Raw genomic sequence first — 57,671 nt, forward strand, 5'->3', positions numbered from 1 at the left:
CCGATGGCGGCGACGAACGAGGTGGTTGCCACGCCGATCATCGAGGCCACGCTGACGATCAGCATGACTTTCAGCGCAATGTTCGCCAGGCTGGTGACGAAGTGCTGCAGCGCCAGGTCGGCGTTGCGCACGGCCAGCAAACGGCCTACACGATGGGTAAAGACATTGATCAGCCACCAGCCAATGGCCAGGGTGATCACTGCCAGTAATACCCGGCTGCCATATTCCATGATCATGGGGATCCAAGACTGGGAGGTCTTGATCAGGTGATCCATTTCAGCGTTCAAATCCATCTACTTTCTCCTGTGGTGCGGCGATAGGGCTCTATTGACTGCCTGAAAACGCAATTGAGCCCCGAAGGGCTCAATTGTAGGCACTGATTCTGGGGCGTGGGACGTCAAAAACACCCACAGGTTCCCCAAAGTGCCATCAGTCGCGGAAGTTATTGAACTGCAGCGGCATATCGAAAGTCTTGGCACGCAGGGCCGCAATAGCCTCTTGCAGATCATCGCGCTTCTTGCCGGTGACGCGAACCTGCTCGCCCTGAATGGCGGCCTGGACCTTGAGCTTGGCGTCCTTGATGTGGGCGACGATCTTCTTCGCCAGTTCCTTGTCGATGCCTTCCTTGAGCACGGCTTCCTGCTTCATCAGCTTGCCGGAAGCATAGGCGTCCTTGACTTCAAGGCACTGCACGTCGATCTTGCGCTTGACCAGGGCCAGCTTGAGGATCTCGATCATCGCTTCCAGCTGGAAATCGGCTTCAGCGGTCAGGTTGACGGTCAGTTCCTTTTCCTTGAATTCGAAGCTGCCCTTGCCTTTCAGGTCATAGCGACGGTCCAGTTCCTTGACGGCGTTCTCGACGGCGTTGGTGACTTCGTGTTTGTCCAGTTCAGATACCACGTCGAACGAAGGCATGTGATTTCTCCAATATGAGGGGCGGGCTCAGTAGAGATGGAGCGCGCCCGAGCTAAAATTCCGGGGCATTATAGCGGTTCTTTCGCGCCGTTCACCGCTGGCGACCTTATGGAGCACACACTGATGTCGACCCCCTGGCATATTCTTGGCGCCGGCAGCCTGGGCACCCTCTGGGCCACGCGACTGGCGCGCGCCGGCGTGCCCGTCAGGCTGATTCTTCGTAACCAGGCGCGCCTGGCCAGCTATCGCGCCAGCCAAGGGCTGACCTTGGTGGAACGCGGTGTGGAACACACTTATCCGGTCATCGGCGAAACGCCTGACAACCCGGAGCCGATTCGGCGTCTGCTAGTAGCATGCAAAGCCTACGACGCTCAAAGCGCCATCGCCCAGTTGCAGCATCGGCTGGCGCCGGACGCCGAATTGATCCTGCTGCAAAACGGCCTCGGCAGCCAGGACGCGGTGGCTGCGCAATGGCCGTCGGCGCGCTGCATCTTTGCCTCCAGCACTGAAGGTGCATTTCGCGATGGCGATTGGCGCGTGGTATTCGCCGGCCATGGCTACACTTGGCTGGGTGACGCGAGCCATCCCACCCCACCGCTGTGGCTGGATGATCTGCAAGCGGCGGGCATTCCCCATGAATGGGCCACCGATATCCTGACGCGCCTGTGGCGCAAGCTCGCGCTCAATTGCGCCATCAACCCACTGACCGTGCTGTACCACTGCCGCAACGGCGGTTTAAGCGCCCACCACTGCGAGGTCGCCACGCTCTGCGCCGAGCTGGCCGAACTGCTGGAGCGCTGCGGCCAGCCTGCGGCTGCACAGGACTTGCACAGCGAAGTCGAGCGAGTGATCCAGGCCACCGCCGCCAACTATTCCTCCATGTACCAGGACGTCGCCAACGCCCGACGCACCGAGATCAGTTACCTGCTGGGCTACGCTTGCCAGGCCGCGGCCCGCCATCAGTTGGCAGTGCCGCATCTGCAACAGGTGCACACGCGCCTGGTGACGCATTTGCTCGCACGCGGATTGGCCAGCGACTGAGGCACGCGCTACCCTGCCTACCTGTCTATCACCTGGGAAAACCCTGATGCCACTGCGCCAGCGTCTTGAAAATCTACCGGTAGGGCAGAAACTGCTGGCGGCCCTGCTAGTACTGTTGACCACCGTATTGCTGGTGGCCAACCTGACGTTTATCAGCGCTGCTTACTGGATCTCCCAGGAAAGCATGGCCCCCCAGGCCCTGCAGGCCATCGGTCGGCTGGTGTCCAACCCGTCGCTCGCCGCACAGGCGCTTGAATCCCCGGCCAAGGCCGAGGCACTGCTCAACGAACTGACCAGCTATTCACCGTTGCGCGCCGCCGCCCTTTATGACGGCGAAGGCAACCGCCTGGCGCAGATGCAACACGGCGACCGCCTGCACCTGCCGGACCACTACCGGCATATTGAAGCGTGGCGTGTTACCGAGTTTCGCAGCAACCAGGTCATCACCCTGCCCCGTGGCAACCAGCCTTCCGGGCATTTGTTGCTGGTGGCCACAAGTGAGCTGCCGGTGGCCTTCTATACCGGCACGCTGACCGCGAGCCTGGGCATCCTGATCTTCAGTGTGTTGCTGTGGCTGGTCATCGCCCGGCAGATCAAACGCCTGATTACCCGCCCCATCCATGAACTGGAAGAGCTTTCGCGCCAGGTCACCCGCGAAGAGAACTACGCCCTGCGCGCAGGGCCTGGCAACCATGATGAAATCGGCAGCCTGGCCGAAGCCTTCAACACCATGCTGTCGCGTATCGAAGCCCGCGAGCAGCAACTCAAGCGCGCCCGCGACGACTCCCAGGCCGCCTACGACCAGGCCCAGGGTTTGGCCGAAGAAACCCGGCATACCAACCGCAAGCTCGAACTGGAAGTTCAGGTGCGCAGCAAGATCGAGAAAAAACTCACCGGTTTCCAGAACTACCTCAACAGCATCATCGACTCGATGCCCTCGGCGCTGATCGCACTGGATGAACAGCTCTACGTCACTCAGTGGAACCAGGAAGCCACTGCTCTCTCCGGCACGCGCCTGGACGAAGCCCTGAACCAGCCGATCTTTCTGGCCTTCCAGCCGCTCAAGCCGTACCTGCCACAAATCAAGGCAACGGTGGAGCAACACTCGGTGGAGCGGATAGAACGGGTCACCTGGATCAAGGACGACGAGCCCAAGCATTACGCCCTGACGTTCTATCCATTGATGGGCGGTGCCGGGCGCGGCGTGGTGATCCGGATCGACGACATCACCCAGCGCCTGTCCCTGGAAGAAATGATGGTGCAATCTGAGAAGATGCTCTCGGTCGGCGGCCTCGCGGCCGGTATGGCCCATGAGATCAACAACCCTCTGGGCGCTATCCTGCATAACGTGCAGAACATTCGCCGCCGCCTGTCCCCCGACCTGCCCAAGAACCTGGAGCTCGCCGAACAAGTGGGGATTGAACTGGACACGGTCAATCGCTACCTGCAAGGCCGCGAAGTCCCGCAGTTGCTCGACGGCATCCAGCAAGCTGGCGCCCGCGCCGCGAAAATCGTCACCCACATGCTCAGCTTCAGCCGGCGCAGTAATCGTCAGATGGCCCCCTGCGACTTGCCGGCCTTGATCGACCAGGCCGTGGAAATTGCCGGCAACGATTTTGACCTCACCATCGGCTTCGACTTCAAGGGCCAAGCGATCATCCGCCAGTTCGACCCGCAACTGGGCCCCGTGCCCGGCACCGCCAACGAGCTGGAACAAGTGCTGCTCAATTTGCTGAAGAACGCCGCCCAGGCCATTCACCTGCGTGAAGACGACAGCGAACCGGGGCGCATTATCCTGCGCACCCGCCTCAACCCGCCGTGGGCAGAAATCCAGGTGGAAGACAACGGCATCGGCATGAGCGAAAACGTGCGCAAACGCACGTTCGAGCCGTTCTTCACCACCAAGGAAATCGGCCAGGGCACCGGGCTTGGGCTGTCGGTGTCGTATTTCATCATTACCAACAACCACAAGGGCCAGATGGAAGTGCATTCCACCCTGGGCCAGGGCACTTGCTTTACCTTGCGCCTGCCGCTTGCCGGCAGCCAATTGCCCCCCACTGAACTCACCCAACTGGAGCACTGACCATGGGCTTTCGCCTGTCGAAGATCTACACCCGTACCGGCGACAAGGGCGAGACCGGCCTCGGCGACGGCCGCCGCGTACCCAAGGACCACCCACGCGTGGAGGCGATTGGCGAGGTGGATACGCTGAACAGCCAGTTGGGCTTACTGCTGGCCAACCTTGAAGAGCAAAGCGGCAAGCACCCGGCGCTAATGGATGTGATTGAGGTGCTCACACCTTGCCAACATCGCCTGTTCGACCTGGGCGGCGAGCTGGCGATGCCGGTGTACAAGGCATTGAATGCGGCGGAAGTGGATCGGCTGGAAGCGGCGATTGATCGCTGGAATGAGGAGGTTGGGCCGCTGGAGAACTTCATCCTGCCTGGCGGCTCGGCGTTGATCGCCCAAGCCCATGTGTGTCGTAGCCTGGCGCGCAGTGCGGAGCGGCGGTGTCAGCACCTGAATGCGCTGGAGCCGCTGGAAGGCGTGGGGTTGGCGTATATCAATCGGTTGTCGGACTTGCTGTTTGTGGCGGCCAGGGTGATTGCCCGGCGCCAAGGTGTTGCTGAAGTGTTGTGGCAGGCGGCTGCCAAGCCACACTGAGATTTATCGGGTGACTGGCAAGACCTCATCGGGAGCAAGCCCCCTCCCACATTTTGAATTGTGAATACATTCAAGTGTGGGAGGGGGCTTGCTCCCGATAGGGCCCGTCAGCGCAACATCAAACCTGCGGCCAGAACGCCCGAATCCCAGCCACGCCTTGCGCCCCGGCTTCCCAGGCCTGCTCCCGCTGCGCAGGCCCAACCCCGCCCAGCAGAAACACCGGCTTACTGAACCCGGCGATCAACTGCGCCGCCTGCTCCCAACCTAAAGGCTGCGCATCCGGATGCGTCTGGGTCGGCTGTACCGGCGACAGCGTGACAAAGTCCACGTCCATCATCTCTGCCAGTGCCAGCTCTTCGGCGTTGTGGCAAGAAGCCGCCAACCAGCGATCCTTCGGCAGCGGTCGGCCTTTGCTCGCATACTTACGCAGTTGCGTCGAGGTCATGTGCCAGCCGGCGGCAGGGAAATCCCCCAGCCATTCGAACGGCCCTTTAAGCATCAGTTGTGCCTTGCCGGCACACAAGCCAACCGCATCCACCGCCAGATCGCGGTATTTGGGGTCATAGCCGTTGGGCGCACGCAGTTGAACCAGCTTGATGCCACCAGCGATGGCCTTCTGGATACCACGCAACAACATCGGGGTTTCCAGCTCACCGGGGGTGATCAGGTACTCGGCGGGCAGGCGCGCAGCAGCAACAATCGGCGCATTCGCCGCCGGGAACTCATAGTTGAGCAAGTCCCGCGGCGACACCCATTCCAACGGCTGCCCTTCGGCCCCATGAGGCTCGCCGGTAAAAGCCGAGACTTCCCAGACATCCAGCAATACCTGCTTGTCCGGGTAGTCGTGCTGCACCTTGATCAGCGGCCGCGCCGTGGTGACCTGGATGCCCAGCTCTTCCTGCAATTCACGGGACAAGGCCGTGGCGACCGACTCATCGGCCTCCACCTTGCCGCCGGGAAATTCCCAGAGGCCGCCTTGATGCTGTGTATCGGCACGGCGCGCCAACAGGATCCTGCCGTCGACACCGCGGATCACCGCTGCTGCTACATGCACTCGTTTCACCACCAGTTTCCTCTTGGTATCAGGTACGGTATTCCGCGTTGATCTTCACGTACTCGTGGGACAGGTCGGTAGTCCAGATGGTTTCGCTGCACTCGCCGCGGCCCAGTTCGATGCGGATGGTGATTTCTTCCTGCTGCATCACAGCCGAGCCCTGGGCTTCGGTGTAGGTTTCGGCACGGGCACCGCGGCTGGCGATGCATACGTCGCCCAGGAACACGTCGATCTTGCTCACGTCCAGGTCCGGCACGCCGGCACGGCCAACGGCGGCCAGGATACGCCCCCAGTTAGGGTCCGATGCAAACAGTGCGGTCTTGATCAGCGGCGAGTGAGCCACGGTGTAACCCACATCCAGGCATTCCTGATGGTTGCCGCCGCCATTGACTTCAACCGTGACGAACTTGGTCGCGCCCTCGCCGTCGCGCACGATGGCCTGGGCCACCTCCATGCACACTTCAAACACGGCCTGTTTCAACGCCGCAAACAGCGGGCCTTCGGTGGACGTGATTTCCGGCAAGTTGGCCTGGCCAGTGGCGATCAGCATGCAGCAGTCGTTGGTGGAAGTGTCGCCGTCGATGGTGATGCGGTTGAACGACTTGTTGGCGCCATCGAGCATCAGGCGCTGCAGCACATCGCGGGAGACTTTGGCGTCGGTGGCGATATAACCGAGCATGGTGGCCATGTTCGGACGGATCATGCCTGCGCCCTTGCTGATACCGGTCACGGTGACGGTCACGCCGTCATGCACGAACTGGCGGCTCGCGCCTTTTGGCAAGGTGTCCGTGGTCATGATGCCGGTGGCCGCAGCCGCCCAGTTATCCACAGACAGGTCATCCAGCGCAGCCTGAAGGGCGCCTTCGATTTTTTCCACTGGCAGCGGCTCACCGATCACGCCGGTGGAGTACGGCAGCACTTGGCTGGCGTCCACGCCGGCCAGTTGCGCCAGCTTGGCGCAGGTGCGCGCAGCCGCCACCAGGCCAGGCTCGCCGGTGCCGGCGTTGGCGTTGCCGGTATTGGTCAGCAGGTAGCGAATCGACCCGGCCACCCGCTGCTTGGCCAGGATCACTGGCGCGGCGCAAAACGCGTTGAGGGTGAATACACCTGCCACGGTCGAGCCTTCGGCACAGCGCATCACTACCACATCCTTGCGCCCCGGGCGCTTGATGCCGGCCGAAGCGATACCGAGTTCAAAACCGGCGACCGGGTGCAATGTGGGCAAAGGACCAAGACCAACAGCCATGTATGCGCTCCTTGAAATAGATGATGTCTGTGCCGTCGCTATCGACGGTGGGAATTAATGGCAAAACGCCGCGACGGCTGGTGCCGGTCGCGGCGCGGGGGCGTTGCAGCGTCAGGCGAAAATCTTATTCGATCTGGCCGTGGCAGTGTTTGTATTTCTTGCCCGAACCGCAGAAGCACAGCTCGTTGCGGCCCAGTTTCTGATCATTGCGAACCGGGCTTTGAGCCAGGGCCACGTCGACCTCTTCACCCAACGCTTCAGGCGCTTCCAGGCCCGGAGCCTCGTCATGCTGGAACTGCATGCGCGCAGCCAGCGCCTCGGCTTCCTGACGCAGGCGTGCCTCTTCCTCGATCGGGTCTTCGCGACGCACTTGAACGTGGGACAGCACGCGAATCGAATCGCGCTTGATCGAATCCAGCAGCTCGGAGAACAGCGTGAACGACTCGCGCTTGTACTCCTGCTTCGGGTTCTTCTGGGCGTAACCGCGCAGGTGGATGCCGTGACGCAGGTGGTCCATGGTCGACAGGTGGTCTTTCCACAGGTCGTCCAGCACGCGCAGCACGATTTGCTTCTCGAAGGTGCGCAGTGCTTCGGCACTCGCCTGCTCTTCTTTCTCGTTGTACGCGGCCAGCAGTTCGGCCATCAGTTTTTCGCGCAGGGTTTCTTCGTACAGGTGGTCGTCTTCGTCCAGCCATTGCTGAACCGGCAAGTCGACACCGAAGTCGCTCTTCAACGCGGCTTCCAGGCCGGCAACATCCCACTGTTCAGGCAGGGACTGTGGCGGGATATGGGCGCTGACGGTGGCGTTGAGCACGTCCTGACGGAAGTCAGCGATGGTCTCGCCAATATTGTCGGCGGCCAGCAACGTGTTACGCATGTGATAGATCACTTTACGCTGTTCGTTGTTGACGTCATCGAACTCGAGCAGTTGCTTGCGAATGTCGAAGTTGCGGCCTTCGACCTTGCGCTGGGCTTTCTCGATGGCGTTGGTCACCATGCGGTGCTCGATCGCTTCACCGGACTGCATGCCCAGGGCCTTCATGAAGTTCTTCACCCGATCAGAGGCGAAGATGCGCATCAGGCTGTCTTCCAGCGACAGGTAGAAACGGCTGGAACCGGCGTCCCCCTGACGGCCGGCACGGCCACGCAGCTGATTGTCGATACGGCGCGATTCGTGACGCTCGGAGGCGATCACCTGCAAGCCACCGGATTCCAGCACGGCCTGGTGGCGCTTCTGCCAGTCAGCCTTGATCTGGGCGATCTGCTCAGGGGTCGGGTTGTCGAGCGAGGCCACTTCCACTTCCCAGTTGCCGCCCAACAGGATGTCGGTACCACGACCGGCCATGTTGGTAGCGATGGTCAGCGCGCCAGGGCGACCGGCCTGGGCAATGATCTCGGCTTCCTTTTCGTGGAACTTGGCGTTGAGTACCTTGTGCTCGATGCCTTCCTTGTTAAGCAGGTTGGACACGTGCTCGGAAGTTTCGATAGTGGCGGTACCCACCAGGATCGGGCGGCCCTTGGCCATGCCGTCCTTGATATCGTTGATGATCGCCGCGTATTTCTCTTCGGCAGTCAGGAACACCAGGTCGTTGTAGTCTTTACGCGCCAACGGTTTGTTCGGCGGAATGACCATCACGGCCAGGTTGTAGATCTGGTGGAATTCGAACGCTTCGGTGTCGGCCGTACCGGTCATGCCGGACAGTTTGTTGTACAGACGGAAGTAGTTCTGGAAGGTGGTGGACGCCAACGTCTGGCTTTCGGCCTGGATGTTGAGGTGTTCCTTCGCTTCGATGGCCTGGTGCAGGCCTTCGGACAGACGGCGACCGGGCATGGTACGACCGGTGTGTTCGTCAACCAGCACGACCTGGCCGTCCTGCACGATGTATTCGACGTTGCGATGGAACAGCTTGTGGGCGCGCAGGCCGGCGTACACGTGGGTCAACAGGCCCAGGTTGTGCGCGGAGTACAGGCTTTCACCCTCGGCCAGTTCGCCGATCTGGGTCAGCATCTCTTCGACGAACTGGTGACCGGCTTCGTTGAGTTCGACCTGGCGGGTCTTCTCGTCGATGGTGAAGTGACCTTCTTTGGTCACCACGCCTTCGACTTCCTCGATGTGCTGCTCCAGGCGCGGGATCAACTTGTTGATCTCGGTGTACAGGCGCGAGCTGTCTTCGGCCTGACCGGAGATGATCAGCGGCGTACGGGCTTCGTCGATGAGGATGGAGTCGACTTCGTCGATCACGGCAAAGTTGAGTTCACGCTGGAATTTTTCTTCCATGCTGAACGCCATGTTGTCGCGCAGGTAGTCGAAACCGAATTCGTTGTTGGTGCCGTAGGTGATATCGGCGGCGTAGGCAGCGCGCTTCTCTTCCGGCGGCTGGAACGGCGTTACCACGCCGACGGTCAGGCCGAGGAATTCATACAGCGGGCGCATCCAGTTGGCGTCCCGGCGGGCCAGGTAGTCGTTCACCGTCACAACGTGCACGCCCTTGCCGGACAGTGCGTTGAGGTAAACGCCCAGGGTTGCCACCAGGGTCTTGCCTTCACCGGTACGCATTTCGGCAATCATGCCTTCATGCAAGGTCATACCGCCGATCAACTGGACGTCGAAGTGGCGCATGCCCATAACGCGCTTACCGGCTTCGCGGGCGACCGCGAAGGCTTCGGGCAGCAGCTTGTCGAGGGTTTCACCTTTGGCTATGCGGGCCTTGAACTCTTGGGTCTTGGCGCGCAATTGCTCGTCCGACAGAGCAACCATCTGCTCCTCGAAGGCATTGACCAGCTGCACCGTCTTGAGCATGCGTTTGACTTCGCGCTCATTCTTGCTTCCAAAAAGTTTCTTTAACAAAGGCGCAAACATATCGGCAGGTTCTTCCACACATAGGGATGGAGGGCGCACCGTGAGTGGCCCGAGCAGCCCTCACGGCCGCATTGCGAACGCGCATTCTACCCGGAATCGTGGGTGAGGAAAGTAACGTTGTTTCCCGATGCAGGCGCGGCGCTATGAGAGGGCTTGTTTAAAATAAGGGCTTTTGCGCGAACTTCAACCCATAGAGCGCAGAAGTTACTTATTGATTTCATGGGTAAAGCCCAGCCAAGGCATGGCCGCGGGGCGTACCGGCGCTTTCTGGTAAGATAACCGCTCTGTTACCTAAGGTGTCTAAACATGGCATTTCGCCCTCTTACAGCCCGCGCTCCCGGCGTGTTGCTTCGCGAAGCCAAGCCGTTGAAAGCCATCTTTGGCCATGCGCAACGCTTGGGTCGTTTGCAGCGCCTGCTTGAAAGCCAGTTGCAACCGGCCGCACGTGAGCATTGTCATGTGGCGTCCTGGCGAGAAGGCAATCTGCTATTAATTGTCACTGATGGCCATTGGGCCACACGCTTGCGCTATCAGCAAAAACGCTTGCAGCGCCAGTTGATGGTCTTTGACGAGTTCGCCGGTTTGACGCGCATTCAGTTCAAGGTACAGCCGCCCACCGTGCCGCAAGGCGCAGTGGGGCATACGATGGACCTGTCGGAAAATGCGGCCGAAACCCTGCAGGCAACGGCCGAAGGGATCAGCGACCCAGGCTTGCGCGCAGCCCTGGAACGGCTGGCCGCCCATGCCCGGCCCAAAGCCTGAACACTACTTGCGTTTGCTGCCGCCCAGCAACGAGCCCAACAGGCCACGCACCAACTGGCGCCCCATTTGATTGGCCGCCTGCTGCATGGCTGACTTCAGCGCCTTGCCGGCAGTAGTCCCCAGGAATGCACCGGCCTTGTCGGTAAAGCTCGGTTCTTCGGCGGTCGGTGCGGTTTCCTCGGTGGGCCCAAGTTCCTTGCGAGCCATCAGCACTTCATAGGCCGACTCCCGGTCAACCGGCTTGTCATAGCGGCCCAACAGCGGCGAACTGGCGACCAACGCCGCACGCTCTGCTGTGCTGAGCGGTCCGATCCGCGATTGCGGGGGAGCAACCAGTACGCGCTGGACGACTTCCGGGGTGCCCTTTTCCTGCAAGGTTCCCACCAACGCCTCACCCGTCCCCAACTCTGTGAGCACCGACAAGGTATCGAAGGTCGGGCTGGGCCGGAAACCGTCGGCCACCGCCCGCAGGGATTTCTGCTCTTTGGCGGTGAACGCGCGCAAACCATGCTGAATGCGCAAACCCAGTTGCGCCAGCACCGTATCCGGCAAGTCGCCCGGCGATTGGGTGACAAAGTACACGCCGACGCCTTTGGAGCGGATCAAGCGTACGACTTGCTCCAGACGTTCCTGCAAGGCTTTTGGCGTATCCGCGAACAGCAAATGCGCCTCGTCGAAAAACAGCGCCAGCAGCGGTTTGTCGGCATCGCCACGCTCCGGCAACTGCTCAAACAACTCTGCCAGCAGCCACAACAGGAAGGTCGCGTAGACCTTCGGCGCTTCATGCACCAGCCGGCTGGCATCGAGCAGATGAATGCGCCCGCGGCCATCGCTGGCCGGTTGCAGAATATCTTCAAGTTGCAGGGCCGGCTCGCCAAACAAGGCTTCGGCGCCCTGCTGCTCCAGCACAGCCAGGCGTCGCAACAGCGCCTGGCTGGAACCGGTGGTCATCAACGCCGCGTCTTCACCCAGCAGCTCCGGGTGATAGCGCAGGTGATTGAGCAGTGCCTTGAGATCCTTGAGGTCCAGCAGCAACAGACCTTCGCGGTCGGCCACCTTGAAGGTCGCATAGAGCGCCGATTGCTGGCTGTCAGTCAGCTCCAACAAGCTGCCGAGCAACAACGGGCCCATTTCGCTGATGGTGGTGCGCAGCGGATGACCGGACTGCCCGTGGATATCCCACAGGGTGACCGGATACGCCTGGGCCGTGTAATCCAGGAACGGCATACCGGCAATGCGCTCGGCCACTTTGCCCTGAGGGTTGGCGGCGGCGCCCAGGCCACAGAGGTCGCCCTTGATGTCAGCGGCGAACACCGCCACGCCCGCATCACTGAAGGCTTCGGCCAGGCGCTGCAAGGTGACGGTCTTGCCGGTGCCGGTGGCGCCGGCGATCAACCCGTGACGGTTGGCCAGGCGCATGGACTGGGCGATGGGCTGGCCGTCAAGGCCGGCACCGATAAGCAGTTGTGTGGAGTCAGGCATTTCGTCACCTATGGTTAATCTTTAGTGCCGCGAGGTCGATATAGACGGATGTAAGCCCGACAAAGACTAAAAAATGGTCAGATAATTCCGATATGGACCAACGGAGCTATCACCAGAAATACCACACCTTTTTTAACGCTGCCATTTTGCGCCTCCCCTATAGGACGCGCCTCGGATATTAAGACCTTAGCGGACCCTACAAGCCATGAATAAAAATCTGCGCTTCAGCCACAAGATCCTGCTTGCAGCCTCCCTTATCGTCATCGCCGCCTTCGCGTTGTTTACCCTTTACAACGACTACCTGCAGCGCAATGCGATTCGTGACGACCTCAATAACTACCTGCACGAAATGGGCGACGTTACCGCCAGCAATATCCAGACCTGGCTCACCGGGCGTATCGCCCTGGTGGAAAACGCTGCGCAAAACATTGCCATCAATCCTGAACCGTCCGTGGTTGCCAGCCTGCTGGAACAGAAAGCGCTGACGTCTTCGTTCATGGCGACCTACGTGGGTGACAGCCAGGGCACCTTCACCATTCGCCCTGACACCAAGATGCCCGACGGCTTCGACCCGCGTGTTCGCCCCTGGTACAAGGGCGCCCAGGCCAGCAATGGCTCAACCCTGACCGAACCTTATATAGACGCGGCCACCGGGCAACTGATCATCTCCGTGGCCACCCCCAGCGCCAAGGGCGGCCAAAGTATCGGTGTGGTAGGCGGCGACCTGAGCCTGCAAACCCTGGTGGATAACATTGGCGCGCTGGATTTCGGCGGCATGGGTTATGCCTTCCTGGTCAGTGCCGACGGCAAGGTGCTGGTGCACCCGGACAAAACCCTGGTGATGAAGACCCTGGCTGACGTGTATCCAAAGGACACGCCGAAGATCAGCAGCGACTTCAGCGAAGTACAAGCCAACGGCAAAACCAACATCGTGACCTTCACCCCGATCAAGGGCCTGCCATCGGTGAACTGGTACCTGGGTGTGTCGGTGGATAAAGCCAAATCGTTCGCCATGCTCAGTGAGTTCCGTACATCAGCCGTGATCGCCACGATCATCGCGGTGGTGATCATCATCGCCTTGCTGGGCATGTTGATCCGCGTGCTGCTGCAACCGCTGCACCTGATGACCCGGGCCATGCAGGACATCGCCGACGGCGAGGGTGACCTGACACGGCGCCTGATCATCCAGAACAACGATGAGTTCGGCACCCTGGGTACGGCCTTCAACCGCTTCGTCGAGCGCATCCACACCTCGATTCGCGAAGTGTCGTCAGCCACCGAGCAGGTCAATGAAGTGGCGCTGCGCGTGGTCAGCGCCTCCAATTCGTCGATGGTCAACTCCGACGAACAAGCCAACCGCACCAACAGCGTCGCCGCCGCCATCAACCAACTGGGTGCCGCCGCCCAAGAGATCGCGCGCAACGCTGCGCAAGCCTCCAATCAGGCCAGCGACGCCCGGCATTTGGCTGAAGACGGCCAGCAAGTGGTTGAGCGCAATATCAAGGCAATGACGCAGTTATCGAGCATGATCAGCGCCTCCAGCAGCAATATCGAAGCACTTAACAACAAAACAGTGAATATCGGCCAGATTCTGGAAGTGATCACCAGCATTTCCCAGCAAACCAACCTGTTGGCGCTCAACGCCGCCATCGAAGCGGCGCGCGCCGGGGAAGCCGGGCGTGGCTTTGCGGTGGTGGCCGATGAAGTGCGCAACCTGGCCCATCGCACTCAGGAATCGGCGCAACAGGTGCAAACGATGATCGAGGAGCTACAAGTGGGCGCGCGCGATTCGGTCAGTACCATGAGTGAAAGCCAGCGTCACAGCCTGGACAGCGTTGAAATCGCCAACCTGGCCGGTGAGCGCTTGAACAGCGTGACCCAGCGCATTGGCGAGATCGACGGCATGAACCAGTCGGTCGCCACCGCCACTGAAGAACAGACCTCGGTAGTGGAGTCGATCAACATGGACATCACCGAGATCAACACCCTCAATCAGGAAGGGGTGGAAAACCTGCAATCAACGCTGCGCGCCTGCTCGGACCTGGAACAACAGGCCTCGCGCCTGAAGCAATTGGTGGGTAGCTTCCGGATCTGAGGTCCCCCACCTTAATCCACCTGTAGGAGCGAGCAAGCTCGCTCCTACACAGTGCATTTGTCCGCTCCCGCCACCTTCATCCTGCGAATCTAAACCGAACATCTATCCTTACCTCAGGTCCATCTAGGGAGAGCAATGGATCGGAGGGATGTTCATCGTGCATATCGCTGACATAACCATGTTCTACGCCCCGGCAAGCGGTGGCGTACGCACTTACCTCGATGCCAAGCATCGACGTCTGGCGCTCAAGCCCGGGATTCGCCATAGCCTGTTGATCCCCGGCGCGCACTTGAGCGAACAGGACGGGGTCTTCAAAGTACCGGCCCCTGCCCTGCCCTTTGGCAAGGGTTACCGCTTCCCCCTTCGCCTGGCGCCCTGGCGAAATGTCCTGCACGATTTACAGCCCGATCTGATCGAGGTCGGCGATCCATACCTGACTGCCTGGGCCGCGCTGGATGCCCGGCGTCAGTTGGATGTGCCGGTCATCGGCTTCTACCACTCCGACCTGCCGCTGCTGGTGAGCAACCGCATGGGTCCCTGGTTTACTCCCAACGTTGAAGCCTATGTCAGCAAACTCTATGGGAATTTTGACCGGGTGCTCGCCCCCAGCCAGGTAATGGCCGACAAACTCAGTGGACTCGGGGTAAAAAACGTCTTCGTCCAACCCCTGGGGGTTGACCTGCACACCTTCACCCCGGATGTGCGCGACCCCGGCCTGCGCGCCGAACTGGGGATTGGCGAGGATACGCGGCTGTTGATCTTCGCCGGACGCGGTTCCAAGGAGAAGAACCTGCCGGTACTGCTCAACTGCATGAAGCGCCTGGGCGAGGGCTACCACTTGTTGCTGGTGGGCTCCGGTATGCCAGCCAGCGTGCCGGACAATGTCACTGTGATAGATGGTTTCCGCCCCGCTCACCATGTCGCCCGGCTGATGGCCAGCGCCGACGCTTTGTTGCATGGCGGCGACCAGGAAACCTTCGGCCTGGTGATTCTGGAAGCCATGGCCAGTGGCATCCCGGTCGTCGCCGTCGCGGCCGGGGCCTTTACCGAGATTGTCGATGAGCGCTGTGGCCTGCTGTGTGCCCCCAACGATCCCAAGGCGATGGCCGATTCGGTGCGCGAACTGTTCAGCACCGACAGCCGGCGTTTGGGCGCCCAGGCTCGGCGCCATGTCGAGCAGCATTACGCGTGGGACACGGTGGTCGACAGCCTGCTGGGGCATTACCACGCGGTGCTGGGCAGTCACAAGCCGATGCTCGCCCATGGCTGAACCTGCGCTGATGCTGGTGCTGCACGACGTGGCACCGAGCACCTGGGCCGACTACCGGCCCTTTGTCGAGGCCGTCGATGCCTTGGGCAACGTGCCCATCACCTGGCTGGTGGTGCCGGACTTCCATCACCATGATGCCCTGGCAGCCCACCGCGATTTTCGCCAGCTGCTCGACAGCCGCGTCGCCAAGGGCGACGAACTCGCCTTGCACGGCTATTACCACTGCGACGACCAACCTGCGCCGCGTTCGCCGAAAGAGTGGTTCATGCGGCGCATCTACACCCATGAAGGCGAGTTTTACCAGTTGTCCGAGGCCGAGGCGTTACGGCGTCTTACTGCCGGCATCGAAATATTCCAGCGCAATGACTGGCCGTTGCACGGCTTTGTCGCCCCGGCCTGGTTGATGAGCGAAGGCACCCGCCAGGCGTTGCGCCAGTTACCGCTTTGCTACACCAGCGACCCGCAGCATCTTTATCGCCTGCCTGACTTCACTCCTATCGATGCCCCGGGTCTGGTCTGGAGCGCCCGCAGCGCCTGGCGCCGCAGGCTGTCCAAAGTGCTCAGCGACCGGCGCGAACAGCGCTGGCGCGAGGCCCCGCTGATCCGATTGGGATTGCACCCGGTGGACATGCGCCACGAGTTTTCCCGTCGTTATTGGCTGCAAACCCTGCAACGCCTGCTCAACGCGGGTCGTCGCCCCCACACCAAGGCCGCCTGGCTGAAGACGCTGTCATGAGCCGACTGATCTGGCTGCTGCTGGCCCTCTTGGTCGCGCTGTTGATACCCGTATGGCTGGGCGGCGGCGAAACGGTTGCGCGCCTGCGGCAGTTTCCCTTACCCCAACTAGTGGGGATGTTTGCCATGATTATCGGCTGCTGGCTGATCAACAGCCTGCGTCTGCGCCTGTTGCTGGGCGAGCAAGGCAGCCAACTGGGACGGCTCAAAAGCCTGGGGGCAGTGATATCGACCGAGTTCGCCATGTGCGCCACGCCCGGCGGCAGCGGCGGACCGCTGACCCTGATGGCGTTGTTGGCGCGCAATGGCATACGCCCTGCCCGTGCGAGCGCGGTATTCGCCATGGACCAGTTGAGCGATTTGCTGTTTTTTCTGTGCGCCTTGGCGGGAATCGTTTTGTATGCGCTGTTCCATAGCCTCAACCCGCGCCTGGAATGGTTGCTGGGGCTCAGTGTCATATCGATGATCGGCGGGATCATCAGTGGCCTGGCGGTGGTGCGTTTTCATCGTCGGCTGATGCGCCTGGCCGGCGCGATGCTCAAGGCCATTAGGGTAAGGGCCCCCACCCGTCGGCGCTGGGCTCGCAGGTTGCTGCGTTTTCTCGCGGCGTTCACTGCCACACTGAAATTACCCTGGCCCTTGTTGCTCGGAGTGTTCGCGCTGACCAGCCTGCATTGGTTGTTGCGCTACAGCGTGTTGTACCTGGCGCTGCGCGGTTTGGGCGGGGATGTGCAGTGGGCCTTGAGCTTCCTGATCCAGATGCTGTCCCTGACGGCGGGGCAGTTCAGTCTGTTGCCGGGCGGGGCGGGTGCAGCAGAGCTGACATCAGCGGCCTTACTGGCCCCCATGGTCGGCAAGTCCACTGCGGCAGCGGCAATCCTGATCTGGCGGGCGGTCACCTATTACTTCTATCTGCTGGCCGGCGCCCCGGTCTTTGTGCTGATGGTCGGCAAACCGCTGTTCAAGCGTCTTTTACAGGGTCGAGAGGCGGCTCGTCCTGCGCCTGCAGCTGTTCCCACAAACGGGCCGCATCGGGAAACTCAGTACCATCCTCGGCGCCCAGTGCCTGCGGGTCGTAGCGACTCAGACAACCCTCGCCCACCGTAGCGGGCGCGCTGGAGGTGGCTTTATCGAGTGGATCGGTCATAGAGGCCTCCTTGATAGCAGGAATAAAAAAGGGCCTGAGGAGTTTTACTCCCAGGCCCCTGCTTATTCAACCAAACCCGAACGATCAGAACACCACGGTCTTGTTGCCGTGTACCAATACCCGATCTTCCAGGTGGTAACGCAGGCCACGGGCCAGCACCATCTTCTCGACGTCCCGGCCAAACCGCACCATGTCTTCGATGCTGTCACTGTGGCTGACACGCACCACGTCCTGTTCGATGATCGGGCCGGCGTCCAGCTCTTCGGTGACGTAGTGGCACGTCGCGCCAATCAATTTCACGCCGCGCAGGGAAGCCTGGTGATACGGCTTGGCCCCAACAAACGATGGCAAGAAACTGTGATGGATATTGATCACCTTGCCGGCGTATTCGCGGCACAGTTCAGGTGGCAGGATCTGCATATAGCGCGCCAGCACCACCACATCCGCTTCGTGCTGCTTGACCAGGCGCGACACCTCGGCGAATGCCGGCTCCTTGTCCTGCGGGTTGACCGGTACGTGGTAGTACGGGATGCCATGCCACTCGACCATGCTGCGCAGGTCGTCATGGTTGGAGATCACGCAGGCGATCTCGCAGTCCAGCTCGTCGCTGTGCCAACGGTGCAGTAGATCTGCCAGGCAGTGGGATTCGCGGCTGGCCATCAGCACCACGCGTTTTTTCTGTTCCGTGTCGGTGATGTGCCAGGTCATCGAAAACTCTTCAGCGATGGGCGCAAACGCCTCGCGGAAAGCTTCCAGGCCAAAGGGCAGCGTATCGGCACGAATTTCGTGACGCATGAAAAACCAACCGCTGAGATCGTCCGAGTGATGGCTCGCCTCGGTGATCCAACCATTGTGGGAAGCCAGAAAGTTACTGACCTTGGCAACGATGCCAACCCGGTCCGGGCAAGCAATCACCAGCCGAAAAGTGCGCATTAGGGGGAAACTCCAGAACTTCGCAAAGGCCGCTATTCTAGCGATTGCGCAGAAAAACTGCAGTATTCCTTGCGCCTTATTCTGCAGCCGCCTGGTGGCAACAGCCCTTAATAGCGTAAGGCTTTACCATCGCTATATGACCGTACAACGGCACGCCCAGACAGTTAGCGAAAAATTAAGGTATTTATCTTTCGGCGTAACGGCTGCCAATTAACACTTTTGCATCGCTTTGCCACAAACATTCAATCTGCTTCACATAAATATTTTCTTAAATGTTTACTTGGTGAAATTGCCTGACTATTATTAGGCCACTCACCCTGTCAATCAGCGTTCTACATAAGGTAGTCCACATGTCCCTGATCAACGAATACCGCGCCACCGAAGAAGCAATCAAAGAGCTGCAAGCCCGTTTGAAGAACCTGTCCCAAGACGACAAGCTGCAAACCGAGCTGGAATTCGAAGGCAAACTGCGCACCCTGATGGGTGAATACTCCAAATCCCTGCGTGACATCATCGCGCTGCTGGATCCAGAGTCGAAAGTTAAAGCGCCGCGCGGCGCTGTAAAAACTACCGGCACCAAGCGTGCTCGCAAAGTCAAGCAATACAAAAACCCGCACAACGGCGAAGTGATTGAAACCAAAGGTGGCAACCACAAAACTCTGAAAGAGTGGAAAGCCAAGTGGGGCGGTGACGTAGTTGAAGGTTGGGCGACTCTGCTGGGCTAAGCCTGGTCGGACGTTCACCCGATACGCTACACATTAAAAACGCCAGCTTGCTGGCGTTTTTTATTGTCTGAATACTCAGCAATTACCGGCCTACAGGCTCAGGCGGGCCGCTAAAGAATCGGCATACTCCTGCCATTGATCCAGCACCTGGCACTGAAATGAGGTGGCACTAAGCGCCAACTCCTCGCGCGCCTGCTTAAATGCCATCAGGGTATTCGGTGCTCCCCACTGCGGATCTGACAAACGTTGCCGACAGAAAAGTCTCCAGCGTTGTTGTTCCTCTGTATTCAAGGTTTCAGGGAAGTTACGTGCGCGATAGCGAAATAATAATTCCGGCAAACGATGATCATCGAACGGCCACGATTGATGTGCTAATTGGGCGGGCTCTGCCATGCGAACTTGTTCACATAACCGGCGATCCCGATCGCCAATAAAACCATCGTAGAGCTGCTGCTCCGGGTCTGCATTCGAGGCAAAGTCTTCCTCGGCGTAAATGGCCGCCAACTTGTCGCGCCAAACTTCCTGTGCGTCAGTTAGCCGCAGCGCCCGCGCCTGATAGGTGTTCATATCCAGTTGCAGACGCTCGCGGTCTTGCGCACGCAACACCTTCAACGGTGCTACCACCGGGCAGCGGTTGATATGCAACAACTTGAGGGGCACCGGCAGTTCACCGTCCGCCAACTCATCACGGCGCGTATAGAGGCGCTCGCGCAAGGTCTGTGCATCCAGGTCCAACAACCCCTGTGGGTCGAGCCCAAGGTCGCAGACGATCAACGCATTGCGGTTGCGCGGGTGCCAGGCCAGGGGCAAGACCACGCCCAGGTAATGGCGCTCGGCGGAAAAACGCCCGGAGATATGCACCATTGGTTGCAACAACCGCACCTCATCCATAACTCGCTGCTTGCTGCGCAGTTGAAATAACCACTCGTACAGCCTGGGCTGCTTTTGCCGAACCAATCGCGCCAGGGCGATGGTTGCACGTACATCCGATAACGCATCGTGTGCCTGACCATGGTCGATACCATTGGCGTGGGTCAGCCGCTCCAGCTTGAGCGTCACGCGCCCGTCCTGCTCAGGCCAGATAATGCCCTCCGGCCGCAGCGCATAGGCAGTGCGCATCACGTCGATCAAATCCCAACGGCTGTTACCGCCCTGCCACTCGCGCGCGTAAGGGTCGAAAAAATTGCGGTACAGGCTGTAGCGCGTCATTTCATCGTCAAACCGCAGCGTGTTGTAACCGGCGCCGCAGGTGCCTGGCGCGGCCAACTCGGCGTGCACCCGGGTCATGAAGTCGGCTTCGGCAAGGCCCTTCTGTGCCAGGACGCCTGGCGTGATACCGGTGATCGCGCACGCAGCCGGATGGGGCAGAATATCGTCGCCGGGCTGACAATAAAGATTGATCGGCGCACCGACCTCGTTGAGTTCGAGATCGGTGCGAATACCGGCTACCTGGAGCGGGCGATCGTTGCGCGGGTTGATACCGGTGGTTTCATAGTCGTACCAGAAAATCGAGGTCACGGGCTATTCCTGTGCTGAAGACCGACAAAGTCTAGGCGCTGCAAGGTGCCTGGGGCCAGCGATACCTTTACTGTATAAATATCCAGCAAAACCTTGAGTGGTTGCTTCCAGCGTCGACACTGCTAGCATCCGTGTCTCCTAACCACTTTGCACTGCCAGGGATCGCAATGCCGCCAGCTCCTTTGGATACCCATTACCAAATCGAGACCCCGGAGGGGATCGACCTGCCCTTGCGCCCTGCCGGCCTGCCATCCCGGGCATTGGCTTTTGCATTCGACCTGGGTGTGCGTGGCATCATCATGGGCATCCTGCTGGTGCCCCTGGCGCTGCTGGGCAATATTGGCATCGGGCTGGGGTCGCTGCTGCTGTTCCTGGTGAGCTGGTGGTACATGGTGCTGTTTGAAGTGCTCAACCAGGGCTGCTCGCCGGGCAAGCAGGTCATGGGCCTGCGGGTGGTGCAGGATGACGGCACCCCGATTGGCTGGTCGGCGTCGCTGATCCGCAACCTGCTGCGCTTTGTCGACATGCTGCCTTTTGGTTATTTCCTCGGTGCGATCAGTTGCCTGCAACACCCGCACTTCAAGCGTCTGGGCGATCTGGCCGCCGGTACACTGGTGGTCTACCGCGAACTACCGCTGGTGCGCCCGCGTATCCCTCAAGCCGCCGCGCTGCGGCTGCCCTTTGCACTGGAGTTGAGCGAACAGCGGGCCATCCTCGGTTTTGCCGAGCGCCAGGCCGAGCTGTCTGCCGAACGCGTTCATGAACTGGCGGCGATCCTCGCCACGCCCCTGCAAGTGCCTCCGGCACGCGCCGTGGAGCAACTCAACGGTGTGGCCCGTGGCTTATTGGGGCCGACATGAAGCAGAGTCTTTTTGAAAGCCGCCACCAGCAGCAATGGCAAACCTTCGCGCAGCAACTTGAGCAGTTGGAGCAAGGCAAAGCCAAGGCTGGCGGAGTGGCTGACTTCCCTCACCAGTATCGACGCCTGTGCCAACACCTGGCCCTGGCCCAACAGCGTGGCTACAGCAGCTACCTGGTAGACCGGCTGCAGCAACTGGCGCTGCGCGGCCATCAACAGTTGTATCGTCATCGCAGCCAACTGGCGGCCAAGATGCTGGCGTTCCTGCTCGCCGATTTCCCATGCCTGGTACGCGAACAGTGGCGCTTCGTACTGATCGCCGGTCTGCTGTTCTTCGGCAGCCTGGTGGGCATTGCACTGCTGGTCTACCTGTTCCCCGACCTGATCTACAGCATCGTCAGCGCCCAACAGGTGGCCGAGATGCAGGGCATGTACGACCCCGCCGCCAGTCGTCTGGGGCGCGCTGCCGAGCGTGCAGCCAGCGAGGACTGGATGATGTTTGGCTATTACGTGATGCACAACATCGGCATCGCCTTCCAGACGTTTGCCGCCGGCCTGTTGTTTGGCCTGGGCAGCGTGTTCTTCCTGATTTTCAACGGCTTGGTCATCGGCGCTGTCTCAGGGCACCTGACCGACATTGGCTATGGTCAAACCTTCTGGTCATTCGTCATCGGTCATGGCGCATTCGAATTGAGCGCCATTGCGCTGGCCGGTGCCGCGGGTTTGCAATTGGGTTGGTCACTGATCGCTCCCGGGCGGCTGGCACGCAGCGAGGCCTTGCGCCTGGCAGCCCACAAAAGTGTGCGGATACTCTGCGGCGTCATGGTGTTTCTGCTGATCGCGGCGTTCATCGAAGCCTATTGGTCCTCCACCACCCACATCGAGCCCTGGCTCAAATACCTGGTAGGCACCGCGCTCTGGCTGCTGGTGGCCGTTTATCTGATCTTCGCCGGACGGACTCGCCATGCGCCTGACTGACGCCAGCGTGGTGATTCGCCCGCGTACTTCCTGGGAAGCCATGGACCTGGGCGTACTGATGGCCAGGGAACATCGTTTGCTGCTGATGGGCAGTTGGGCAATGGTGAGCCTGCCGGTGTTTATCTCGCTGACCGTGCTGCTGTGGAATTACCCGTCGCTGGCCATGTTTCTGTTCTGGTGGCTCAAGCCGGCCTTTGACCGCTTGCCGCTGTACATTCTTTCCAAAGCCCTGTTTGGCGAGCCCCCCCGTCTCAAACAGGCCGTTCGCCAGTGGCCGCAACTGCTCAAGGGCCAACTGTTCGCCAGCCTGACCTGGCGACGCCTGAGCATGAGCCGCAGCTTTACGTTGCCGGTAGGTCAACTTGAAGGCCTCGAGGGTCAGGCGCGGCAACAGCGCCTGGGGATATTGCTGCAACGTAACGCTGGTGCCGCCCGCTGGCTGACCATTATCGGCGTACACCTGGAAATCGGCCTGTGGTTCGGCGCCATGGCGCTGTTCTATTTATTCATCCCGCAGCAGCTGGAAATGGATTGGGACTGGCAACGCCTGGCACTGGCAACCAGCCCGAACGTGCTGTGGCTGGAGCACCTGGGCAATGCCTTTTACGCGCTGATCCTGGTGTTCTGGGAACCCATCTACGTTGCCTGTGGTTTCAGCCTGTACCTCAATCGTCGTACGGCTCTGGAAGCCTGGGACCTGGAGTTGGTATTGCGCCGTTTGCGTCAGCGCCTGAGCAGTGCTGCGTCGCTGTTGTTGCTGGTCGTCGGGCTGACGCTCATACCGTTCAGCCCACCCGCCATGGCCGATGAATCAACGGGCCATAAGCCACTCAATACCCAGGCTGCCAGTCAGTCCATCAAGGCACTGCTGGACAAGCCGCCCTTCAAGAATCCGGAAACCGTCACCCGTTATCGGTTTGGTGAAGAAAAAACACCGGTTAAAAGCACAGCCCGTGGCGACGGTAAATTACCTGGTTGGCTCCAGGCCTTACTCGACAACCTCAACAGCGATACCTTCAAGCCCCTCGCCAAAACCCTGGAAATACTATTGTGGAGCCTGGTGATTGGTGGGCTGGCCCTGGTGGTGTGGCGTTACCGTGAGTGGCTACGCACCTTTGTCAGCCGCAGCCGGCGCGCCCGCCCTGCGACCGCCACACCTACCCCCGCTCAGTTGTTCGGGCTTGAGCTGGGGCTCGATACATTGCCGCAAGACATCGCCAGCGCCGCCGAACAACTATGGCCCACTCAGCCAAGGCAAGCCCTTGGCCTGCTGTATCGCGGCCTGCTCAGCCGGCTGCTGCATGAATTCGACCTGCCGCTCAAAAGCGCCGACACCGAAGGCCAGGTGCTGGAGCGCGTTCGACACTTGCAACAACCGCAGTTGCTGGCGTTCAGTGATGAACTGACGCGTCACTGGCAAAACCTCGCCTATGGTCATCGCCTGCCGCCCTCCTCGACCCAACAAAAGCTGTGCAGCGATTGGCGCGCCCTGTTCAATGACGGAGCCAGCCAATGAACCGGCCATTATTGTGGGTGGCGCTGCTGCTGGTGTGCCTGCTGGGCATGGGTGGCTTGTACGCCTGGCACAAGGCAATCCCCTATGACGAAGTGGTGGATCGCGGCCCATCGCCGGATGCACTCGCCAATCCTTATCTGGCCGCCGAGCATTTCCTGCACCAACAAGGCCTGGTGGTGGAACGCGCCAACGGCCTTGAACGGCTCGCGGACCTACCCGCCAAAGGTCATAGCCTGTTGCTGCTGGGGGAACGCAGCAGCATGACCCCGCGCCAGGTCGAGCAACTGCTGGGCTGGACAAACGCCGGCGGGCACTTGCTGCTGGTCGCCGAGGCATTGTGGGACGAGGAGACCAGCAAGAGCGGCGACCTGCTGCTTGATCGCCTTGATATCCACCAGGCTTTGAGCGAAACCTTCGACGAATCGGCGCCTGCCCGTAAACAGCCTGCAGCAGACCTGACCAGGCTTTATGTCGACAACGAAACCGCCCCGGCGTATTTCAGTTTTGACACCGACTTCAACCTCATCGACCCCAAACACCTGGCGCAGTTTTCCGCCAACAGCGCCCATTCAAGCCACCTGATGCAACTCAACCTGGGGCACGGCCGCGTCACTGTGATTACCGATAGCGACCTGTGGAAAACCCCGAGCATCGGCCAACACGATAACGCCTGGTTACTGTGGTACCTGACCCAGGAGACTGACGTCACCTTGCTGTTCAACAGTGAAACGGACGATCTGTTTACCCTGTTGATTCGATATTTCCCACAGGCCCTCGTCGCCCTTGCGGCACTGGTTGCCCTGGCGCTATGGCAGGCCGCCTTGCGCCAGGGCCCGATCCAGGCACCGGCGCCCAAGGCACGTCGGCAGCTCCAGGAACATTTGAAGGCCAGCGCCGATTTCCTGCTGCGCCGCAGCGGCCAGGGCACCTTGCTGCAAGCCTTGCAGCACGACATCCTGCGCGCCGCCCGGCGACGCCATCCAGGCTTTGAGCATCTCGATACAGCAGAGCAGTGGCAGGTGCTGGAACACCTGACGCGACAACCCCCTCACATCATCAGCCAGGCACTCGAACCACTGACGCAGAAACGGCTCTCCAGCGCCGACTTCAGCCGACAGGTTGCGTGCCTGCAAACCCTCAGGAACCAATGAGCGACTCTCCAATGGCCACCGCCCTGACCACCGAGAACCTGCAACGTGCCAGCCAGCAAGCCCAGGCCCTGCGTGTGGAATTGCGCAAGGCAGTGATTGGCCAGGATCAGGTGATTGACGATGTGCTCACCGCCTTGATCGCAGGCGGCCATGTACTGCTCGAAGGCGTACCCGGGCTCGGCAAGACCTTGCTGGTACGTGCCCTGGCCCGATGCTTTGGCGGTGATTTCGCCCGTATCCAGTTCACCCCGGACCTGATGCCCAGCGATGTCACCGGCCACGCCGTGTACGACCTGCAGACCGAACAGTTCAAACTGCGCAAGGGGCCATTGTTTACCCACCTGTTGCTGGCCGACGAAATCAATCGCGCCCCGGCCAAGACCCAGGCAGCGTTGCTCGAAGCCATGCAGGAACGCCAAGTCACCCTTGAGGGCGAGGCATTGCCCATCGGCGAGCCGTTCATGGTGCTGGCGACCCAGAACCCCATCGAGCAGGAAGGCACCTACCCGTTGCCCGAGGCCGAGTTGGACCGGTTCATGCTCAAGGTCCGCATGGACTACCCCGACGCCCAACAAGAACTGGACATGGTCCGCGAAGTGACGCGCTCATCCAGGGCAGACATGCTGGATGTGCAGCCGTTGCGCACTGTGCTGCAGGCCGAGGATGTGGTGCTGATGCAGCAGATCGCCAGTGACGTGCCCCTGGATGAACAGGTGCTCGATTACGCTGTGCGCCTGGCGCGCGCCACACGCAGTTGGCCAGGACTGACCATCGGTGCCGGGCCCAGGGCCTCTATCGCCCTGGTACGCGGCGGCCGGGCTCGGGCGCTGTTGCGTGGTGCAGAATTCGTGACACCCGATGACATCAAGGGCTGTGCCCTGGCAGTGCTGCGGCATAGGGTACGCATCGCGCCGGAACTGGACATCGACGGCCTGGAGGTGGATCAGGTGCTCAAGCAGTTGCTGGATCAAGTAGCGGCGCCAAGGCAATGACACGCCCATGAAACCGACCCGTCTGCTCCTGATCTGGTTGGGTGTGCTGCTTGGCCTGAACACCTTGTTGGGCGCTTCGGTCGCGTTGCAGCTCAAGGTACCTGAAACCTTGTATTCAGTGGCCTGGGGCCTGCTGCTGGCTTTGCTGCTGCTGGCGCTGCTGGATGCCGTACGCTTGCACCGTCGCCCCACGGCGCGCGTCCACAGGAAACTGCCCGGCAGCCTGGCGCTGGGGCGCTGGGAAGAAGTGCGCCTGTGTCTGGAGCACGACTTTCCTCAGCCACTGACCGTGCAGGTATTCGATCACGTGCCCGATGGCCTGAGTGTGGATAACCTGCCTCAATCCATTGAATTGCGCCCCGGCGAGCGCGGCGAGTTGGGCTATCGCGTTCGTCCCTTGCGACGCGGGCATTTCAGCTTCAGTCGCTGCGAACTTTGGCTGCCCAGCCCATTGGGGCTGTGGTCGGCACGGCGATGCATCGAAACCCACGACGCCACCCGGGTCTACCCGGATTTCGCCCGCTTGTATGGCGCGCAGTTGCTGGGTGTGGATAACTGGCTGAGCCAGTTGGGCGTGCGCCAACATCAACGCCGGGGATTAGGCCTGGAATTTCATCAACTGCGCGAGTTTCGTGAAGGCGACAGCCTGCGCCAGATCGACTGGAAAGCCACCGCCCGTCAACGCACACCGATCGCCCGGGAATACCAGGACGAGCGCGACCAGCAAATCGTATTCATGCTCGATTGCGGCCAGCGCATGCGCAGCCAGGATGCCGAGCTATCTCATTTCGACCACGCCCTCAACGCCTGCCTGCTCTTGAGCTACGTCGCCCTGAGACAGGGCGACGCCGTGGGGTTGTGCACCTTTGCCAGCGACCAACCGCGCTACCTGAAGCCGGTCAAGGGCAGTGGCCAGTTGAACACTTTGCTCAATGCTGTCTACGATCTGGAGGCCACCCGAAACACCGCCGACTATGAGGCTGCCGCCCATCAATTGCTGGCACGCCAAAAACGCCGGGCACTGGTGATCATCATTACCAACCTGCGGGACGAGGATGATGAAGCGCTGATGAGCGCCGTCAAACGAATCGGTAGGCAACACCGCGTACTGGTAGCCAGCCTGCGAGAGGAAATCCTCGATCAACTGCGCCAGGCCCCTGTGCAAACATTGCCCGAAGCACTGGCCTACAGTGGCACCGTCGATTACCTCAACAGCCGAAACCAACTCCATGATCGCTTGAGCGCTCATGGGCTTTCAGTATTGGACACGTTGCCTTCAGAAATGGGCGCCACGCTGGTGACGCGCTACCTGGGATGGAAAAAAGCCGGGGTTTTCTAACTGCTGTGTTCAGACGGAGGCCTGTTGAGGATCAAAGCTGAAGTACTGCAACAGGGCATCAATCAATTGCCTGTACTCTTCGGATGCATTCTGCACCCGGAACCCGGAGTCATAGTGCTGAGGATTGACATCCTCATGACTCCATAAACAGGTCGCTGTGAGATCAATCGTCTGAAATTCGCCTTGTGCCGTTGGTACTTTCAGGCACAGCTCAAAATCCACATTGATCATCATGGGTAATTGGCTGATCAACATCAGCCCGTTTTCAGACACATTGCCCAAAAAACCTATTGGTTTGTCGGTGATACGGTTGAACACCTGCAAAAAGTAAGGCAATTGATGCCGTTCGATCCGTCGCGCAGTAAACATGATGAAAGTCGCCATCCAATAGCCAAGAGTCTGACTGTGCCAGTGATTCGGAACGAGCAACCGCTCGCTCTCCCTGGATCCCGGTTTGACAACAGGTACCGCTTGTCACCAGACAGCTGCCGAATCCGGGCCTTGCATCCGTTCGAATGAAAACCTATACAAACAGACCTCCAAAGAATAGCCCAAGACTGGCAACGGGCCAGCTATGAAATGACAAATATCATTACAACGACGCGGGCCGTGGTTTTACGGCGCTCCCGCCCTGGTAATGCCCCAACTGCTGCAAGGTATCGAGCCGGGCGCGAGCGCGGTAGGCATACTCGCTCGACGGGTATTGGCTGATGATGAACTGATAGGTTTGTGCGGCATCGACAAACAGTTTCTGCCGCTCCAGGCACTGCCCGCGCAACATCGAAACCTCCGGTTGCACATAGCGACGGGTACGGCTTTCGCGATCGACCTGGGACAACTCCAGGGTGACACGTGCGCAGTCGCCCACCCCATAGGCACGGTAGGCGTTGTTCAAGTGGTGGTCCATCGACCAGCGGGTACAGCCGACAACACTGACGGCCAGGGCAGCAACAAGCAAAATTCGCATGGGGGTTCTCCTGTCTTGTGCAGTGTATCGACCCCCGGGCGAAAATCTTCAAGGCTGTTTGCCCATCCAACTGCAGCAAAAACAAAGGCAATCGTCGATAAGTAGTGCAAACGAACAATGACTACAACGAAAGAGCATAGTAGCCTTCCCCAGCGCTTGAACTCAGGAGTCTGTGCATGTCCGTCCGTCGTACCAAAATCGTCGCCACCCTTGGCCCGGCCAGCAACTCGCCGGAAGTCCTCGAACAGCTGATTCTGGCTGGTTTGGACGTCGCCCGTCTGAACTTCTCCCACGGCACCCCGGACGAGCACAAGGCTCGCGCCAAGCTGGTGCGTGACCTTGCCGCCAAGCATGGCCGCTTCGTCGCATTGCTGGGTGACCTGCAAGGCCCGAAAATCCGTATCGCCAAATTCGCCAACAAGCGGATCGAGCTGAAGATCGGTGACAAGTTCACCTTCTCCACCAGCCACCCGCTGACCGAAGGCACCCAGGACGTTGTCGGTATCGACTACCCCGACCTGGTCAAGGATTGCGGCGTCGGTGACGAACTGCTGCTGGACGACGGTCGCGTGGTCATGCGCGTCGACACTGCGACCCCGACCGAGCTGCACTGCACCGTGATCATCGGTGGCCCGCTGTCCGACCATAAAGGCATCAACCGCCGCGGTGGCGGCCTGACAGCGCCGGCCCTGACTGAAAAAGACAAGGCCGACATCAAGCTCGCCGCCGAAATGGAAGTCGACTACCTCGCGGTGTCCTTCCCTCGCGACGCCGCCGACATGGAATACGCCCGTAAACTGCGCGACGAAGCCGGCGGTACCGCCTGGCTGGTAGCGAAGATCGAACGTGCCGAAGCCGTGGCCGACGACGAAACCCTCGACGGTCTGATCAAGGCATCCGACGCCGTGATGGTTGCCCGTGGCGACCTGGGTGTGGAAATCGGTGACGCCGAGCTGATCGGTATCCAGAAGAAGATCATCCTGCACGCACGCCGCCACAACAAGGCCGTGATCGTCGCGACCCAGATGATGGAGTCGATGATCCAGAACCCGATGCCGACCCGCGCCGAAGTGTCCGACGTGGCCAACGCCGTGCTCGACTACACCGACGCCGTGATGCTCTCGGCTGAAAGTGCCGCCGGCCCGTACCCGCTGGAAGCCGTCCAGGCCATGGCACGCATCTGCGTCGGCGCCGAAAAGCACCCGACCAGCAAGACCTCCAGCCACCGCATTGGCAAGGTCTTCGAAAGCTGCGACCAGAGCATCGCCCTGGCAGCCATGTACACCGCCAACCACTTCCCGGGCGTTAAAGCGATCATCGCCTTGACCGAAAGTGGCTACACGCCGTTGATCATGTCGCGCATTCGCTCCTCGGTGCCAATCTACGCGTTCACCCCGCACCGCGAAGCCCAGGCCCGCGCAGCCATGTTCCGTGGCGTATACACCATCCCGTTCGACCCGGCGTCGCTGGCACCGAACGAAGTCAGCCAGAAGGCTATCGACGAATTGGTCAAGCGCGGCGTCGTGGAGAAAGGCGACTGGGTCATCCTGACCAAGGGCGACAGCTACCACACCACCGGTGGCACCAATGGCATGAAGATCCTGCATGTGGGCGACCCACAGGTCTGAGTGACAGGCTGAAAAATTAAAAGCCCCGCCATGAGAATGGCGGGGCTTTTTGCATTTCAAATACCGGCTCAGGTGTTAAACCGTCGGGCCTCATCGGGAGCAAGCCCCCTCTCACAGTTAATCGCGTACACCCGCAAAGCCTGTACTCGACAGTCAGCACTCAACCACGGGGCAGGAACACATCGGCCAACAGTTGATTACGCGGCAGCCCCGCCAGAAACAAGCGCTTGGAAAAGGCTTCGACACTGGCAGGATGCCCGCAGACCAAGGCCAGGGTTTGTCGCGAAGCAAGCCGCAGTTGCCCCAATGCCTGGGCCAACTCATCTGCAGTCCATAACTCCACCACAAGGTTCTGATGCTGCGCGGTCAGCGCCGCCAGGGGTTCGGCCAGGTAGTGAGCCTGGGCATCATGGGCCAGGTGAATGACGCGGATGGCACCCTGGTGATCCTGGCGCAGCGCTTCGCGCAATACCCCCCACAACGGACCCAGCCCAGTGCCGGAGGCCAGCAGCCACAAGGGCCGGGCTTGCCAGTCAGGGTCGTAGTGCAACGCCCCGCCGCGCAACTCGCCCAAGCGTAACGGCTCACCGACCTTGAAGTGGCGAGCAGCATCGCTGAATTCCCCGGGTTGACGGCAATCGATATGAAACTCCAGGTACGGGTCCTGCTGGGGCACGCTCGCCAGGGAATAGGGGCGTGCCACCTGCCCTGCCCACAACACCAGATGCTGCCCGGCGCGGTACCGCAGGCCACGCTCGGGTTGAAGGCGCAGGCGCAGCACCGTCGGACTCAGCCAATCGGCACCCTCCACCCGCGCAGGCAGGCCATCACGCAACGGATCAAACGCCTCGACCCTCAGATCAGCGCTGATCCGGCACTGACACGCCAGGCGCCACCCGTCCTGGCGTTGCGCCGAGCTCAGCGCGTCAGGCTGCTGGTCGTCGACTTCGCCCTGGCAACGCACCAGGCACGCATGGCAACTGCCGGCCCGGCAACTGTAGGGCACGGCCACACCTGCCTGATTCAAGGCATCCAGCAGGTTGCTGCCGGTGGTGACCGGCCAGTGGCGTTCGCCGACGTACAGTTCAGGCATATCAGGGTCTCAAGCATAAGGAGCGCGCACAGGGAATCATGCCTGCGACAGTTTGACCATAGTCGGGTGTATCGGCCACCGTGCCGGGTTATACTGCCGCGCCTTTTTAGCGTCGCGCCTGCACCACTTTGGCGTGCCTTGGAAAGGTGGGCTCAGCCGACCGATGCAGCACTGAACCCACCTTTATTGAATGTTCCCTTATAGAGGAGCGCGACTCATGACCGTGATCAAGCAAGACGACCTGATTCAGAGCGTTGCCGACGCCCTGCAATTCATTTCCTACTACCACCCCGTTGATTTCATCCAGGCCATGCACGAAGCCTACCTGCGCGAAGAATCGCCGGCGGCCCGTGACTCCATCGCCCAGATCCTGATCAACTCGCGCATGTGTGCCACCGGCCATCGCCCGATCTGCCAGGACACCGGTATCGTCACCGTGTTCGTGCGCGTAGGCATGGATGTGCGCTGGGACGGCGCCACCATGGGCCTGGACGACATGATCAACGAAGGCGTGCGTCGCGCCTACAACCTGCCGGAAAACGTTCTGCGTGCCTCGATCCTCGCCGACCCGGCAGGCGCGCGCAAGAACACCAAGGACAACACCCCTGCGGTGATCCACTACTCCATCGTCCCGGGTAACACCGTGGAAGTGGACGTGGCGGCCAAGGGCGGCGGCTCCGAAAACAAGTCGAAAATGGCTATGCTCAACCCGTCCGACTCGATCGTCGACTGGGTGCTCAAGACCGTTCCGACCATGGGTGCCGGCTGGTGCCCACCAGGTATGCTCGGCATCGGCATCGGCGGCACTGCCGAGAAAGCCGCGGTAATGGCCAAGGAAGTGTTGATGGAATCCATCGACATCCACGAGCTGAAAAAGCGCGGCCCGCAGAACCGTATCGAAGAGATGCGCCTGGAGCTGTTCGAGAAGGTCAACCAACTGGGCATCGGCGCCCAGGGCCTGGGTGGCCTGACCACCGTGCTCGACGTGAAGATCATGGACTACCCGACTCACGCCGCGTCCCTGCCGGTGTGCATGATCCCCAACTGCGCCGCCACCCGTCACGCGCACTTCGTGCTCGACGGTTCGGGCCCGGCGTCGCTGGAAGCGCCATCGCTGGACGCCTACCCGGAAATCGTCTGGGAAGCCGGCCCATCGGCCCGCCGCGTCAACCTCGATACCCTGACCCCGGAAGAAGTGCAGAGCTGGAAGCCGGGCGAAACCGTATTGCTCAACGGCAAGATGCTCACCGGTCGCGACGCGGCGCACAAGCGCATGGTCGAGATGCTGAACAAGGGCGAAACCCTGCCGGTGGACCTCAAGGGCCGCTTTATCTACTACGTCGGCCCGGTTGATCCGGTGCGCGAGGAAGTGGTTGGCCCAGCGGGCCCGACCACCGCGACGCGGATGGACAAGTTCACCCGTCAGATCCTCGAGCAGACCGGCCTGTTGGGCATGATCGGCAAGTCCGAGCGCGGCCCTACCGCTATCGAAGCGATCAAGGACCACAAGGCCGTGTACCTGATGGCCGTGGGCGGCGCCGCCTACCTGGTGGCCCAAGCGATCAAGAAGTCCCGCGTGGTGGCGTTCGCCGAGCTGGGCATGGAAGCCATCTACGAGTTCGACGTGAAAGACATGCCGGTCACCGTTGCAGTCGATAGCAACGGCGAATCGGTACACATCACCGGTCCTGCCATCTGGCAGAAAAAGATCAGTGAGAGCCTGGCGGTGGAAGTGCAGTAAGCGCTTTCTCCACAAGCATAAAGGCGACTGCGGCCCATGGCCCAGTCGCCTTTTTTATACCTGAAGCGATTGCCATGGCGAACTCTGTCAAATGTGGGAGCTGGCTTGCCTGCGATGACATCAATTCGGTGTGACTGAAGCACCGAGGTGTCTGCATCGCAGGCAAGCCAGCTCCCACACAAGCTCGTTCGCCACAAGATCCAGACAGCTCATGCTATGGTGCTCGCCCCTCACTGTGCCTGCTCATCATCGTATGATCGTGATCCCTCGCCCTCTGCGTCTGACGTTTTACTCGTTGCTGATCATCGCCGGCGCAGTGCTGGCCGCCGCCTTGGCCACCCGCCATGCCGAGCGCCAGGCCCTGGTGGATGAAGCCGCTCGAGCCAATCAACAGCTGGCGTTGTATGCCAACTCGCTGCATACCTTGATCGAACGCTACCGCGCCCTCCCCGCCGTGCTGGCGCTGGATTCGGAAATGATCAGCGCGCTGAAGGGCCCACTCGATAGCGCCACCCAGGATGTACTCAATCGCAAGCTCGAACGCATCAACGGCGCCGCCCAGTCCTCCACGCTGGAGCTGATGGACCGCACCGGCCTGGCGGTGGCCGCCAGCAACTGGAATTTGCCCAGCAGCTATGTCGGCCACAATTACGCGTTCCGTCCGTATTTCAGCCAGACCTTGAGCCAAGGCACCGGGCGCTTTTACGCGGTGGGGGTGACGACCGGCATTCCGGGGTATTTCCTGTCCAGCGCGGTGGTCGATGAACACGAGCAGTTCCTCGGCGCCATGGTGGTCAAGCTGGAGTTTCCCGAACTGGAACGCGAATGGGCTCAGGGCAATGACTTGCTGCTGGTCAGCGATGCACGCGGCATTGTGTTTATCGCCAACCAGCCGGGCTGGCGTTATCGCAACCTGCGGCCGCTATCAGAGAGTGACCTGGCGGAACTCAAGGCCACTCGCCAATACGACAAGAAGCAGCTGCAACCATTGGAGACTCAGACCCTGCAGCGCTTCGACGACAACAGCCACCTGATGCGCGTCAACGGCCCGGACGGCAGCGCCAACTACATCTGGGAATCCCTGCCGCTGAAAGCCGAAGGCTGGACCCTGCACCTGCTGCGCAAACCGCAGTTCCCGTTTGAAGACCAACGCAATGCCGGCCTCGCCGCCGCCGGGTCCTGGCTGGCGCTGGTGTTTCTTGTGCTGTTCCTGAGTCAACGCTGGCGCCTGGCTCGTCTTCGCCAACGCAGCCGCGAAGAACTCGAACACTTGGTAGAAGAACGCACCCAGGCCCTGCGCACCGCCCAGGATGGCCTGGTTCAATCAGCCAAACTGGCGGCGCTGGGGCAGATGTCCGCCGCCCTTGCCCATGAGATCAATCAACCGCTGACCGCACAACGTATGCAGCTGGCCACCCTGCGGCTGTTGCTCGACCATGGCCGTGTGGACGACGCCTACAAGGCGCTCACGCCGTTGGATGACATGCTGACGCGCATGGCCGCGCTGACCGGCCACCTCAAGACCTTCGCACGCAAAAGCCCCAGCGGCCTGCGCGAACGCCTGGATCTGGCCACCGTGGTCGACCAGTCCCTGCACCTGCTTGACGCGCGCCTACGCGATGAGGCCATCGGCGTGGTGCTGGACCTGGCCCGCCCGGCTTGGGTACGCGGCGATGCGATTCGCTTGGAACAGGTGCTGATCAACCTGCTGCGCAACGCCCTGGATGCCATGGCCGACAAGCCGCGCAAACGCCTGGAAATCCGTCTGCACGCCGATCAGCAGCTGTGGCAGTTGAGCGTCAGCGACAGCGGTGGCGGGATTGCCGAAGAACATTTGAACAACGTATTCGACCCGTTCTTCACCACCAAACCGGTGGGTGACGGGCTCGGCTTGGGCCTGGCGGTGTCCTACGCTATCGTGCATGAATTGGGCGGGCGCCTGATCGCCGGCAATCGTGGCGACGGCGCAGTCTTTACCCTGACCCTGCCCGTCGCGCTGGAGACACCTGACCTATGTTGAACGCAGTGATTGTGGTGGATGACGAAGCCAGCATTCGTACGGCCGTCGAGCAGTGGCTGAGCCTGTCGGGGTTTGACGTTCAGTTGTACAGCCGTGCCGAGGAATGCCTGGCGCACCTGCCGAAGGACTTCCCCGGGGTGATCTTGAGCGATGTGCGTATGCCCGGGCTCAGTGGCCTTGAATTGCTGGCCGAGGTACAGCGGCGCGATGCTGACTTGCCGGTGATTTTGCTCACCGGCCATGGTGACGTGCCGATGGCCGTCGAAGCCATGCGCGACGGCGCCTACGACTTCCTGGAAAAACCCTTCAGCCCGGATGCCCTGCTCAACAGCCTGCGTCGGGCGCTGGACAAGCGCGGCCTGATCCTGGAAAACCGTCGCCTGCACCAACAGGCCGATCACCGTGCACAACTGGAATCCAGCTTGTTGGGGGTGTCCAAGGGCCTGCAAACCCTGCGTCGCCAGGTGCTGGACCTGGCGACACTGCCGGTCAATGTGTTGATCCGTGGCGAGACCGGCAGCGGTAAAGAACTGGTTGCCCGCTGCCTGCATGATTTCGGCCCACGAGCCAAAAAGCCGTTTGTGGCGCTCAATTGCGCGGCTATCCCCGAGCAATTATTTGAAGCCGAGCTGTTCGGCCACGAAAGCGGCGCCTTCACCGGCGCCCAGGGCAAGCGTATCGGCAAGCTGGAGTACGCCCATGGCGGCACCGTGTTCCTCGACGAAATTGAAAGCATGCCCCTGGCGCAACAGGTAAAACTGCTGCGCGTGTTGCAAGAGCAGAAGTTGGAGCGATTGGGTTCCAACCAGAGCATCAATGTCGACCTGCGCATCATCGCCGCTACCAAGCCGGACCTGCTCGAAGAAGCACGCGCCGGGCGTTTTCGCGAGGACCTGGCTTATCGCCTGAACGTCGCACAACTGCGCCTGCCGCCCCTGCGCGAGCGTCGCGAAGACATTCCGTTGTTGTATGAGCATTTCGCCCAAAGCGCTGCCGAACGTTTGGGCCGCCATCTTGAGCCATTGAGTGGGCCGCAGCTGAGTCGCCTGCTCAGCCATGACTGGCCGGGCAACGTACGTGAACTGGCCAACGTCGCCGAGCGCCAGGTGCTGGGGCTTGGAGAGCCTGAACCTGAAGGTATTGAACCTGGGCAATCGCTGGCCGCGCAGCAGGAGGCTTTCGAGGCGCATTGCCTGAAAGCCGCGCTGACCCGGCATAAAGGCGATATCAAAGCGGTGCTGGCCGAGCTGCAACTGCCGCGTCGGACCTTTAATGAAAAGATGCAGCGGCATGGGCTGGTGCGGGAAATGTTCCTCTGATCCTGCTTATGTAGCTCGCGAAGGGTCCAGCAGCCATAAGCGGATTTCCGCTCACCCCGCAAAAATAATCGGCAACTTTCCGCTCAAAAAAACCTCGCAACCCTTCTATTCCGGGCCTTCATCCACTTGGCACAGCTTCTGCTATAGCCCAAGCCAGGCAGTGCTCAAGCACGCTCCATAAAAACAACTAGATGAAGGATCCTTCAATGGATAACTCCAACTCCCTGCCTCTGGGATCGGCGTCTGCGCCGGCAAAAGAACGCACCACTTCCAGCCGCATCAAGTCGATCTTCAGTGGATCGGTCGGCAACATGGTCGAGTGGTACGACTGGTACGTCTACGCCGCCTTCTCGCTGTACTTCGCCAAGACGTTCTTCCCCAAAGGCGACACCACCGCCCAACTGCTCAACACCGCCGCGATCTTCGCCGTGGGCTTCCTGATGCGCCCTATCGGTGGTTGGCTGATGGGCCTGTATGCCGACAAGGTCGGGCGTAAAAAAGCCCTGATGGCCTCGGTCTACCTGATGTGCTTCGGCTCGCTGCTGATTGCCCTGAGCCCTGGCTATGAACTCATCGGTATCGGTGCGCCGATCCTGCTGGTGTTTGCCCGTTTGCTGCAGGGCCTGTCGGTCGGTGGCGAATACGGCACTTCCGCCACTTACCTCAGCGAGATGGCGACCAAGGAACGTCGTGGTTTCTACTCCAGCTTCCAATACGTGACCCTGATCTCCGGCCAACTCATCGCGCTGGCGGTGCTGATCGTGCTGCAACAACTGCTGACTACCGAACAGTTGTACGCATGGGGCTGGCGTATCCCGTTCGCCATCGGCGCCTTGTGTGCAGTGGTCGCGCTCTATCTGCGTCGTGGCATGGAAGAAACCGAGTCGTTCACCAAGAAGGAAAAGGCCAAGGAAAGCGCAATGCGCACCTTGATGCGCCACCCCAAGGAACTGATGACCGTGGTCGGCCTGACCATGGGCGGCACCCTGGCGTTCTACACCTACACCACCTATATGCAGAAATACCTGGTGAACACGGTCGGCATGAGCATCTCCGACTCCACCACCATTTCGGCAGCCACGCTGTTTCTGTTCATGTGCCTGCAGCCGATCATCGGCGGGCTTTCGGATAAAGTCGGTCGTCGCCCGATCCTGATTGCCTTCGGTGTCCTGGGTACCCTGTTCACCGTGCCGATCCTCACCACCCTGCACACCATCCAGAGCTGGTGGGGCGCGTTCTTCCTGATCATGGCAGCGCTGATCATCGTCAGCGGCTATACCTCGATCAACGCCGTGGTGAAAGCCGAACTGTTCCCCACCGAAATCCGCGCCCTGGGCGTGGGCCTGCCGTATGCGCTGACGGTGTCGATCTTCGGCGGTACCGCTGAATACATCGCGCTGTGGTTCAAGAGCATCGGTATGGAAACTGGCTACTACTGGTACGTGACCGCGTGTATCGCAGTGTCGCTGATGGTCTACGTGACCATGAAAGACACCCGCAAGCACTCGCGGATTACCACGGACTAAAAAATGTGGGAGGGGACAACCCCCCTCCCACATTGGATATGATGTGGGCCCCAGAATCGAGAGCAGAACAGGTCATGTCCGACGATATTCACTTCTACGAACCCGCCAACGGCCACGGCCTGCCCCATGACCCGTTCAATGCCATCGTCGGCCCACGCCCGATTGGCTGGATCTCCTCGCACGACAGCGAAGGCCGCCTGAACCTGGCGCCTTACAGCTTCTTCAATGCATTCAACTACATCCCACCGATCATTGGGTTTTCCAGCGTGGGGCGCAAAGACAGCTTGAATAACATTGAGCAGACCGGCGAGTTTGTGTGGAACCTGGCCACTCGCCCGTTGGCCGAGCAGATGAACCAGAGTTGCGCGGCGGTCTCACCGGATGTGAATGAATTCGAGTTGTCCGGCCTGACGCCGGTGGCTTCGAAAGTCGTCGCTGTACCCCGCGTCGGCGAGAGCCCGGTGTCGTTTGAATGCAAAGTGACGCAGATCATCCAACTGCAACGCGCCGACAAGGAGCTGGTGCCGAGTTGGCTGGTACTGGGCGAAGTGGTTGCGGTGCACATCGCCGAGTGGTTACTAAAGGATGGGATCTACGACACTGCTGCCGCCGAGCCGATTTTGCGCGGCGGCGGCCCGGCGGATTACTTCCAGTTGGGGCCGCAAGCGCTGTTCAAGATGTACCGCCCAGGCGCCACAAAACCCTGACTGACATACAGTCAAATTGTGGGAGGGGGCTTGCTCCCGATGGCTATGTATCAGCTAAAAATTTGCTGGCTGATACACCGCTATAGGGAGCAAGCCCCCTCCCACATTTGATCGGCAGCGTTCGTTAGTTGGAAGCCGTTGCCCAAGTCAGTTGACCTTCCGCGTCCACGTCGACCAGGTCCTCTAGCTGCACAGTGGCCGCATCATCGGCATCCGAAGCCGTCTTGAACTTCTGCCCGTCAAGGATCTTGTGGAACTTGGGGGCGCCCATGCCATCCAGTGCCTTGACGGCGATGGCAGCGCTATAGCCACCCTCTTCTTCACGCATCAAGGCGGAAACGGCTTCGTGGTGGGCAAATTGTTTACGTGCCATGTTGCAGGTCCTGGCCAATGGAAAAGTCGGCCATTGTAAACCGGTTCAACCGGCCAGTTGCAGGTACTCGCCGTAGGCGTTGACGGCAGATGCATCGGTGAAGGTCTGGAAGTCCATGCTGCGCACGACCATGTCGTTGAGCAACTCCGTAAAAATCATCAAGGTCGGTGAGCTGAAGTAGGCACTCATGGCCTCCTCGCTGCTCCAAAAACCTGATACCAGCCATATATCAGGATCGACCTGGGAATGCTGCAACGAAAATTGCAGGCAACCTGGGGCTTGGCGGCCCGGTTCGATCAAACTGCTCAAGCGTGCACCGAGTTCGGTGCTGCACCCGCTACGGGCGCGGATAAAGGCCATGTGGCTCGCGGGAATGGGGGTGGACATGTTCGACTCTCCCGTTGAGAAGTGATGCTCGGCAAGCACGGTGAGGGTGTGTTGCCACAGGATCAAAGATAGCGGCCCGGCTGTGGATGCGGTTAGTCGATTCCTGCAGGCTTATTGCACAATCCTGCGAGAAACATAGAGAGGACATTTGGCCCCCGGGATTTATTCCATGCACCGGCCCAGTGTTTCAGGGAGATGACAGGCGGCCTGCTTGCCTGATTCACTACCTATCGCAGGATCAGGCAAGGATCCTGCAGAATCGACGTAACACTTTTTGAAAAGCTGCCGCTAAGCTGAGCCCATCAAAGCAGCGTGTAGAGGACGCCCCATGTCGTCGCCCGAACCAAAGCCCATCCCCGTCGATGCCGAGATGGAGAAACAACGCGCCGAGCTGGCCAGTATCGTGCACCGCCACACCTGGGAAGATGGCTCCTACGGCACGGCGATCACCTCGCTGTATCTGAACCGCCACAACACGCCACGGGATTTCATGCCGGTGCTGGTGGAACCTGCGCTGTGCATCCTCGCCAGCGGCAGCAAGGAAGTGCGCCTGGCCGACGAAATCTTTGCCTACGACCCGCTCAATTATCTGGTGTTCTCGGTCGCCATGCCGGTAGCCGGCAGAATCATCGATGCCACCCCGCAAGACCCCAACCTGTCGGTCCGCATCAATATCGATCCGGCCCAGCTCACCGCGCTGATTGCCGAAGCCGGGCCTATGGGGGTGCCGTCGCGTCCCACCTCTCGCGGCATGTATGTGGACCGCATCGACACCCCGTTGCTCGACGCCGTGCTGCGCCTGGCCCGCCTGCTGGACACGCCCAAAGACATCGCCATGCTCGCGCCGTTGATCAACCGTGAAATTCTCTATCGCTTGCTGCGGGGCCCACAGGGTTATCGCCTGTATGAAATTGCCGTGGCCAACAGCCAGAGCCATCGCGTCAGCCAGGCGATCAAGTGGTTGAACGGCAACTACGAACAACCGTTGCGCATCGACGACCTGGCCAAGGAAGTGAACCTGAGCGTCTCGACCTTGCACCATCGCTTCAAGGCGATTACAGCCATGAGCCCGCTGCAGTACCAGAAGCAGCTGCGCTTGCAGGAAGCCCGGCGCTTGATGATTGCCGAAGGACTGGAAGCCTCGGCCGCGGGGTATCGGGTGGGGTATGAAAGCCCGTCGCAATTCAGCCGGGAATACAGTCGGTTGTTTGGAGCGCCACCGCTGCGCGACCTGGCCCGGTTGCGCCAAAGCATCTGATGTACGCAGCTCAGGTGTTTGTTAGTCCAAGGTTCTTGGTAGTTGCAGGGTGACGCGCAGGCCGCCTTCGCGCAGGTTCTGCAAACTCACTTCACCCCCATGGCTATGGGCAATGTTGCGCGCGATCCCCAGCCCCAGGCCATACCCCTGCTGCTGGCCGGCCAGGCGAAAGTGCGGTTCGAACACCTGCTCCAGACGCTGCTCCGGCACACCGGGGCCTTCGTCATCCACATGCAGGACGAACTGCACACCATCGTCCTCGATATGCAGATGCGCGTTCTGCCCGTACTTCAAGGCGTTGTCGATCAGGTTACCGATGCAACGCTTGAGCGCCAGCGGCTTGCCCGGGTAGGCCGCCAGGGCCGCGCCTTCAAGGGTTACCCGCCCGTTGCCGTTGGGCGCCAGGTACGGTTCCACCAGGCATTCGAGTACATGATTGAGGTCAACCGGCTGGATGTTTTCGTGGATGTCGGTGTCTTTCACGCATTGCAGCGCGCCTTTGACCAGCAGTTCCAGCTCATCCAGGTCGCGGCCGAATTTGGTTTGCAGGTTCTCGTCTTCGAGCAATTCCACACGCAACCGCAGGCGGGTAATCGGGGTGCGCAAGTCGTGGGAAATTGCGCTGAACAACTGGCTGCGTTCGGTCAGGTAACGGCTGATGCGTTCGCGCATTGCGTTGAATGCGCGGCCCACCTCCACCACTTCACTGCCGCCGCCTTCGGCCACCGGTTCTACATCGGCGCCCAGCGACATATCCCGCGCCGCCCGCGCCAGGCGCTTGAGCGGCCGGCTTTGCCAATGCACCAGCAAACCGATAAACAGCAGCAAAAAACCACTGGTCAGCACGATAAACCACACCTGCTGGGACGGCAGGCCCTGTTCTTCAAGGCTGGTGTACGGCTCTGGCAACAGCGAGGCGATGTACAGCCATTCGCCGGGAGCCAGTTGAATCTGGGTGACCAATACCGGTGGGTTAACCGGCTCCAGGGTTAACGCGTAATGGGCCCAGGAGCGTGGCAGTTCGTCGAGCTTGAGGCCGGCATTGAAGATGCGCAGGTCTTCGGCGCTGACGAACTCCACCGAGATATGTACATCGGCGCCCAGGGTTTGGCGTAGCACCTCATCGACCGCCTCCAGCACCGCTTGCTTGCGTGGCGTCTGCGGCAGGATCGCCATATCCAGCGGGCGATCATTGAGGGTCACTACAAAGCGGGTACCGCCCATGCTGCGCAACTGATCAAGGACCAAAGGTCGATAGGCCACCGGCAGCGAACGGAAATAACTCACGCTGGCGGTCATCGAGTGCGCCAGGCTGCGGGCGCTGGTCACCAGGCCCTCAAGCTGGGTGGCGCGCAATTGCGACACCCAGATCACGCTGGACAGCGCCTGGGCGAACAGCACGGCGAGCAAGGTCAGCAGCAACATGCGCCCCAGCAGCGAGCGTGGCACCGGAAAGCGGCGGCGGCGCTCGGTCAAAGGTTCAGTGGGCATTGCCGGCAACCACGCTGGCTGCCAGTTGATAACCGCTGCCGCGCACGGTGCGGATCAGCCTCGGGGGTTTTTCGGTATCGCGCAGGCGTTGGCGCAGACGGCTGACGGCCATATCGACGATACGGTCAAGCGGCATCAGGTCACGGCCACGGGTAGCGTTGCCGATAGTGTCGCGGTCGAGGATCTGTTGCGGGTGATCAAGAAACAACTTGAGCAAGGCAAAGTCCGCGCCGGAAAGGATGACCTCTTCGCCATCAACGTGAAACAAGCGGTGGCTGATCATGTCCAGGCGCCATTCATCGAAGACCAGCACATCACCGCCAGTGCTGCGCTCCTGGCCGAATTGGCAACGGCGCAGCAGTGCCTTGATCCGCGCCTGCAACTCGCGAGGGCTGAACGGTTTGCCGATATAGTCGTCAGCGCCCAGTTCCAGGCCGATCACACGGTCGGCTTCGTCGGAACTGGCGGTGAGCATGATGATCGGTACCTGCGCCTGGCGCGGGTGCTGGCGGATCCAGCGGCACAGACTGAACCCGTCTTCATCCGGCAACATCACATCGAGGATGACCAGGTCGCACGGCGCCTCGTTCATCGCCTGGCGGAACCCCGCACCATCGGCCACGCCACGGACCTGGAAGCCGGCGCGACTGAGGTAGGTTTGCAGCAATTCGCGGATCTCCTGATCGTCGTCGACGAGGAGAATGGATTTACTGATTACGCTCACGGGGGCCTCCTTGTTGTTATGGGGTGTTCTGTAGGGCCTCATCAGGGGCAAGCCCCCTCCCACATTTGCCTGCATTCCAGAGTTGGAACGCGGTCAAATGTGGAAGCGGGCTTGCTCGCTAAGAGGCCATCACAGCCTATGCAAAAGCCTGCTCAAGCGCCACGCCAGCCCCGGTCAGCCCCGAATACGGCGCTGTCACCAACCACACCGGAATACCTTTGAAGTAGTCGCTCATGCAGCCTTTATCCGCAAAACTTTTGGCGAAACCGCTGGCGATAAAGAAGTCGGCAAACCTGGGTATCACCCCACCCACGATGTACACGCCACCGCGCCCACCGGTGGTCAAGACGTTATTGCCCGCGACCCGCCCCAGCCAGATGCTGAACTGGTCCAGCACTTCCATGGCTACCGCGTCGCCGGCCAGGCCCGCTGCGGTGATGGCTTCGGGCGTATCCAGCACCGGCTCGTGCCCGTCCACCGCACAAATAGCGCGATACAGACGCGGCAACCCGCCGCCGCTCAATACGGTCTCGGCGCTGACATGGCCGATCTCCGTGTAAATATGCTGCCACAGCTGGGTTTCCCGCGGGCTGCTCAGGGGCAGGTCGACGTGCCCGCCCTCCCCCGGCAATGCCGCGAAACGCCCGGCGCCAAGGTCCAGCAAGGTGCCAACGCCCAGGCCAGTGCCCGGGCCGATCACCACCGCTGGGCGCAAAGGCTCCGGCGTGCCTTCGCAGACCACGCGGAACTCGTCGGGCTTAAGACGCGTCATGCCCAGGGCCATGGCCGAGAAATCATTGACCAGCAGCAGTTCATCCACTTGCAGGGCTTGGCAAAACGCCGTCTTGCTCAGGCGCCAGTGATTGTTGGTGAACTTGAACTCCTCGCCACTCACCGGCCCGGCCACCGACAGGCACACCGCACCGATGTCCCCGATTTCCAGGCCTTCCTCTGCGAGATAGACCTTGATCGCTTCTTCAGGGCTTTGGTGATCCGCTGTGGCATGCACGCGGATCGAATGCAGCTCCTGATCTCGCCATAACGCAAAACGGGCGTTGGTACCCCCGATATCACCGACCAGCGCAAGCTTCACTTAAGCGTCTCCAAGGCAGAGGTAAAGGCGCTGGCGCCCTGCTCTGCGGAGCTTGCGGCCAAGCGCATGAATGCAAACAGCTCGCGACCTGCTCCCACGTTATTGCCCAACAGGCCCGTGGCAGGCGCGCGCGCTGCAAATACTTCGGCGTCCACTTTAAGCTCCAGGGTGCCGGTGACGCCATCGACGCGGATGATATCGCCATCCTGCACCCGCGCCAGCGGCCCGCCGCTCTGGGCTTCGGGGTTGACGTGGATCGCGGCAGGGATCTTACCCGAGGCGCCGGACATTCGCCCATCTGTTACCAACGCCACTTTGAAACCACGGTCCTGCAACACGCCGAGAAACGGGGTCATCTTGTGCAATTCCGGCATACCGTTGGAACGTGGCCCCTGAAAGCGCATCACCGCAACGAAGTCTTTTTCCAGCTGGCCCGCCTTGAAGGCGTCGGCCAGGTCTTGCTGGTCCTGGAACACCACCGCCGGCGCTTCAACCACCTGATGCTCGGGCGCGACAGCCGAAACTTTCATCACGCCACGGCCAAGGTTGCCTTCCATCACGCGCAAGCCGCCTTCCGGCGAGAACGCACGGGCCACGGGGCGCAGGATGGTTTCGTCGAGGCTCTCGATCGGGCCATCGCGCCAGACCAGCTCGCCGTCCACCAGGAACGGCTCCTGGATATAGCGGCTCAAGCCCTTGCCGGCCACGGTGTTGACGTCTTCGTGGAGCAGGCCGGCTTCGAGCAGTTCGCGGATCAGGAACGACATGCCACCCGCCGCCTGGAAGTGGTTGATGTCGGCCTTGCCGTTTGGGTACACGTGGGACAGGGTCGGCACCACCTCGGAGAGGTCGGCCATGTCTTGCCAAGTCAGGATGATGCCCGCCGACATGGCGATGGCCGGCATGTGCAGCGTATGGTTGGTGGAACCGCCGGTAGCGTTTAGCGCAACGATGGAGTTGACGATGGATTTCTCGTCGACGATCTCGCCGATCGGCGTGAAGTTGCCATTGGCCTTGGTCAAGCGCGTGACCTGGTGCGCCGCTTCGCGGGTCAACGCGTCACGCAGTGGCGTGTACGGATTGACGAATGACGCGCCCGGCAAATGCAGGCCCATCACTTCCATCAACAACTGGTTGGTGTTGGCGGTGCCGTAGAAGGTACAGGTGCCGGGGCTGTGGTAGGACTTCATCTCCGATTCCAGCAGCTCTTCGCGGCTGGCCTTGCCTTCGGCGTAGCGCTGGCGCACATCGGCTTTCTGCTTGTTGGAGATACCCGACGGCATCGGGCCGCCGGGCACGAAGATCATCGGCAGATGGCCGTAGCGCAGCGCGCCCATCATCAGGCCCGGGACGATCTTGTCGCAGATCCCCAGCATCAGCGCGGCGTCGAACATGTTGTGGGACAGCGCTACCGCCGTGGACATGGCGATGACTTCACGGCTGAGCAGGCTCAGTTCCATGCCCGGCTCGCCCTGGGTCACACCGTCGCACATGGCGGGGGTGCCGCCGGCGAACTGGCCGACCGAGCCCACTTCACGCAGGGCTTTCTTTATTTGTTCAGGAAAATGTTCGTAGGGCTGATGCGCCGAGAGCATGTCGTTATAAGAAGAAACAATTGCCACGTTGGCGGCATTCATCATGCGCAGGCTGTTTTTGTCTTCGGTGCCGCAACCGGCCACGCCGTGGGCGAAGTTGGCGCATTGCAGCTTGCCACGCATCGGACCGTCGCTGGCTGCGCCGCGGATGAGCGCAAGGTAAGCCTCGCGGGTGGCGCGGCTGCGGGCGATAAGCCGTTCGGTGACCTCAAGAACGCGGGGATGCATGTATAGAACTCCAGGCTAACGGATGTGGCGACCTGAGTGTCTATGCTGATCAAACGCCCACGGCTCATGGGATGGCAGGGGGTCGTTTGGATCATCGGACCAGTTGATTCAGGTCACTCGTTGTAGATTGAACAAAATATTGCCACTAAAAAGGCTTGTTTTCTATTTTTATGCGAATAATCTTGTAATTCTTACAACAAATCGACGACAGGCACTTTTCCAATGACTCTACGTATCGCAATCAATGGTTTTGGCCGTATCGGCCGTAATGTCCTGCGCGCACTGTATACCCAAGGCTATCGCCAGGATTTGCAGATCGTCGCCATCAATGATTTGGGCGACAGTTCGATCAACGCCCACCTGCTCAAGTACGACACCGTACACGGCACTTTCGATGCAGAGGTCGCCCACGATCAGGAAAGCCTGACCGTCAATGGTGACCGGATTGCCGTCAGTGCCATTCGCAACCCCGCCGACCTGCCGTGGGCTGCGCACAAGATCGACGTGGTGTTCGAATGCACCGGCCTGTTCACCGACCGTGACAAGGCTGCCGCCCATATTACCGCCGGCGCGCGCAAGGTGATCATCTCGGCTCCGGCCAAGGGCGCGGATGCCACTGTGGTTTATGGCGTAAACCATGACATTTTGCGTCAGTCCCACCAGATCATCTCCAACGCGTCGTGCACCACCAACTGCCTGGCGCCGGTCGCGCAGGTGCTGCACCGTGAGCTGGGTATCGAAAGCGGCCTGATGACCACCATTCACGCCTACACCAACGACCAGAACCTGACCGACGTCTACCACACCGACCCGTACCGCGCGCGCTCGGCCACCCAGAACATGATCCCGAGCAAAACCGGCGCGGCTGAAGCCGTTGGCCTGGTGCTGCCGGAACTGGCGGGCAAGCTGACCGGCATGGCGGTGCGGGTACCGGTGATCAACGTGTCTCTGGTGGACCTGACTGTGCAGTTGAAGAAAGAAGCCACGGCCGATGAAGTCAACGCCCTGCTGAAACAGGCCAGCCAGCACTCGAAGATCCTCGGTTACAACACCCTGCCGCTGGTTTCCAGTGACTTCAACCATAACCCGCTGTCGTCGATCTTCGATGCCAATCACACCAAGGTCAGCGGCAAGCTGCTCAAGGTGCTGGCCTGGTACGACAACGAGTGGGGCTTCTCCAACCGTATGCTGGATAACTGCCTGGCGCTGTGCAACGCCGAGTAATCCCACCTGTGGGAGGGAGCAAGCCCCCTCCCACAGTTACATTTTGTCCAGCGTAGGTTCAGGGAAATAGCCACTTGCCATTTCGGTTGATGATAAGCATTATCATTCGCTGCAAATCGATCTGGTATCACTGTGAGCCAATCTCGCTTCAACCAAGTCTTTCTCACCCAACGGGTGATTCTGCTACGCACCTTGCAGCGGATGGTGAATAACCACAGCACTGCCGAGGACCTGTTGCAGGAAACCTACCTGCGCGTCACTCGGGCCCTGAGCGAGCGGCCGATCGACCACCTTGAACCCTTTGTGTACCAGACCGCGCGCAACCTGGCGCTGGATCACCTGCGCTCGCGCCGGATCCAGGCCCGCACGTTGCAGGAAGACGTCCCGCTGGACGTGCTGCAAAGCGTCGCCGCCCCTGCCAGCACGCCTGAAGAAGCCATTCAGGCCGAGCAACTGCTGGAGCATCTGAGCGTCAGCCTCGGCCAGCTGAGCGCTCGTCAGCAGCGGATTTTCATCCTCAGCCGCCTGCACGGTTGCAGCTACCAGGAGATTGCCGATCAGTTGAACGTGTCCTTGAGCACCGTACAAAAGGAACTGAAATTGATCATGGCCATCTGTGTAGGTGTGGCCGAACGGCTGGATCAGCCTTAAGCTCCATCCGACAGAGCTATCGATCCACGCTGTACGAAAAAATGAATAGAACGTGGCGAAGACCCGAGGAACACCGTGACGGACCCGAATAAACTGCGCCCCCATGCGTTGGCTCATGAGGTGCTGCAAGACACGGCCATGGACCAAGCCCTCGATTGGCTGATCGCCTTGCAGTGCCCGCAACCCGGGCAGCAGGCCGAGTTCGACGCCTGGCTGGCCGAGGACCCGGCGCATGTCCACGCGTTCAGCAAGGCCCAGGCGGCCTGGGCAGGTGCACCGGTACACAGCGCCGCCGTGGCCCTGGCGGTGCCACGCAAGCCAAGCGGCTGGCGCCGGATCAAACCGCACTGGAAGCCCTTGGCCACCGCGGCCGTGCTGTTGATCGGTCTGTTCAGCTTCAGCAACTTGCCGGTGCGCTTGCAGGCCGATCACCTCACCGTGGTCGGCGAGCGCCAGCGCCTGCAACTGGACGATGGGTCCAAGGTGCTGCTCAACACCAACTCGGCATTTTCCAGCCGCATCACCGACCACCAGCGCATTGCGCGCCTGTACCAGGGCGAAGCGTTCTTCGACATAGCCCCCAGCCGTGGCCTGGCCCTGGAAATCGACGCCGGCCCCGTGCGTGCCAGCGTGCGCGACACCGCCTTCGCCGTGCGCTACCTCGATGGCGAGGCCCAGGTACAGGTGCAGCGTGGCGATGTCGACCTGAGCAACACCTACGACGATGCCCGCGTACGCCTGAGTGCCGGGCAAAGCATCCGCATCGGCCCCAAGGGTTTCGGCCAACCGGCCAAGCTCGATGTCGGCAAGGATCTGGCGTGGGTGCAGGGTCGTCTGGTGTTCGAAAATTGCCCGCTGAGCGAAGTCCTGGCTGAACTGCGCCGCTATTACCCTGGCTGGATCGTCAACAACAATGAGCAACTGGCCAGCGTCGCCGTCACCGGCAACTATCGTCTCGACCAGCCGCTTGACGTGGTGCGCTCCCTGGCCCATATCACCTCGGCCAAGCTGTCGGAATACCCGGCGCTGGTGATCCTGAACTAAATGAGAATTATTTTTACTCGATGTTAACCGGCGATACGTCTCGTTATAGCCAATGCAACTGATTCCTATTTGGTTCAGTTCGCAACTATAAGATTCGTATCCCGGAGCGCTCTCGATGTCCTCTCGTTTCAACCGCCGGTGTTCTTCGCCCGTTTTGTCTTTGCTGACCGCTGCGATCCTGCTGGCTGGCGCGCCCGTCATGAGCGCCACCGCCGCCGAACCCGCCCCTCGCAGCCACGGTAATTACAACTTCAGCATCGAGCAGCAACCGCTGGTGTCGGCGCTCAACGCCTTTACCGCGGTGACCGGCTGGCAAGTCGGCCTGCCGGCAGAGCTGGGCCAGGGAGTGTCGTCCCCTGGCGTGCGCGGCCCGCTGTCGCCGGAAAAAGCCCTGGAGCGGTTGTTGGTGGGGACCAACCTGAGCTACCGCAAACTGGGTAATAACAATATCGTGCTGGAGAAACGCGCCGCGGGCGGCGCCCTCGCCCTGCAACAGGTGACCATCAGCGCCACCCGTAACGAACAGGATGTGAACAGCGTACCCAGCACCGTCAGCGTGCACGACCGCGAGGAACTGGACCGCCAGAACACCAACAACATCCGCGAACTGGTGCGCTACGAGCCCGGTGTCTCCGTCGGCGGCGCCGGCACCCGCTCAGGCAACGCGGGCTATAACATCCGTGGTATCGACGGCGACCGCATCCTCACCCAGGTGGACGGCGTCGAAGTGCCCAACAACTTCTTCAACGGCCCCTACGCCAAGACCCGTCGCAACTACGTCGACCCGGAAATCGTCAAGCGCGTGGAGATCCTGCGCGGCCCGGCCTCGGCCCTGTACGGCAGCAACGCCATCGGCGGCGCGGTGAGCTATTTCACCCTCGACCCGGACGATATCATCAAGCCCGGCAAGGACGTCGGCGCCCGCCTCAAGACCGGCTACAGCTCCGCCGACGAGAGCTGGCTGACCTCCGGCACCTTCGCAGGACGGGTACAGGACTTCGATGGCTTGCTGCACCTGAGCCAGCGCAATGGTCATGAAACCGAATCCTACGACGGCAACAACGCCACCGGCCTGGCCCGCACCGGCGCCAACCCGGAAGACGCGCGCACCACCAACGTGCTGGCCAAGCTGGGCTGGAACTATGGTGATGAAAACCGCCTGGGCCTGACCTACGAGAAGTTCAAGGATGACCGCGACGTCAACCTGAAGAATGCCGTAGGCGGCCCGTTCATCGGCGGTCGAGGCATGAACCTCTACCGTGCCCGCTCGGGCAACGACACCATCACCCGCGAGCGCTTCGGCCTGGAAAACACTTTTGCCCTGGAGTCGCCGATCGCTGATCGCATCAAGACCAGCCTCAACTACCAGATCGCCAAGACCGACCAGACCACCGCCGAGATCTACCAGGCTGGTCGCCGCGTACTGCGTACCCGCGACACCCTTTACGAAGAAAAACAGTGGGTCTTCGACGCTCAACTGGACAAGGCGTTCAGCGTCGGCGAAACCGACCACCAGGTGACCTACGGCACCACCCTCAAGCAGCAGAAAGTCACCGGCTCGCGCGAAGGCTCCGCCTCGTGCCTGGCCATTGGTGGCGGCTGCACCGCCATCGGCGCGCCCAGCCCGCAAGCAAGCGACAGCGTGAAGAAGGCGAGCGACTTCCCCGACCCGACCATCAACACTTACTCGTTGTTTGCCCAGGACCAGATCAGCTGGGATAAATGGACCTTCCTGCCCGCCGTGCGGTATGACTACACCCGGCTCAAGCCCAAGCTGACCCAGGAGTTCCTCAACACCGTCAACCCGACCGGCGAATATGCCGTCGATGGCAAGGACAAAACCTGGCACCGCGTCACGCCAAAGTTCGGCCTGACCTACGCCCTGACCGATAACTACACCTGGTTCGGCCAATACGCCGAAGGCTTCCGCACCCCCTCGGCGAAGGCCCTGTATGGCCGCTTCGAAAACCTCAACATTGGCTACACCGTCGAACCCAACCCCGACCTCAAGCCGGAGACCAGCAAAGGCATCGAGACCGGGATACGCGGCAAGTTTGACGAAGGCTCCTTCGACATCGCGGTGTACTACAACAAGTACCGCGACTTTATCGACGAAGACAACGCCGTGGTCGGCGGCACCGTGGAGCAGTTCCAGGCCGTCAATATCAAGCGCGCCACCATCAAGGGCATGGAAGCCAAGGGCCGCCTGAACCTGGATGCGTTCGGCGCGCCGAAGGGACTGTACACCCAGGGTTCGATTGCCTACGCCCACGGTCGCAACGACGACAATGGCGAACCATTGAACAGCGTCAACCCGCTCAAGGGCGTGTTTGGCCTGGGCTACGACCAGGACAATTACGGCGGCCTGCTGAGCTGGACCCTGGTGAAAAAACAGAACCGCGTCGACAGCACCACCTTCCACGCTCCCGACGGCAGCACCGACGGCCCGTTCAAGACCCCGGGCTTCGGCATCCTCGACCTGACCGCCTACTACAAGGTCACCAACGACGTGACCATCAACGGTGGCCTCTACAACCTCACCGACAAGAAGTACTGGAACTGGGATGACGTGCGCAGTTACGACAGCGTCGGCGAAGCTGGCGTAACCGGCCCGGCCAACCTGGACCGCCTGACCCAGCCCGGTCGCAACTTTGCGATCAACCTGATCTGGGACATCTGATCCACCCGCCTCACCTCGCCGGAATCCATCAGCGGCGGGGTGAGGATTTTTTACTGTGCCACGTCTTCTTGTTCGTCTAGTTGATAACAGCTCTCTTTAAGGGCACCCAGGCGCTCCCTCTTTCAAGGACTTTTTACATGACCGCTTCTCCTACCGCAGAACGCCCAAGCCTGCGCTCCCAGCGCCTGAACCAGATCACCAATGAACCGCACACCAAGCTGGATGCGTTGGTGAAGGCTCATGCGCCGTTCGAAACCCAAGCCAACTTCGCCCGCTTCGTGGTGGCCCAGTACCTGTTCCAGTCGGAACTGGTGGCGCTGTACAACGATGCCGCGCTGAACACGATCATTCCCGACCTGGCCGCCCGCTGCCGCGCCGAAGCCGCCAAGCTCGACCTGGCTGACCTGGACACCGACGTTCCGGCTCCGGTCGCCGGCGCGGTGAAAAACCCAAGCCAGGCCGAAGCCCTGGGTTGGCTGTTCGTGTCCGAAGGCTCCAAGCTGGGCGCCGCGTTTCTGATCAAGCGCGCCGTGGGCCTGGGCCTGAGCGAAACCTTCGGGGCCCGCCACCTGGGCGAACCGGCCGGTGGCCGCGCCGAAGGCTGGAAAAGCTTCACCCGCACCCTCGACAGCCTGGAGTTCAGCGCCGAAGAAGAAGCTGCGGTAGAAAAAGGCGCGATCGATGCGTTTGTGCGCTTCACCGTGTTGCTGGAACAGGCGTACGCTAGCGCCCCAGAAATGGCGTAAATGTTCCGGTAGACATCGGTTCAATGTGGGAGCAGGCAAGCCAGCTCCCACATTTGAGTGCATTTCATGGCAGATCATGTGTAAACCCTCCCACCAGAAAATTGCAGCATGACCGGCAAAACCCAATCCTCCTCAAAGATCGCCCAACTTCTCTATGGCCTGCTGGCCTACGTCAGCCTGGGGATCGGTTTGGTCGCGATTGTCATACCGGGTTTGCCGACCACCGAATTCATCCTGCTGGCCGCCTGGGCCGCCACCAAAAGCTCACCGCGCTTAAGCGCCTGGCTGGAAAACCACCGCCTGTTCGGGCCGATCCTGTTCAACTGGCGCAACGGCAAGATCATTGCACGCCGGGCCAAGGTCAGCGCCACCGTAAGCATGTTGCTGTGTGCCCTGCTGATGCTGGTGATGCTTGATCATGGCTGGCCGGTGTACCTGGCAATCGCCGGGATGAGCCTGGGCAACCTGTGGATCTGGTCCCGCCCCGAGCAGCTCGCACGGCCCGTATAACGCCCGGCGTAGGCATTTTCCTACCGCTCATCGCCTATTACTCATGAATTGATTTGTGACGCCGATGTTTCAGGAACGGCGCCGAATGGACTTGGCTCTGCTGCGTGCATACCCACAAGTCCATTCGTGAGTGAACCTATGTTCGACACCCTTTCTATCCGCTTGAAAATCGTGCTGCTGTCCGGCCTCTGCCTGCTGGGAGTGATCGCACTGGTGGTCGGCATCAATATCTACAACACCAACCAGAACGATCGGTTGGTCAGTGATTCAAGCTCACGAATGCTCACCGCCAGCGTGGAACAGCTGCTGCAAGCCAAGGCCGCTGAACAGGCCGTACAGTTACAAAAGACCTTCGGTGAAAACCTGCTGGCGGTTACCGCCCTCGCCGACCAGATCAAGGACCTGCGTCAGTTGGGGACCAAGCGCTCCATTGAAGCCGGCGCCCTGCGCGAAGAAATCAACCAGAGCGTGAAAACCGCGTTCGAGCGCAACACCAAGGTGCTGGGCATCTGGCTGTCGTTCGAGCCCAACGGCCTGGATGGCAAGGACAGTGAATTCGTTGACGACAAGGCTCGCGTCTCCAACGAAAAAGGTCGCTTTTCCAGCTACTGGAGCCGTGCCGGCGGCGAAAGCCTGAACACCATCATGGTCGAGGATGACCTGACCAAGACCACCCTCAACCTCAGCGGTACGCCTTACAACATTTGGTATACCTGCCCACGGGACACCCGCAGCACCTGCCTGCTGGACCCGTATGAAGACACGGTGGCCGGCAAACCTGTGCTGATGACCACCATTTCCCTGCCCCTGATCGTCGACGGCAAAGTCATCGGCGTTGTGGGTGTCGACATCGCCCTCACCGCCCTGCAAGCCACCACCGATGCGGCACAAAAGGACGTGTTCAACGGTGCTGCTCACCTGGAAATCCTGTCCAGCACCGGCCTGATTGCAGCCTACAGCGGCGAACCGGCCAGGGTCGGCAAGAACCTGGTCGACACCCTCGGCGCCGAAGGCAAGGAGATCGTGCAACTGCTGGGCAATGATCGGCCCATGATCCGCGAACAGGACGACACGATTCGCGCCGTGTACCCGGTCAAGCCGATTGCCGATGCCAAATCCTGGGGTGTGGTGATCAAACTGCCTAAAAGTGTGATGCTGGCTGATAACGAAAAGCTGCAAGCCGTGCTCGACGAAGCCCAGGCTACCGGCACCCTCAAAGCCTTGCTGGTGGCAGCCGCCGCCGGCTTGCTGGGCTTGTTGCTGATCTGGCTGACCGCCACCGGCGTGACCCGTCCGATCAACAGCGTGGCGGCCATGCTCAAGGACATTGCCAGCGGCGACGGCGACCTCACCCAACGCCTGGCCTACACCAAGAAAGACGAACTGGGCGAGCTGGTGAACTGGTTCAACCGCTTCCTCGACAAGCTGCAGCCGACCATCGCCCAGATCAAACAAAGCATCACCGAAGCCCGAGGTACGGCGGATCAATCCTCGGCCATTGCACGCCAGACCAGCGAAGGTATGCAGGTGCAGTTCCGTGAAATCGACCAGGTCGCCACCGCGTCGAATGAAATGAGCGCCACCGCCCACGACGTCGCCAACAGCGCCTCCAATGCCGCCAGCGCGGCACGCGGCGCCGATCAGTCGGCCCGCGAAGGCATGTCGATCATCGAGCAGAGCACCCGCGACATCACCACCCTTGCCGAGGAAGTCAGCAAGGCCGTGACCGAAGTTGAAGCCCTGGCAGTCAACAGCGAGCAAATCGGTTCAGTCCTGGAAGTGATCCGCAGCATTGCCGAACAGACCAACCTGCTGGCATTGAACGCCGCGATCGAAGCAGCACGCGCCGGCGAAAGCGGGCGCGGGTTTGCGGTAGTGGCCGACGAAGTACGCAACCTGGCCAAACGCACCCAGGATTCGGTCGAGGAAATCCGCGTGGTGATCGAGCGCATCCAAAGCGGTACCCGTGGGGTAGTGGCGACCATGCACTCCAGTCAGCACCAGGCCCAGAGCAATGCCGGGCAGATCCATCAGGCGGTGCAGGCGCTGGGCAAGATCAGTGACGCGGTCACGGTGATCAGCGACATGAACCTGCAAATCGCCAGCGCTGCCGAAGAGCAGAGCGCGGTGGCCGAAGAGGTCAACCGCAACGTCTCGGCGATTCGCACCGTGACCGAAACCCTCACCGGCCAGGCTACCGAGTCGGCGGCGATCAGCAGCCAGCTCAATGCCCTGGCCAGCCAGCAGATGAAGTTGATGGATCAGTTCAGGGTGTAATTCACACCACAGGTCCAATGTGGGAGGGGGCTGCGCGACAGCCCCACGTTGACGATGTGACCGGGTGGTTGGGTGGTTGGGTGGTTGGGTGGTTGGGTGGTTGGGCCGAGTACATATCCGTTATTTAGGGAACGGCCACTATAGGTTCCGCTCTTACAGCGGGTCACTTTCGAAAAGCGCGAAAGTAACCAAAGCGCTCTTGCCCCACCACTCGGCACCTCGCTTAGGCTCGGTGTGCCCGTAATCCGACATTGATTTGGGGGGCCGCCGCCACGCGCCATCCATGGCGCGGGGCGGCTAAACCGGCATCCCTGCCGGTTTACCCCCCAAATCCATGTCGAATTCCGGCCAGCGTGGTTTAACGGGGCGCCTAAGATCAAGATCAAAAGCACAGCGAGGCGGCCTTATAGCCGACCTGATCGTTGAAGCGTGCGCGTACCCCTGTGGGAGCGGGCTTGCTCGCGAAGGTCGTTAACGATGACGGGGGAAATCAGAATGAGCGCGGCGCCCTCAGGTTTTTCGCGAGCAAGCTCGCTCCTACAGAAAAGCAGAAGCGCCGCCAGCGTATCTACGATGCGAAGCGAGCCGCTCTTGATCTTGCTTTTGATCTCAAGCGCCCCGTTAAACCACGCTGGCCGAACGCAGGCTTGAATCCGTGGGTAACCCGGCAGGACGCCGGGTTAGCCGCACTGGGCCAGGGATGGCCCATTGCGGCGGCCCACGGATTCAAGCCTTCGTTCGGGCACACCGAGCCTAGGCGAGGTGCCGAGTGGTGGGGCGAGGACCTTTTGCTTACTTTTGGCTGGGCCGGCATTCCGGTCCTTCCAAAAGTGAGCCGCTGTAAGAGCGGAACCCTAAGTGGCCGTTACCGCAGCAATGGATATGTACTCGCCCCCCCCAACATCCTAGTTAGCTGTCAAGCCCCCTCCCACATTTTGACCGCACACCGCTTAGCGTCCGCTCCAGGCCTGGACAAACGGCGTCAGGTCTTCCTTCGGCGCCGTACGCGGCGGGTTCTGCGGCGTGCCCAGGTAAAGGAAGCCAATCACTTCTTCACCCGCCGTCAGCCCCAAGCCTTTGGCCACATGGGCCGAATAGGACAACTCCCCGGTCCGCCACACCGCACCAATCCCCTGGGCATACGCCGCCAGCAGGATGCCGTGGGCCGCACAGGCCGCCGCCAGCAATTGCTCGGACTTGGGCACTTTGAAGTGCTCCTGCAAACGCGCAATCACCACAACTACCAACGGCGCACGCAGCGGGCCGTTCTGCGCCTTGTCGATGACGGCTTGCGGTGCGTCGGCGTCCTGCAGCCGGGCGGCTTCAGCCAACAGCGTGCCCATTTGCTCACGGGCTGCGCCTTCTACGGTGAGGAAACGCCAAGGGCGCAATTGACCGTGATCGGGCGCCCGCATGGCGGCAGCGAACAACAGGTCGCGCTGCTCCTGGGTCGGTGCCGGGTCGAGTAAACGCGGCACGGAAACACGGTTGAGCAAAGCGTCGAGAGCCTGCATTGGCCACCTCCAAAAAAAATGTGTGGTCATTCTAGCGGGAAAGAATCGCGATGCCACCAAACGATAATTGCTCTTATTCAAACCGCCCGGCCCTGTTAGACTTTGCGACCAGATTTTGCCCCCTCGTCCAGGAATCTCGATGTTCCGTTCGCTTTCCTACCTGTCTGCAGCGTTGCTGGCTCTATGCCTGACTGCTTGCGACGACGCCCCTCGCTTCACCAAGGCCGAGCCGGGTGAATCGCGATCCGGTGGCGCGACAACGGTAAACAAGCGCGACCAGAACGCCTTTTCCCTGCCCTCGGCCAACCTGGCACCCAGCCGTCGCCTGGATTTCAGCGTCGGTAACAGCTTCTTTCGCAACCCCTGGGTGATCGCGCCGGCCACCACCACGGCACGGGATGGCCTGGGCCCGCTGTTCAATACCAACGCCTGCCAGAACTGCCATATCAAGGACGGCCGTGGCCACCCGCCGCTGCCTGATGCGCCCAATGCCGTGTCGATGCTGGTACGCCTCTCAATTCCTCTCTCCATTACAGAGCAGCCCCCCTACGCCAAGCTGATCGAACAGCTCGGCGTGGTGCCCGAGCCGGTGTATGGCGGGCAGTTGCAAGACATGTCCGTGCCGGGCGTCGTTCCGGAAGGCAAGGTGCGGGTCGACTACAGCCCTGTCCAGGTCAGCTTCAAGGACGGCACCGTCCTCGAACTGCGCAAACCCGACCTGAAAATTACCCAGCTCGGCTACGGCCCGATGCACCCCGACACACGCTTCTCGGCACGCATCGCGCCGCCGATGATCGGCCTGGGCCTGCTCGAAGCAATCAGCGACGCCGATATCCTGCGCAACACCGACCCCAAGACCGCCGACAAAGACGCAATCGTCGGCCGCGCCAATTGGGTCTGGGATGACGCCCAGCATAAAACCGTACTTGGGCGTTTTGGCTGGAAAGCCGGGCAACCCAACCTCAACCAACAAAATGTTCACGCGTTTTCGGGTGATATGGGTCTCACGACCTCCCTGAGACCCTTTGATGACTGCACCGACGCCCAAGTGGCGTGCAAGCAGGCTCCAAACGGCAATGGCCCTGACGGCGAGCCGGAAGTCAGCGACAACATCCTGCGCCTGGTGCTGTTTTACACCCGCAACCTCGCGGTGCCTGCGCGCCGAGACGTCAACACGCCTCAAGTGTTGGCCGGCAAGAACCTGTTCTACGAGGCCGGTTGCCAGGGCTGTCACAAGCCGACATTCACCACGGCCGCCAACGCCGCCGAACCCGAGCTGGCCAATCAGGTGATACGCCCCTACAGCGACCTGTTGTTGCACGATATGGGCGAAGGCCTGGCCGACAACCGTACCGAATTCAACGCCACTGGCCGTGAGTGGCGCACCCCGCCGCTGTGGGGCATTGGCCTGACGCAAACCGTCAGTGGTCACACCCAGTTCTTGCATGACGGCCGCGCCCGCAACCTGCTTGAGGCCGTGCTGTGGCACGGCGGGCAAGCACAAGCGGCGCAACAACATGTGTTGTCATTTAACGCCGAACAGCGGGCCGCGTTGCTGGCGTTCCTGAATTCTTTATAAGCTTCGCCCCACTC

48 protein-coding genes and 2 pseudogenes (1 of these 50 running past the window's edge) are annotated in these 57,671 nt (G+C 60.8%); 32 read left to right on the top strand and 18 right to left on the bottom strand.

Annotated features, from left to right (window positions below):
* Both LJX92_RS21045 and LJX92_RS21050 read right to left on the bottom strand, forming a co-directional pair.
* Positions 1-293: the beginning of a mechanosensitive ion channel family protein gene (locus LJX92_RS21045; RefSeq protein ID WP_228308909.1), read on the bottom strand. The gene continues 550 nt to the left of window position 1, outside the view; 293 of the gene's 843 nt are visible here — the first part of the coding sequence; its start codon is at positions 291-293; its stop codon lies beyond the left edge, outside the window.
* A gap of 136 nt (positions 294-429) precedes the next feature.
* Entirely contained in the window at positions 430-915 is a 486-nt protein-coding gene (locus tag LJX92_RS21050; protein ID WP_003193880.1) for a YajQ family cyclic di-GMP-binding protein, read from the bottom strand.
* 123 nt (positions 916-1,038) lie between these two features.
* Here LJX92_RS21050 and LJX92_RS21055 point away from each other — a divergent pair, with 123 nt between their 5' ends.
* From LJX92_RS21055 to LJX92_RS21065, 3 genes are read left to right on the top strand one after another with little or no spacing between them, the layout of a single operon-like run.
* A complete protein-coding gene (locus tag LJX92_RS21055) occupies positions 1,039-1,956 on the top strand; it encodes a putative 2-dehydropantoate 2-reductase (RefSeq protein ID WP_032879694.1) in 918 nt (305 codons plus the stop codon).
* A 46-nt stretch (positions 1,957-2,002) separates the two neighbouring features.
* Complete coding sequence (locus LJX92_RS21060; RefSeq protein WP_148852627.1) at positions 2,003-4,039, top strand: sensor histidine kinase; 2,037 nt, start codon at positions 2,003-2,005, stop codon at positions 4,037-4,039.
* Positions 4,040-4,041: 2 nt separating this feature from the next.
* The gene (locus LJX92_RS21065) at positions 4,042-4,620 is read left to right on the top strand and encodes a cob(I)yrinic acid a,c-diamide adenosyltransferase (protein WP_005790941.1); all 579 of its coding nucleotides are present in this window, start codon (positions 4,042-4,044) and stop codon (positions 4,618-4,620) included.
* 118 nt (positions 4,621-4,738) lie between these two features.
* Here the strand turns inward: LJX92_RS21065 and LJX92_RS21070 are convergent, their stop codons facing one another.
* From LJX92_RS21070 to secA, 3 genes are all read right to left on the bottom strand, one after another.
* Complete coding sequence (locus tag LJX92_RS21070; RefSeq protein WP_228308910.1) at positions 4,739-5,683, bottom strand: Nudix family hydrolase; 945 nt, start codon at positions 5,681-5,683, stop codon at positions 4,739-4,741.
* Between the two features lie 19 nt (positions 5,684-5,702).
* Positions 5,703-6,920, bottom strand: coding sequence for a bifunctional glutamate N-acetyltransferase/amino-acid acetyltransferase ArgJ (gene argJ, locus LJX92_RS21075; protein WP_005790945.1), 1,218 nt, complete (start codon positions 6,918-6,920; stop codon positions 5,703-5,705).
* A 124-nt stretch (positions 6,921-7,044) separates the two neighbouring features.
* Complete coding sequence (secA, locus tag LJX92_RS21080; RefSeq protein WP_005790947.1) at positions 7,045-9,780, bottom strand: preprotein translocase subunit SecA; 2,736 nt, start codon at positions 9,778-9,780, stop codon at positions 7,045-7,047.
* A 306-nt stretch (positions 9,781-10,086) separates the two neighbouring features.
* Here secA and LJX92_RS21085 point away from each other — a divergent pair, with 306 nt between their 5' ends.
* Complete coding sequence (locus tag LJX92_RS21085) at positions 10,087-10,542, top strand: DUF721 domain-containing protein (RefSeq protein ID WP_005790949.1); 456 nt, start codon at positions 10,087-10,089, stop codon at positions 10,540-10,542.
* 3 nt (positions 10,543-10,545) lie between these two features.
* On the opposite strand, the gene LJX92_RS21090 is transcribed toward LJX92_RS21085, so the two are convergent.
* Positions 10,546-12,024, bottom strand: a complete 1,479-nt coding sequence (locus LJX92_RS21090; protein ID WP_228308911.1) for a helicase HerA-like domain-containing protein — start codon at positions 12,022-12,024, stop codon at positions 10,546-10,548.
* Positions 12,025-12,373: 349 nt separating this feature from the next.
* Between LJX92_RS21090 and LJX92_RS27150 the strand changes: the two are divergent.
* From LJX92_RS27150 to LJX92_RS21110, 5 genes and pseudogenes are all read left to right on the top strand, one after another.
* Positions 12,374-13,213: pseudogene (locus LJX92_RS27150) on the top strand (cache and HAMP domain-containing protein); the annotation flags it as partial.
* A 141-nt stretch (positions 13,214-13,354) separates the two neighbouring features.
* Positions 13,355-14,119 carry a methyl-accepting chemotaxis protein gene (locus tag LJX92_RS27155; protein WP_371920269.1) on the top strand — a complete coding sequence of 255 codons (765 nt, stop codon included), beginning with the start codon at positions 13,355-13,357 and terminating at the stop codon, positions 14,117-14,119.
* 148 nt (positions 14,120-14,267) lie between these two features.
* Entirely contained in the window at positions 14,268-15,389 is a 1,122-nt protein-coding gene (locus tag LJX92_RS21100) for a glycosyltransferase family 4 protein (protein WP_228308912.1), read from the top strand.
* On the top strand, positions 15,382-16,125 hold the full coding sequence (locus LJX92_RS21105) for a DUF2334 domain-containing protein (RefSeq protein ID WP_228308913.1): 744 nt from the start codon (positions 15,382-15,384) through the stop codon (positions 16,123-16,125). The genes LJX92_RS21100 and LJX92_RS21105 overlap by 8 nt, the downstream gene beginning before the upstream one ends.
* Positions 16,122-17,231: a lysylphosphatidylglycerol synthase transmembrane domain-containing protein gene (locus LJX92_RS21110; RefSeq protein WP_228308914.1), complete on the top strand. Its 1,110-nt coding sequence runs from the start codon at positions 16,122-16,124 to the stop codon at positions 17,229-17,231. Before LJX92_RS21105 ends, LJX92_RS21110 begins: the two co-directional genes overlap by 4 nt.
* A gap of 124 nt (positions 17,232-17,355) precedes the next feature.
* On the opposite strand, the gene purU is transcribed toward LJX92_RS21110, so the two are convergent.
* Positions 17,356-18,204 (bottom strand): formyltetrahydrofolate deformylase, encoded by an 849-nt coding sequence (gene purU, locus LJX92_RS21115; protein WP_005790961.1) that lies wholly within the window; start codon positions 18,202-18,204, stop codon positions 17,356-17,358.
* Positions 18,205-18,554: 350 nt separating this feature from the next.
* Between purU and mvaT the strand changes: the two genes are divergently transcribed.
* Entirely contained in the window at positions 18,555-18,929 is a 375-nt protein-coding gene (gene mvaT, locus LJX92_RS21120; RefSeq protein ID WP_005790963.1) for a histone-like nucleoid-structuring protein MvaT, read from the top strand.
* A 90-nt stretch (positions 18,930-19,019) separates the two neighbouring features.
* On the opposite strand, the gene sbcB is transcribed toward mvaT, so the two are convergent.
* The gene (sbcB, locus tag LJX92_RS21125; RefSeq protein ID WP_032879684.1) at positions 19,020-20,447 is read right to left on the bottom strand and encodes an exodeoxyribonuclease I; all 1,428 of its coding nucleotides are present in this window, start codon (positions 20,445-20,447) and stop codon (positions 19,020-19,022) included.
* A gap of 167 nt (positions 20,448-20,614) precedes the next feature.
* Here sbcB and LJX92_RS21130 point away from each other — a divergent pair, with 167 nt between their 5' ends.
* Genes LJX92_RS21130 through LJX92_RS21155 form a run of 6 tightly spaced genes read left to right on the top strand, consistent with a single transcriptional unit; the run spans position 20,615 to position 27,282 of the window.
* Positions 20,615-21,307 carry an RDD family protein gene (locus tag LJX92_RS21130; RefSeq protein ID WP_032879683.1) on the top strand — a complete coding sequence of 231 codons (693 nt, stop codon included), beginning with the start codon at positions 20,615-20,617 and terminating at the stop codon, positions 21,305-21,307.
* Positions 21,304-22,284, top strand: coding sequence for a stage II sporulation protein M (locus LJX92_RS21135; RefSeq protein WP_148852635.1), 981 nt, complete (start codon positions 21,304-21,306; stop codon positions 22,282-22,284). Before LJX92_RS21130 ends, LJX92_RS21135 begins: the two co-directional genes overlap by 4 nt.
* Positions 22,271-23,800: a DUF4129 domain-containing protein gene (locus LJX92_RS21140; RefSeq protein ID WP_032879680.1), complete on the top strand. Its 1,530-nt coding sequence runs from the start codon at positions 22,271-22,273 to the stop codon at positions 23,798-23,800. Before LJX92_RS21135 ends, LJX92_RS21140 begins: the two co-directional genes overlap by 14 nt.
* Positions 23,797-24,951: a DUF4350 domain-containing protein gene (locus LJX92_RS21145; protein ID WP_228308915.1), complete on the top strand. Its 1,155-nt coding sequence runs from the start codon at positions 23,797-23,799 to the stop codon at positions 24,949-24,951. Before LJX92_RS21140 ends, LJX92_RS21145 begins: the two co-directional genes overlap by 4 nt.
* The gene (locus tag LJX92_RS21150) at positions 24,948-25,943 is read left to right on the top strand and encodes an AAA family ATPase (RefSeq protein ID WP_050549392.1); all 996 of its coding nucleotides are present in this window, start codon (positions 24,948-24,950) and stop codon (positions 25,941-25,943) included. Before LJX92_RS21145 ends, LJX92_RS21150 begins: the two co-directional genes overlap by 4 nt.
* Before the next feature lie 7 nt (positions 25,944-25,950).
* Complete coding sequence (locus tag LJX92_RS21155) at positions 25,951-27,282, top strand: DUF58 domain-containing protein (RefSeq protein WP_228308916.1); 1,332 nt, start codon at positions 25,951-25,953, stop codon at positions 27,280-27,282.
* 9 nt (positions 27,283-27,291) lie between these two features.
* On the opposite strand, the gene LJX92_RS21160 is transcribed toward LJX92_RS21155, so the two are convergent.
* Both LJX92_RS21160 and LJX92_RS21165 read right to left on the bottom strand, forming a co-directional pair.
* On the bottom strand, positions 27,292-27,651 hold the full coding sequence (locus LJX92_RS21160) for a PilZ domain-containing protein (RefSeq protein ID WP_032881230.1): 360 nt from the start codon (positions 27,649-27,651) through the stop codon (positions 27,292-27,294).
* Between the two features lie 223 nt (positions 27,652-27,874).
* Positions 27,875-28,249, bottom strand: coding sequence for a tetratricopeptide repeat protein (locus LJX92_RS21165; protein WP_005790974.1), 375 nt, complete (start codon positions 28,247-28,249; stop codon positions 27,875-27,877).
* A gap of 176 nt (positions 28,250-28,425) precedes the next feature.
* Here LJX92_RS21165 and pyk point away from each other — a divergent pair, with 176 nt between their 5' ends.
* The gene (pyk, locus tag LJX92_RS21170) at positions 28,426-29,877 is read left to right on the top strand and encodes a pyruvate kinase (RefSeq protein WP_005790976.1); all 1,452 of its coding nucleotides are present in this window, start codon (positions 28,426-28,428) and stop codon (positions 29,875-29,877) included.
* Between the two features lie 160 nt (positions 29,878-30,037).
* Here pyk and LJX92_RS21175 read toward each other — a convergent pair whose 3' ends face one another.
* A complete protein-coding gene (locus LJX92_RS21175) occupies positions 30,038-30,970 on the bottom strand; it encodes an iron-sulfur-binding ferredoxin reductase (RefSeq protein WP_078822206.1) in 933 nt (310 codons plus the stop codon).
* A gap of 217 nt (positions 30,971-31,187) precedes the next feature.
* On the opposite strand from LJX92_RS21175, the gene LJX92_RS21180 reads away from it, so the two are divergent.
* The 5 genes from LJX92_RS21180 (at position 31,188) to LJX92_RS21200 (ending at position 38,283) form a co-directional block, all read left to right on the top strand.
* Entirely contained in the window at positions 31,188-32,711 is a 1,524-nt protein-coding gene (locus LJX92_RS21180) for a fumarate hydratase (protein WP_032879675.1), read from the top strand.
* 253 nt (positions 32,712-32,964) lie between these two features.
* Entirely contained in the window at positions 32,965-34,731 is a 1,767-nt protein-coding gene (locus tag LJX92_RS21185; protein WP_148852639.1) for an ATP-binding protein, read from the top strand.
* Positions 34,725-36,050, top strand: a complete 1,326-nt coding sequence (locus tag LJX92_RS21190) for a sigma-54-dependent transcriptional regulator (protein ID WP_032879673.1) — start codon at positions 34,725-34,727, stop codon at positions 36,048-36,050. The genes LJX92_RS21185 and LJX92_RS21190 overlap by 7 nt, the downstream gene beginning before the upstream one ends.
* A 206-nt stretch (positions 36,051-36,256) precedes the next feature.
* On the top strand, positions 36,257-37,576 hold the full coding sequence (locus LJX92_RS21195) for an MFS transporter (protein WP_005790985.1): 1,320 nt from the start codon (positions 36,257-36,259) through the stop codon (positions 37,574-37,576).
* A gap of 74 nt (positions 37,577-37,650) precedes the next feature.
* Entirely contained in the window at positions 37,651-38,283 is a 633-nt protein-coding gene (locus LJX92_RS21200) for a flavin reductase family protein (protein ID WP_228308917.1), read from the top strand.
* Between the two features lie 124 nt (positions 38,284-38,407).
* Here the strand turns inward: LJX92_RS21200 and LJX92_RS21205 are convergent, their stop codons facing one another.
* Positions 38,408-38,656, bottom strand: a complete 249-nt coding sequence (locus tag LJX92_RS21205) for a hypothetical protein (protein WP_078822210.1) — start codon at positions 38,654-38,656, stop codon at positions 38,408-38,410.
* 45 nt (positions 38,657-38,701) lie between these two features.
* The gene (locus LJX92_RS21210; RefSeq protein WP_032879670.1) at positions 38,702-39,043 is read right to left on the bottom strand and encodes an antibiotic biosynthesis monooxygenase family protein; all 342 of its coding nucleotides are present in this window, start codon (positions 39,041-39,043) and stop codon (positions 38,702-38,704) included.
* Positions 39,044-39,371: 328 nt separating this feature from the next.
* Between LJX92_RS21210 and LJX92_RS21215 the strand changes: the two genes are divergently transcribed.
* Positions 39,372-40,301, top strand: a complete 930-nt coding sequence (locus LJX92_RS21215) for an AraC family transcriptional regulator (RefSeq protein WP_032879669.1) — start codon at positions 39,372-39,374, stop codon at positions 40,299-40,301.
* Between the two features lie 21 nt (positions 40,302-40,322).
* On the opposite strand, the gene LJX92_RS21220 is transcribed toward LJX92_RS21215, so the two are convergent.
* The 4 genes from LJX92_RS21220 to edd form a co-directional block, all read right to left on the bottom strand.
* Positions 40,323-41,750 (bottom strand): ATP-binding protein, encoded by a 1,428-nt coding sequence (locus tag LJX92_RS21220; protein WP_201772885.1) that lies wholly within the window; start codon positions 41,748-41,750, stop codon positions 40,323-40,325.
* Positions 41,751-41,781: 31 nt separating this feature from the next.
* The gene (locus tag LJX92_RS21225; protein WP_005790997.1) at positions 41,782-42,516 is read right to left on the bottom strand and encodes a response regulator; all 735 of its coding nucleotides are present in this window, start codon (positions 42,514-42,516) and stop codon (positions 41,782-41,784) included.
* Positions 42,517-42,652: 136 nt separating this feature from the next.
* Positions 42,653-43,609, bottom strand: a complete 957-nt coding sequence (locus tag LJX92_RS21230; RefSeq protein ID WP_078822212.1) for a glucokinase — start codon at positions 43,607-43,609, stop codon at positions 42,653-42,655.
* Positions 43,606-45,432: a phosphogluconate dehydratase gene (edd, locus tag LJX92_RS21235; RefSeq protein WP_032879666.1), complete on the bottom strand. Its 1,827-nt coding sequence runs from the start codon at positions 45,430-45,432 to the stop codon at positions 43,606-43,608. Before edd ends, LJX92_RS21230 begins: the two co-directional genes overlap by 4 nt.
* Before the next feature lie 222 nt (positions 45,433-45,654).
* Between edd and gap the strand changes: the two genes are divergently transcribed.
* The 8 genes and pseudogenes from gap to LJX92_RS27030 form a co-directional block, all read left to right on the top strand.
* Positions 45,655-46,656, top strand: a complete 1,002-nt coding sequence (gene gap, locus LJX92_RS21240) for a type I glyceraldehyde-3-phosphate dehydrogenase (protein ID WP_005791003.1) — start codon at positions 45,655-45,657, stop codon at positions 46,654-46,656.
* 132 nt (positions 46,657-46,788) lie between these two features.
* Positions 46,789-47,307, top strand: a complete 519-nt coding sequence (locus LJX92_RS21245; RefSeq protein WP_005791005.1) for an RNA polymerase sigma factor — start codon at positions 46,789-46,791, stop codon at positions 47,305-47,307.
* Between the two features lie 75 nt (positions 47,308-47,382).
* Positions 47,383-48,351: a FecR family protein gene (locus tag LJX92_RS21250; RefSeq protein WP_228308918.1), complete on the top strand. Its 969-nt coding sequence runs from the start codon at positions 47,383-47,385 to the stop codon at positions 48,349-48,351.
* 115 nt (positions 48,352-48,466) lie between these two features.
* Positions 48,467-51,031, top strand: a complete 2,565-nt coding sequence (locus LJX92_RS21255; protein ID WP_032879664.1) for a TonB-dependent receptor — start codon at positions 48,467-48,469, stop codon at positions 51,029-51,031.
* Between the two features lie 137 nt (positions 51,032-51,168).
* Positions 51,169-51,777, top strand: coding sequence for a biliverdin-producing heme oxygenase (locus LJX92_RS21260; RefSeq protein WP_078822215.1), 609 nt, complete (start codon positions 51,169-51,171; stop codon positions 51,775-51,777).
* A gap of 108 nt (positions 51,778-51,885) precedes the next feature.
* Positions 51,886-52,287, top strand: coding sequence for a YbaN family protein (locus tag LJX92_RS21265; RefSeq protein ID WP_032879662.1), 402 nt, complete (start codon positions 51,886-51,888; stop codon positions 52,285-52,287).
* A gap of 138 nt (positions 52,288-52,425) precedes the next feature.
* Positions 52,426-54,564: a methyl-accepting chemotaxis protein gene (locus tag LJX92_RS21270; RefSeq protein WP_228308919.1), complete on the top strand. Its 2,139-nt coding sequence runs from the start codon at positions 52,426-52,428 to the stop codon at positions 54,562-54,564.
* A gap of 422 nt (positions 54,565-54,986) precedes the next feature.
* Positions 54,987-55,106: pseudogene (locus LJX92_RS27030) on the top strand (outer membrane lipoprotein carrier protein LolA); the annotation flags it as partial.
* 408 nt (positions 55,107-55,514) lie between these two features.
* Here the strand turns inward: LJX92_RS27030 and LJX92_RS21275 are convergent.
* Complete coding sequence (locus LJX92_RS21275) at positions 55,515-56,078, bottom strand: NAD(P)H nitroreductase (RefSeq protein ID WP_032879659.1); 564 nt, start codon at positions 56,076-56,078, stop codon at positions 55,515-55,517.
* A gap of 139 nt (positions 56,079-56,217) precedes the next feature.
* Here LJX92_RS21275 and LJX92_RS21280 point away from each other — a divergent pair, with 139 nt between their 5' ends.
* Positions 56,218-57,657, top strand: coding sequence for a di-heme oxidoredictase family protein (locus LJX92_RS21280; protein WP_223017883.1), 1,440 nt, complete (start codon positions 56,218-56,220; stop codon positions 57,655-57,657).
* Positions 57,658-57,671 lie beyond the last annotated feature (14 nt).

It is taken from the genome of Pseudomonas sp. HN8-3, assembly GCF_020790195.1.
Lineage (GTDB): Bacteria > Pseudomonadota > Gammaproteobacteria > Pseudomonadales > Pseudomonadaceae > Aquipseudomonas > Aquipseudomonas synxantha_A.

Coding starts and splice junctions, on each gene's coding strand:
- LJX92_RS21210 (WP_032879670.1), bottom strand. CDS start 39,043: ATGTCCACCCCCATTCCCGCGAGCCACATGGCCTTTATCCGCGCCCGT.
- LJX92_RS21055 (WP_032879694.1), top strand. CDS start 1,039: ATGTCGACCCCCTGGCATATTCTTGGCGCCGGCAGCCTGGGCACCCTC.
- LJX92_RS21205 (WP_078822210.1), bottom strand. CDS start 38,656: ATGGCACGTAAACAATTTGCCCACCACGAAGCCGTTTCCGCCTTGATG.
- LJX92_RS21140 (WP_032879680.1), top strand. CDS start 22,271: ATGCGCCTGACTGACGCCAGCGTGGTGATTCGCCCGCGTACTTCCTGG.
- LJX92_RS21050 (WP_003193880.1), bottom strand. CDS start 915: ATGCCTTCGTTCGACGTGGTATCTGAACTGGACAAACACGAAGTCACC.
- LJX92_RS21065 (WP_005790941.1), top strand. CDS start 4,042: ATGGGCTTTCGCCTGTCGAAGATCTACACCCGTACCGGCGACAAGGGC.
- LJX92_RS21185 (WP_148852639.1), top strand. CDS start 32,965: ATGATCGTGATCCCTCGCCCTCTGCGTCTGACGTTTTACTCGTTGCTG.
- LJX92_RS21270 (WP_228308919.1), top strand. CDS start 52,426: ATGTTCGACACCCTTTCTATCCGCTTGAAAATCGTGCTGCTGTCCGGC.
- pyk (WP_005790976.1), top strand. CDS start 28,426: ATGTCCGTCCGTCGTACCAAAATCGTCGCCACCCTTGGCCCGGCCAGC.
- secA (WP_005790947.1), bottom strand. CDS start 9,780: ATGTTTGCGCCTTTGTTAAAGAAACTTTTTGGAAGCAAGAATGAGCGC.
- LJX92_RS21260 (WP_078822215.1), top strand. CDS start 51,169: ATGACCGCTTCTCCTACCGCAGAACGCCCAAGCCTGCGCTCCCAGCGC.
- LJX92_RS21280 (WP_223017883.1), top strand. CDS start 56,218: ATGTTCCGTTCGCTTTCCTACCTGTCTGCAGCGTTGCTGGCTCTATGC.
- LJX92_RS21135 (WP_148852635.1), top strand. CDS start 21,304: ATGAAGCAGAGTCTTTTTGAAAGCCGCCACCAGCAGCAATGGCAAACC.
- LJX92_RS21085 (WP_005790949.1), top strand. CDS start 10,087: ATGGCATTTCGCCCTCTTACAGCCCGCGCTCCCGGCGTGTTGCTTCGC.
- LJX92_RS21265 (WP_032879662.1), top strand. CDS start 51,886: ATGACCGGCAAAACCCAATCCTCCTCAAAGATCGCCCAACTTCTCTAT.
- LJX92_RS21105 (WP_228308913.1), top strand. CDS start 15,382: ATGGCTGAACCTGCGCTGATGCTGGTGCTGCACGACGTGGCACCGAGC.
- LJX92_RS21200 (WP_228308917.1), top strand. CDS start 37,651: ATGTCCGACGATATTCACTTCTACGAACCCGCCAACGGCCACGGCCTG.
- LJX92_RS21155 (WP_228308916.1), top strand. CDS start 25,951: ATGAAACCGACCCGTCTGCTCCTGATCTGGTTGGGTGTGCTGCTTGGC.
- LJX92_RS21190 (WP_032879673.1), top strand. CDS start 34,725: ATGTTGAACGCAGTGATTGTGGTGGATGACGAAGCCAGCATTCGTACG.
- LJX92_RS21100 (WP_228308912.1), top strand. CDS start 14,268: ATGTTCATCGTGCATATCGCTGACATAACCATGTTCTACGCCCCGGCA.
- LJX92_RS21110 (WP_228308914.1), top strand. CDS start 16,122: ATGAGCCGACTGATCTGGCTGCTGCTGGCCCTCTTGGTCGCGCTGTTG.
- edd (WP_032879666.1), bottom strand. CDS start 45,432: ATGCATCCCCGCGTTCTTGAGGTCACCGAACGGCTTATCGCCCGCAGC.
- LJX92_RS21175 (WP_078822206.1), bottom strand. CDS start 30,970: ATGCCTGAACTGTACGTCGGCGAACGCCACTGGCCGGTCACCACCGGC.
- mvaT (WP_005790963.1), top strand. CDS start 18,555: ATGTCCCTGATCAACGAATACCGCGCCACCGAAGAAGCAATCAAAGAG.
- LJX92_RS21160 (WP_032881230.1), bottom strand. CDS start 27,651: ATGTTTACTGCGCGACGGATCGAACGGCATCAATTGCCTTACTTTTTG.
- LJX92_RS21180 (WP_032879675.1), top strand. CDS start 31,188: ATGACCGTGATCAAGCAAGACGACCTGATTCAGAGCGTTGCCGACGCC.
- LJX92_RS21060 (WP_148852627.1), top strand. CDS start 2,003: ATGCCACTGCGCCAGCGTCTTGAAAATCTACCGGTAGGGCAGAAACTG.
- LJX92_RS21130 (WP_032879683.1), top strand. CDS start 20,615: ATGCCGCCAGCTCCTTTGGATACCCATTACCAAATCGAGACCCCGGAG.
- LJX92_RS21215 (WP_032879669.1), top strand. CDS start 39,372: ATGTCGTCGCCCGAACCAAAGCCCATCCCCGTCGATGCCGAGATGGAG.
- LJX92_RS21165 (WP_005790974.1), bottom strand. CDS start 28,249: ATGCGAATTTTGCTTGTTGCTGCCCTGGCCGTCAGTGTTGTCGGCTGT.
- LJX92_RS21275 (WP_032879659.1), bottom strand. CDS start 56,078: ATGCAGGCTCTCGACGCTTTGCTCAACCGTGTTTCCGTGCCGCGTTTA.
- LJX92_RS21090 (WP_228308911.1), bottom strand. CDS start 12,024: ATGCCTGACTCCACACAACTGCTTATCGGTGCCGGCCTTGACGGCCAG.
- argJ (WP_005790945.1), bottom strand. CDS start 6,920: ATGGCTGTTGGTCTTGGTCCTTTGCCCACATTGCACCCGGTCGCCGGT.
- LJX92_RS21145 (WP_228308915.1), top strand. CDS start 23,797: ATGAACCGGCCATTATTGTGGGTGGCGCTGCTGCTGGTGTGCCTGCTG.
- LJX92_RS21150 (WP_050549392.1), top strand. CDS start 24,948: ATGAGCGACTCTCCAATGGCCACCGCCCTGACCACCGAGAACCTGCAA.
- LJX92_RS21255 (WP_032879664.1), top strand. CDS start 48,467: ATGTCCTCTCGTTTCAACCGCCGGTGTTCTTCGCCCGTTTTGTCTTTG.
- purU (WP_005790961.1), bottom strand. CDS start 18,204: ATGCGCACTTTTCGGCTGGTGATTGCTTGCCCGGACCGGGTTGGCATC.
- LJX92_RS21195 (WP_005790985.1), top strand. CDS start 36,257: ATGGATAACTCCAACTCCCTGCCTCTGGGATCGGCGTCTGCGCCGGCA.
- LJX92_RS27155 (WP_371920269.1), top strand. CDS start 13,355: ATGGTCAACTCCGACGAACAAGCCAACCGCACCAACAGCGTCGCCGCC.
- gap (WP_005791003.1), top strand. CDS start 45,655: ATGACTCTACGTATCGCAATCAATGGTTTTGGCCGTATCGGCCGTAAT.